This is a genomic window from Caulobacter sp. P1_D6 (genome assembly GCF_056406095.1).
The window spans coordinates 1-54,954 of record NZ_JBFUAW010000008.1 but is presented as its reverse complement, the minus strand read 5'-3'; the positions used below and the strand labels follow the sequence as shown (position 1 = coordinate 54,954).

53 protein-coding genes and 1 pseudogene (1 of these 54 only partly in view) are annotated in these 54,954 nt (G+C 68.7%); 27 read left to right on the top strand and 27 right to left on the bottom strand.

Annotated elements, in window-relative coordinates:
• Positions 1-2,126: the 3' portion of a VIT domain-containing protein gene (locus AC1DYP_RS05210; protein WP_477045423.1), read on the top strand. Its footprint begins 832 nt before the window's first position; 2,126 of the gene's 2,958 nt are visible here — the last part of the coding sequence; its start codon lies off the left edge, out of view; the stop codon is at positions 2,124-2,126.
• A gap of 15 nt (positions 2,127-2,141) precedes the next feature.
• Here the strand turns inward: AC1DYP_RS05210 and AC1DYP_RS05205 are convergent, their stop codons facing one another.
• The 3 genes from AC1DYP_RS05205 to AC1DYP_RS05195 all read right to left on the bottom strand — a co-directional run bounded on the left by AC1DYP_RS05205 (position 2,142) and on the right by AC1DYP_RS05195 (position 3,778).
• The gene (locus AC1DYP_RS05205) at positions 2,142-2,918 is read right to left on the bottom strand and encodes a DUF3658 domain-containing protein (protein ID WP_477045422.1); all 777 of its coding nucleotides are present in this window, start codon (positions 2,916-2,918) and stop codon (positions 2,142-2,144) included.
• 3 nt (positions 2,919-2,921) lie between these two features.
• Positions 2,922-3,500: a cob(I)yrinic acid a,c-diamide adenosyltransferase gene (locus AC1DYP_RS05200; protein WP_477045421.1), complete on the bottom strand. Its 579-nt coding sequence runs from the start codon at positions 3,498-3,500 to the stop codon at positions 2,922-2,924.
• Positions 3,501-3,580: 80 nt separating this feature from the next.
• Positions 3,581-3,778 carry a twin transmembrane helix small protein gene (locus tag AC1DYP_RS05195; RefSeq protein ID WP_477045420.1) on the bottom strand — a complete coding sequence of 66 codons (198 nt, stop codon included), beginning with the start codon at positions 3,776-3,778 and terminating at the stop codon, positions 3,581-3,583.
• A gap of 293 nt (positions 3,779-4,071) precedes the next feature.
• On the opposite strand from AC1DYP_RS05195, the gene AC1DYP_RS05190 reads away from it, so the two are divergent.
• The 3 genes from AC1DYP_RS05190 (at position 4,072) to AC1DYP_RS05180 (ending at position 5,669) form a co-directional block, all read left to right on the top strand.
• Positions 4,072-4,341 (top strand): CC0731 family SpdR-regulated protein, encoded by a 270-nt coding sequence (locus tag AC1DYP_RS05190; protein ID WP_477045620.1) that lies wholly within the window; start codon positions 4,072-4,074, stop codon positions 4,339-4,341.
• Positions 4,338-4,985, top strand: coding sequence for a TetR/AcrR family transcriptional regulator (locus AC1DYP_RS05185; RefSeq protein WP_477031760.1), 648 nt, complete (start codon positions 4,338-4,340; stop codon positions 4,983-4,985). The genes AC1DYP_RS05190 and AC1DYP_RS05185 overlap by 4 nt, the downstream gene beginning before the upstream one ends.
• 84 nt (positions 4,986-5,069) lie before the next feature.
• The gene (locus AC1DYP_RS05180; RefSeq protein WP_477045419.1) at positions 5,070-5,669 is read left to right on the top strand and encodes a TetR/AcrR family transcriptional regulator; all 600 of its coding nucleotides are present in this window, start codon (positions 5,070-5,072) and stop codon (positions 5,667-5,669) included.
• A 182-nt stretch (positions 5,670-5,851) separates the two neighbouring features.
• Here AC1DYP_RS05180 and AC1DYP_RS05175 read toward each other — a convergent pair whose 3' ends face one another.
• The 3 genes from AC1DYP_RS05175 to AC1DYP_RS05165 all read right to left on the bottom strand — a co-directional run bounded on the left by AC1DYP_RS05175 (position 5,852) and on the right by AC1DYP_RS05165 (position 8,851).
• Positions 5,852-6,145, bottom strand: coding sequence for a GIY-YIG nuclease family protein (locus AC1DYP_RS05175; RefSeq protein ID WP_477045418.1), 294 nt, complete (start codon positions 6,143-6,145; stop codon positions 5,852-5,854).
• Between the two features lie 293 nt (positions 6,146-6,438).
• Complete coding sequence (locus tag AC1DYP_RS05170; RefSeq protein ID WP_477045417.1) at positions 6,439-8,046, bottom strand: serine hydrolase; 1,608 nt, start codon at positions 8,044-8,046, stop codon at positions 6,439-6,441.
• 223 nt (positions 8,047-8,269) lie between these two features.
• Positions 8,270-8,851, bottom strand: coding sequence for an SH3 domain-containing protein (locus tag AC1DYP_RS05165; protein WP_477045416.1), 582 nt, complete (start codon positions 8,849-8,851; stop codon positions 8,270-8,272).
• A 250-nt stretch (positions 8,852-9,101) separates the two neighbouring features.
• Here AC1DYP_RS05165 and AC1DYP_RS05160 point away from each other — a divergent pair, with 250 nt between their 5' ends.
• Positions 9,102-10,502: a hypothetical protein gene (locus AC1DYP_RS05160; RefSeq protein WP_477045415.1), complete on the top strand. Its 1,401-nt coding sequence runs from the start codon at positions 9,102-9,104 to the stop codon at positions 10,500-10,502.
• Positions 10,503-10,601: 99 nt separating this feature from the next.
• On the opposite strand, the gene AC1DYP_RS05155 is transcribed toward AC1DYP_RS05160, so the two are convergent.
• The gene (locus AC1DYP_RS05155) at positions 10,602-11,171 is read right to left on the bottom strand and encodes a hypothetical protein (RefSeq protein ID WP_477045414.1); all 570 of its coding nucleotides are present in this window, start codon (positions 11,169-11,171) and stop codon (positions 10,602-10,604) included.
• Positions 11,172-11,289: 118 nt separating this feature from the next.
• Positions 11,290-11,916, bottom strand: coding sequence for a glutathione S-transferase family protein (locus AC1DYP_RS05150; RefSeq protein ID WP_477045413.1), 627 nt, complete (start codon positions 11,914-11,916; stop codon positions 11,290-11,292).
• Positions 11,917-12,073: 157 nt separating this feature from the next.
• Between AC1DYP_RS05150 and AC1DYP_RS05145 the strand changes: the two genes are divergently transcribed.
• Positions 12,074-13,780, top strand: a complete 1,707-nt coding sequence (locus tag AC1DYP_RS05145) for an acyl-CoA dehydrogenase family protein (protein WP_477045412.1) — start codon at positions 12,074-12,076, stop codon at positions 13,778-13,780.
• A 340-nt stretch (positions 13,781-14,120) separates the two neighbouring features.
• The gene (locus AC1DYP_RS05140) at positions 14,121-15,536 is read left to right on the top strand and encodes an amidase family protein (protein WP_477045411.1); all 1,416 of its coding nucleotides are present in this window, start codon (positions 14,121-14,123) and stop codon (positions 15,534-15,536) included.
• Here the strand turns inward: AC1DYP_RS05140 and AC1DYP_RS05135 are convergent.
• Both AC1DYP_RS05135 and AC1DYP_RS05130 read right to left on the bottom strand, forming a co-directional pair.
• On the bottom strand, positions 15,533-16,069 hold the full coding sequence (locus AC1DYP_RS05135; protein WP_477045410.1) for a hypothetical protein: 537 nt from the start codon (positions 16,067-16,069) through the stop codon (positions 15,533-15,535). The two genes, AC1DYP_RS05140 and AC1DYP_RS05135, sit on opposite strands and share 4 nt — an antisense overlap.
• Before the next feature lie 74 nt (positions 16,070-16,143).
• Complete coding sequence (locus AC1DYP_RS05130) at positions 16,144-17,163, bottom strand: NAD-dependent epimerase/dehydratase family protein (RefSeq protein WP_477045409.1); 1,020 nt, start codon at positions 17,161-17,163, stop codon at positions 16,144-16,146.
• 82 nt (positions 17,164-17,245) lie between these two features.
• Here AC1DYP_RS05130 and AC1DYP_RS05125 point away from each other — a divergent pair, with 82 nt between their 5' ends.
• Complete coding sequence (locus AC1DYP_RS05125; RefSeq protein WP_477045408.1) at positions 17,246-17,851, top strand: TetR/AcrR family transcriptional regulator; 606 nt, start codon at positions 17,246-17,248, stop codon at positions 17,849-17,851.
• Positions 17,852-18,396: 545 nt separating this feature from the next.
• Positions 18,397-18,741, top strand: coding sequence for a hypothetical protein (locus AC1DYP_RS05120; protein WP_477045407.1), 345 nt, complete (start codon positions 18,397-18,399; stop codon positions 18,739-18,741).
• A 4-nt stretch (positions 18,742-18,745) separates the two neighbouring features.
• Here AC1DYP_RS05120 and AC1DYP_RS05115 read toward each other — a convergent pair whose 3' ends face one another.
• From AC1DYP_RS05115 to AC1DYP_RS05095, 5 genes are all read right to left on the bottom strand, one after another.
• A complete protein-coding gene (locus AC1DYP_RS05115; RefSeq protein ID WP_477045406.1) occupies positions 18,746-19,252 on the bottom strand; it encodes a CPBP family glutamic-type intramembrane protease in 507 nt (168 codons plus the stop codon).
• 14 nt (positions 19,253-19,266) lie between these two features.
• Entirely contained in the window at positions 19,267-19,938 is a 672-nt protein-coding gene (locus AC1DYP_RS05110; RefSeq protein WP_477045405.1) for a pYEATS domain-containing protein, read from the bottom strand.
• A gap of 82 nt (positions 19,939-20,020) precedes the next feature.
• Positions 20,021-20,437 (bottom strand): arsenate reductase (glutaredoxin), encoded by a 417-nt coding sequence (arsC, locus tag AC1DYP_RS05105; RefSeq protein ID WP_477045404.1) that lies wholly within the window; start codon positions 20,435-20,437, stop codon positions 20,021-20,023.
• On the bottom strand, positions 20,434-21,102 hold the full coding sequence (locus tag AC1DYP_RS05100; RefSeq protein ID WP_477045403.1) for an MIP/aquaporin family protein: 669 nt from the start codon (positions 21,100-21,102) through the stop codon (positions 20,434-20,436). The genes arsC and AC1DYP_RS05100 overlap by 4 nt, the downstream gene beginning before the upstream one ends.
• On the bottom strand, positions 21,099-21,446 hold the full coding sequence (locus AC1DYP_RS05095) for an ArsR/SmtB family transcription factor (RefSeq protein ID WP_477045402.1): 348 nt from the start codon (positions 21,444-21,446) through the stop codon (positions 21,099-21,101). The genes AC1DYP_RS05100 and AC1DYP_RS05095 overlap by 4 nt, the downstream gene beginning before the upstream one ends.
• Before the next feature lie 59 nt (positions 21,447-21,505).
• Between AC1DYP_RS05095 and arsH the strand changes: the two genes are divergently transcribed.
• Positions 21,506-22,243: an arsenical resistance protein ArsH gene (gene arsH, locus AC1DYP_RS05090; protein WP_477045401.1), complete on the top strand. Its 738-nt coding sequence runs from the start codon at positions 21,506-21,508 to the stop codon at positions 22,241-22,243.
• 13 nt (positions 22,244-22,256) lie between these two features.
• On the opposite strand, the gene AC1DYP_RS05085 is transcribed toward arsH, so the two are convergent.
• Positions 22,257-22,679 carry a DUF6491 family protein gene (locus AC1DYP_RS05085; protein ID WP_477045619.1) on the bottom strand — a complete coding sequence of 141 codons (423 nt, stop codon included), beginning with the start codon at positions 22,677-22,679 and terminating at the stop codon, positions 22,257-22,259.
• Between the two features lie 184 nt (positions 22,680-22,863).
• On the opposite strand from AC1DYP_RS05085, the gene AC1DYP_RS05080 reads away from it, so the two are divergent.
• Positions 22,864-24,429: a tetratricopeptide repeat protein gene (locus AC1DYP_RS05080; RefSeq protein WP_477045400.1), complete on the top strand. Its 1,566-nt coding sequence runs from the start codon at positions 22,864-22,866 to the stop codon at positions 24,427-24,429.
• On the opposite strand, the pseudogene AC1DYP_RS05075 reads toward AC1DYP_RS05080, so the two are convergent.
• Positions 24,426-24,554, bottom strand: a pseudogene (locus AC1DYP_RS05075) (hypothetical protein); the annotation flags it as partial. The gene AC1DYP_RS05080 and the pseudogene AC1DYP_RS05075 overlap by 4 nt on opposite strands.
• A gap of 23 nt (positions 24,555-24,577) precedes the next feature.
• The gene (locus AC1DYP_RS05070; RefSeq protein ID WP_477045399.1) at positions 24,578-26,110 is read right to left on the bottom strand and encodes a response regulator; all 1,533 of its coding nucleotides are present in this window, start codon (positions 26,108-26,110) and stop codon (positions 24,578-24,580) included.
• A gap of 229 nt (positions 26,111-26,339) precedes the next feature.
• Here AC1DYP_RS05070 and AC1DYP_RS05065 point away from each other — a divergent pair, with 229 nt between their 5' ends.
• Positions 26,340-28,682, top strand: coding sequence for a TonB-dependent receptor (locus tag AC1DYP_RS05065; RefSeq protein WP_477045398.1), 2,343 nt, complete (start codon positions 26,340-26,342; stop codon positions 28,680-28,682).
• A 5-nt stretch (positions 28,683-28,687) separates the two neighbouring features.
• Positions 28,688-30,139, top strand: coding sequence for an esterase-like activity of phytase family protein (locus AC1DYP_RS05060; protein WP_477045397.1), 1,452 nt, complete (start codon positions 28,688-28,690; stop codon positions 30,137-30,139).
• 286 nt (positions 30,140-30,425) lie between these two features.
• Here AC1DYP_RS05060 and AC1DYP_RS05055 read toward each other — a convergent pair whose 3' ends face one another.
• Positions 30,426-33,260 (bottom strand): TonB-dependent receptor, encoded by a 2,835-nt coding sequence (locus AC1DYP_RS05055; RefSeq protein ID WP_477045396.1) that lies wholly within the window; start codon positions 33,258-33,260, stop codon positions 30,426-30,428.
• A 441-nt stretch (positions 33,261-33,701) separates the two neighbouring features.
• Positions 33,702-34,193 (bottom strand): nuclear transport factor 2 family protein, encoded by a 492-nt coding sequence (locus AC1DYP_RS05050; protein ID WP_477045395.1) that lies wholly within the window; start codon positions 34,191-34,193, stop codon positions 33,702-33,704.
• A gap of 117 nt (positions 34,194-34,310) precedes the next feature.
• Here AC1DYP_RS05050 and queC point away from each other — a divergent pair, with 117 nt between their 5' ends.
• The 4 genes from queC (at position 34,311) to AC1DYP_RS05030 (ending at position 36,881) form a co-directional block, all read left to right on the top strand.
• A complete protein-coding gene (queC, locus tag AC1DYP_RS05045) occupies positions 34,311-35,066 on the top strand; it encodes a 7-cyano-7-deazaguanine synthase QueC (protein WP_477045394.1) in 756 nt (251 codons plus the stop codon).
• A gap of 123 nt (positions 35,067-35,189) precedes the next feature.
• The gene (gene queE / locus AC1DYP_RS05040) at positions 35,190-35,822 is read left to right on the top strand and encodes a 7-carboxy-7-deazaguanine synthase (protein ID WP_477045393.1); all 633 of its coding nucleotides are present in this window, start codon (positions 35,190-35,192) and stop codon (positions 35,820-35,822) included.
• A 73-nt stretch (positions 35,823-35,895) separates the two neighbouring features.
• Complete coding sequence (locus AC1DYP_RS05035) at positions 35,896-36,261, top strand: 6-pyruvoyl trahydropterin synthase family protein (RefSeq protein ID WP_477031789.1); 366 nt, start codon at positions 35,896-35,898, stop codon at positions 36,259-36,261.
• Between the two features lie 248 nt (positions 36,262-36,509).
• On the top strand, positions 36,510-36,881 hold the full coding sequence (locus AC1DYP_RS05030) for a YciI family protein (protein ID WP_477045392.1): 372 nt from the start codon (positions 36,510-36,512) through the stop codon (positions 36,879-36,881).
• A gap of 198 nt (positions 36,882-37,079) precedes the next feature.
• On the opposite strand, the gene AC1DYP_RS05025 is transcribed toward AC1DYP_RS05030, so the two are convergent.
• Positions 37,080-37,871: an alpha/beta fold hydrolase gene (locus tag AC1DYP_RS05025; RefSeq protein ID WP_477045391.1), complete on the bottom strand. Its 792-nt coding sequence runs from the start codon at positions 37,869-37,871 to the stop codon at positions 37,080-37,082.
• 163 nt (positions 37,872-38,034) lie between these two features.
• Between AC1DYP_RS05025 and AC1DYP_RS05020 the strand changes: the two genes are divergently transcribed.
• Positions 38,035-38,478 carry a MarR family winged helix-turn-helix transcriptional regulator gene (locus AC1DYP_RS05020; protein WP_477045390.1) on the top strand — a complete coding sequence of 148 codons (444 nt, stop codon included), beginning with the start codon at positions 38,035-38,037 and terminating at the stop codon, positions 38,476-38,478.
• A gap of 171 nt (positions 38,479-38,649) precedes the next feature.
• On the opposite strand, the gene AC1DYP_RS05015 is transcribed toward AC1DYP_RS05020, so the two are convergent.
• Positions 38,650-38,883, bottom strand: coding sequence for a hypothetical protein (locus AC1DYP_RS05015; RefSeq protein ID WP_477031794.1), 234 nt, complete (start codon positions 38,881-38,883; stop codon positions 38,650-38,652).
• Positions 38,884-39,115: 232 nt separating this feature from the next.
• A complete protein-coding gene (locus AC1DYP_RS05010; RefSeq protein WP_477045389.1) occupies positions 39,116-39,622 on the bottom strand; it encodes a response regulator in 507 nt (168 codons plus the stop codon).
• A gap of 307 nt (positions 39,623-39,929) precedes the next feature.
• Here AC1DYP_RS05010 and AC1DYP_RS05005 point away from each other — a divergent pair, with 307 nt between their 5' ends.
• The gene (locus tag AC1DYP_RS05005; protein ID WP_477031796.1) at positions 39,930-40,142 is read left to right on the top strand and encodes a hypothetical protein; all 213 of its coding nucleotides are present in this window, start codon (positions 39,930-39,932) and stop codon (positions 40,140-40,142) included.
• Here AC1DYP_RS05005 and aroC read toward each other — a convergent pair.
• Together aroC and AC1DYP_RS04995 are read right to left on the bottom strand one after the other, a co-directional pair.
• Positions 40,139-41,260, bottom strand: a complete 1,122-nt coding sequence (gene aroC / locus AC1DYP_RS05000; RefSeq protein WP_477045388.1) for a chorismate synthase — start codon at positions 41,258-41,260, stop codon at positions 40,139-40,141. The genes AC1DYP_RS05005 and aroC overlap by 4 nt on opposite strands.
• Before the next feature lie 115 nt (positions 41,261-41,375).
• Positions 41,376-42,716 carry a pectate lyase gene (locus AC1DYP_RS04995; RefSeq protein ID WP_477045387.1) on the bottom strand — a complete coding sequence of 447 codons (1,341 nt, stop codon included), beginning with the start codon at positions 42,714-42,716 and terminating at the stop codon, positions 41,376-41,378.
• Positions 42,717-43,160: 444 nt separating this feature from the next.
• On the opposite strand from AC1DYP_RS04995, the gene AC1DYP_RS04990 reads away from it, so the two are divergent.
• Entirely contained in the window at positions 43,161-44,267 is a 1,107-nt protein-coding gene (locus tag AC1DYP_RS04990; RefSeq protein ID WP_477045386.1) for a cache domain-containing protein, read from the top strand.
• On the opposite strand, the gene AC1DYP_RS04985 is transcribed toward AC1DYP_RS04990, so the two are convergent.
• Positions 44,264-45,052 carry a site-2 protease family protein gene (locus tag AC1DYP_RS04985; protein ID WP_477045385.1) on the bottom strand — a complete coding sequence of 263 codons (789 nt, stop codon included), beginning with the start codon at positions 45,050-45,052 and terminating at the stop codon, positions 44,264-44,266. The genes AC1DYP_RS04990 and AC1DYP_RS04985 overlap by 4 nt on opposite strands.
• A gap of 179 nt (positions 45,053-45,231) precedes the next feature.
• Positions 45,232-46,551 (bottom strand): omega-aminotransferase AptA, encoded by a 1,320-nt coding sequence (gene aptA / locus AC1DYP_RS04980; RefSeq protein WP_477045384.1) that lies wholly within the window; start codon positions 46,549-46,551, stop codon positions 45,232-45,234.
• A 99-nt stretch (positions 46,552-46,650) separates the two neighbouring features.
• On the opposite strand from aptA, the gene AC1DYP_RS04975 reads away from it, so the two are divergent.
• From AC1DYP_RS04975 to AC1DYP_RS04945, 7 genes are all read left to right on the top strand, one after another.
• Positions 46,651-47,331 (top strand): GntR family transcriptional regulator, encoded by a 681-nt coding sequence (locus AC1DYP_RS04975; protein WP_477045383.1) that lies wholly within the window; start codon positions 46,651-46,653, stop codon positions 47,329-47,331.
• Positions 47,332-47,617: 286 nt separating this feature from the next.
• Complete coding sequence (locus AC1DYP_RS04970; protein WP_477045618.1) at positions 47,618-49,120, top strand: aldehyde dehydrogenase; 1,503 nt, start codon at positions 47,618-47,620, stop codon at positions 49,118-49,120.
• Between the two features lie 4 nt (positions 49,121-49,124).
• Complete coding sequence (locus AC1DYP_RS04965; RefSeq protein ID WP_477045382.1) at positions 49,125-50,570, top strand: NAD-dependent succinate-semialdehyde dehydrogenase; 1,446 nt, start codon at positions 49,125-49,127, stop codon at positions 50,568-50,570.
• Between the two features lie 199 nt (positions 50,571-50,769).
• Positions 50,770-52,137, top strand: coding sequence for an aspartate aminotransferase family protein (locus AC1DYP_RS04960; protein ID WP_477045381.1), 1,368 nt, complete (start codon positions 50,770-50,772; stop codon positions 52,135-52,137).
• Between the two features lie 8 nt (positions 52,138-52,145).
• Positions 52,146-53,519, top strand: coding sequence for a glutamine synthetase family protein (locus AC1DYP_RS04955; protein WP_477045380.1), 1,374 nt, complete (start codon positions 52,146-52,148; stop codon positions 53,517-53,519).
• 94 nt (positions 53,520-53,613) lie between these two features.
• Positions 53,614-53,757: a hypothetical protein gene (locus AC1DYP_RS04950; protein ID WP_477045379.1), complete on the top strand. Its 144-nt coding sequence runs from the start codon at positions 53,614-53,616 to the stop codon at positions 53,755-53,757.
• 37 nt (positions 53,758-53,794) lie between these two features.
• Entirely contained in the window at positions 53,795-54,910 is a 1,116-nt protein-coding gene (locus AC1DYP_RS04945) for an ABC transporter substrate-binding protein (protein WP_477045378.1), read from the top strand.
• Positions 54,911-54,954: the final 44 nt, after the last annotated feature.

Sequence of the window (54,954 nt, the reverse complement as noted above, 5' to 3'; positions counted from 1 at the left end):
GATCGGACGACGACCTGAAGGCCGAGATCGCGGTGCTGCGCCGCTATGTCGAGGCCGCGCGACCGACGTCGATCGAACTGGTGACCTTCGCCGACGACACGCCCCGCGCGCTCGCCCTGTCGGCCCCGACGGGCGAAGCCCTGGAGGCGGCGCTGAAGGCGGTGACCTATGGCGGCGCCAGCTCGCTGAAGGGCGTGTTCGCGGCCGGCGCCGGCCGGGCCGACACCTGCATCCTGGTCTCCGACGGCCGGATGACCGTGGACGGCTGGAGCGCCAAGCCGCCGCCCTGCCGGACCCTGGCCCTGTCCAGCGCCAAGGACGCCGACCGCAACCTGCTGTCGGTCCTGGCCGAGCGCGGCGGCGGGAGCCATGTCGACCTGTCGGCGCTCGACGCCGAGGCCGCCCTGGCGCGCCTGACCTCGGTCGGGCCGCCGCCCTTCACCCTGACCACCGACGACGGCCAGGCGGTCGAGCATCGGCTGACGGCCGGACCCAGCGGCCGCTGGTGGATCATCGGCAAGACCCCGGCCGCCCGCGCCCTGCGGTTCACTGGTCCCGACGGGGTGACGCGGACCCTGCCGCTGGACGGCCCGGTCCACGCCTTCGACGGGGTGGGCGTGCTGTGGGGCCGCGAGGCCGTCGCCGCCCTGCTGGCCACCGACCGTCCCGACCGCGACGAGGCCCTGGCCCTGGCGCGCCGCTACAACGTGGCCACCGAGGAGGCCAGTTTCGTGGTGCTGGAGAACGTCCGGGACTATGTCGAGGCCGGCGTCGCGCCGCCCGCCTCGGCCGGCGAGGCGATGGCCGACGACTATCGCCGCGGGGTGATCGCGCGGAAGGCCGAGGACGCCGAGGATCGGGCGGCGCGCCTGGACCGCATCGTCGAAGCCTGGACCGAGCAGAAGGCGTGGTGGGCGCAGACCCATACCTATACGCCCAGGAAGTTTCCGCGCCGGGACCGCGCGGAACGGGCCAGCGCGGATATGTACGCGCCCCCGCCGCGTCCGCCTCCGCCGCCGCCCGCGCCAGCCGTCGTGATGGCCCGGCCGCCGATCGCGCCGCCGCCGGCCAACGCGCCCGCGATGGAGGGCTATATGGCCGGCAACGCCGACGTCCAGGAGATCGTGACCACGGCCTCGCGTCGCTCGGGCGACGACGCGACTCCGGCACGGGACATCGCGGTGGAGGCCGCCGAATGGAATCCCGACCGGCCCTATCTGAAGGCCCTGGCCGCCGCCTCGGCCCTGATCTGGCCGACGCGCTACGCCGAGCTGGAGACGCGGTACGGCGACGCCCCGGCCTTCTATTTCGACGTCGCCGAGCAGTTGGCCCGGACGGACCGCAAGGCCGACGCGGCCCGGGTCGTGCTCAGCGCCCTCGACGTGCCCGGCGCCAACGGCAAGACGATGATCATCGTCGCCGACCGGCTGCAGGCCTACGGCGCCCTGGACCGGGCGGTGTGGCTGCGCGAGCGGATCCTGTTCCTGGAGCCCGACCGTCCTCAGCCCCGCCGCGACCTGGCCCTGGTGCTGATCGCCCGCGGCGACGGCGAGACCGGCAAGGCGCGCGAGGCCGACTATCGCCGGGCGCTGGACCTGCTGAACGAGGTGATCGTCCGGCCCTGGGACGAGGCCTATGACGGGATCGAGGTGGTCGCCCTGATGGAGGTCAACCACCTGGTCGCCCGGATGAAGGCCGTGGGCCTGGGCCAGTCGGTGCTCGACCCGCGCCTGGTGGCCCTGCTCGACGTCGACATCCGCGCGGTGCTGGAGTGGAACACCGACAAGACCGACATGGACCTGTGGGTCGATGAGCCGACCGGCGAACAGGCGATCTACAGCAATCCCACCACCGAGATCGGCGGGCGGCTGTCGAACGACATGACCGCCGGCTTCGGACCCGAGGAATACCTGCTGCGCCGCGCTCCGAACGGCGAATACGTGCTGCAGGTCAATGTCTACGCCTCGGACGTGCTGGACCCCAACGGTCCCAGCACCGTGCGCGTGCGCCTGTTCCGCGACTGGGGCCGCCCGACCGAGAAGCAGGAGTCCTTCACCATCGAGCTGAAGAAGGGCGACAACGGCGCGATGAAGGTCGGGCGGTTCGTGATCGGGAAGGGGAAGTAGGGGGCGACCGCCGGCCTAGAGCAAGCGGACCTCCTGCGCCCAGGGACCTTCCAAGCCCGTGGGGTGCGGAAACGGGCGGGCTTCAACGGCTCCGATCTCGATCAAGGCGCGAAGCCGCGACATCAGCACGAAGTCGTTGGTCTGAAAGACATGGTCGTCGAACGCCTCGGCGAGGACGCCGCCGATGACGCGCGCCGCCCGGGTCCAATCGTCGGTGACATGCGACACGAGCCGCTGATCGAAGACCTCCAGCGGAGCGGAGGCGAGCTCGCCGCCCTGGATGGTCCGCAACGGCGCGTTCTCGCTTCGTAGACGTCGCCAGGTTTCGTGATGCCGGCGGCGTTCGGCTGGCTCCAGCGGTCGTGCGAGATCCAGTAGGCCAGCGGCCAGGATCTTCTCGGCGTCCAGCAGGCCAAGGATGGCCGGATCGGGCCCGACGCGCGTCTCCGACAGATCGATCACCGCGCAGGGCGCGTCGCCCAGCCGCCAGACCCACTCCAGAAAGCCGGCCCTCTCCTGGGCCACGCGCGTCGAGGTCCAGGCGACCAACGGGCGATCGCGTACAAGCGCCTGGCGCCAGAACGGTTCGTCGGTGTCAAAGCCCTGGGGATCCAGGTTCAGGACGTCGCCCAGCCAGGCTTCGCGCTGGGCCTGATCACCTGGATTTATCGGGCCAAAGCTGAAGTTGTCGGGACAGAACGTGACCTCATCCGGGCGTCCCGCCAGGGACAGCGCCTGCTGGAGATCCGGCGCCGCTGACTGCGAGAAGATGACGTGGAGCAGGGCGGTCATGCCCTACCGCGTCGCCCCAGGCTTCCACAGCACATCCGCCGCGCCGTCGTCGTTGGCGCGGCGAGCGGCGACGAACAGCAGGTCCGACAGGCGGTTGAGGTAGCGCAGGGCCGGCTCGCCGACGATCTCGCCTTCGACGTCCATCAACTCGACCAGCTTGCGTTCGGCCCGGCGGCAGACGGTGCGGGCCACGTGCAGGGCTGCGGCGGCGGGGCTGCCGGCCGGCAGCACGAACGAGTTCAGGGGCTGGAGCCTCTCGTTCATCGCGTCGATCTCGCGCTCCAGCCGCTCGACCTGGCTGTCGACCACCCGCAGCGGCTCCCACTCGGGCTTTTCGTTCTGCTCGGGAGTGGCGAGGTCGGCGCCCAGGTCGAACAGGTCGTTCTGGATGCGCTCGAGCAGGGCGTCGAGCTCGGCGTCGGCCTTGGCGTGCTGGCGCGCGACGCCGATGAAGGCGTTGGTCTCGTCGACCCCGCCATAGGCCTCGACCCGCAGGGAGGCCTTGCTGACCGGCTGGCCGGTCGACAGCCGGGTCAGGCCCTTGTCGCCGGTGCGGGTGTAGATGCGGTTCAGGGTGACCATCGGGGGCTCCTCTGTGGCGTTTTGCCCTAGCGCCTATCGCGCAACCTTCCGCCGGGCTCGCCCATTGAGGGAGCCTGCGGTCAGCGTTGCTTCCACCAGAAGGCGGCGCACAGCACCAGCACGGCCAGGAACTGCACCGCCACGCGCAGGCGCATCAGCTTGTTGGAATAGGAGCGTCCGAAATCGCCGCCCCGGAACAGGGCGTAGATGCCGAAGCAGAGCGTGATCAGGACCGCGCCGAGCGTGATCGGGATCAGGAAATCGAACAGGTGACTCATGGGGGCGAAAGGTAGGCGCTCGCCCCAGGCTTGGCCAGAGCGTCGGCCGAATCGAAGGGCACGGTCGGCGCCGGCGAGCAAGCGGGTTCCATATCAAGATTCGCCGACTCTGTTCGTTGAGTGCATTTGTCGCAGTGACCCGGCGCTAACGGTACCATACATGACGGAAACGCTGCTGTTCGGTGATTTTGGTTCAGTTTTTTGGTTGCGCGCCCTTGCAGCACGGGCTAAACGCGCCACCTTCAAATTCCAGTACGCGTTCGTTGAACATGATCAACTCCTCACCGCAGGTCATGTCAGCGCCCTATTTCAGCGGGGAGGCAGGAGAAAACAGTTTGGCTCAGAGCGCCCGCATCGCCGTCGCCGACTTCTCCGCGTCCGAGCGCGAAGACGCCATGGCTGAAGTCCGCCAACTGATCATCGACCTGCGCGACGCCGCGCAGGATGGGCGCGCCCTGGCGCGTCGCTACGCCGACATCCTCACCAGCGTCGTCGACGAATATTGCAATGAATTCGAGATGCGCGCCGAAGCCGCGCTTGCTCGCCTGGAGACTACCGCATGAGCTTTGTATCCCTGAACATCGAGTCGCCGACCGACGCCCCCGTCAAGCTGACGCGCCGGGCCCTGGCCAAGCAGCGCACCCGCGAACGCGTCCTGTCGGCCGCCCGCCGCCTGTTCACCGAGCGTGGCTACGAAGGCGCGACCATCCGCGACATCGCCCAGGCCGCCGGCATGTCGACGGGCGCGGTGTTCGCCAGCTTCTCGGACAAGAGCGAGCTGTTCGACGAGATCCTGACCGCCGACTACGAAGTCATCTACGCCCAGATGAAGCAGGCCAGCCTGGCCGCCGTCTCGGTGGAGGAAGGCGTCATCGGCATGTTCGCCGTCGCCTACGGCTTCCATGTCGACCAGCTGCCGCTGCTGCAGGCCAGCATCGCCGTGTCCTGGACCCGTTCGGAAACCGCCGAGCGCCGCAATCGCGGTCATCTCAAGCACATCTTCGCCCTGCTGAACGGCGTGCTGACCCGCGGTGTCGAACGTAATGAACTGAAGAGTGACGCCGACGTTAAGTTGCTCGCCGAGATCATCTGGGACGTGTATGTCGCCAACTATCGCCGGGCGATTTTCGACGCCTGGTCGGTCGAGGCACTGCTGTCGCGACTTTCGGATCAACTGAAAGTCATCCTGGCGGGCGCGCGCGCGTAATCACGACCGAGGGCGGACGCTCTTTGTCGGAGCGTCCGCCGTCGGGTTAAATAGAGCGACGCAGCCTATCCGGGGGGACAGTGCGTGGGCGTAAGAGACGAGCAAAAGCAGGCGACGCGCGAGAAGGTCCTCGAGGCCGCGCGCGATCTGTTCAACGAGACGGGCTACGAAGAGACCACCATTCGGGCGATCGCCGAACGGGCGGGGGTCTCGGTCGGCAGCGTCTTCACCACCTTCGCCTCCAAGGCGGAGGTGCTCAGCCATGTCATGGATAAGCGTCTGGGCGAGCTCTATGCCGAGTTCGACCGCGTCGTGCCGTTCCTGCGCGGCTCGACGGCCGACCGCCTGGGCTCGATCTTCGCCATCCATTACGAGTTCGAGACCCGCCGGGTGAAGCTGTTCCTGGCCCACATCGCGGCGTCCTACAGCCCCAGCCAGGACCCTGGCGTCACCCCCTACGGGCGCAACGAGCCCCTGACCCAGATGCTGCGCGAGGTGCTGACGGGCGGCATGGAACGCGGCGACGTCCGCCCCGACCTCGATCCCGAGACGGCGGTCGACGTGCTCAAGGCCGCCTACGCCTGGAACTACCGCATGGCCGCCTGCCGCCAGGCGACGGCCAGCGAGCTGTCGGCGATGATGGACAAGCAGATCCAGTTCATCGCCCAGGGATGGCGGGTGTAGGTAAGCCCCACACACCCAAAACCTCCGTCATCCTCGGACTTGTTCCGAGGACCCCTCGGTCCGCCGAGCTGTCGTTGAACGCTGGGCCGCGATCCCATCGCCCCACGGATCATCCTTCTTCTCGGCTGAAGCCGGGGTCCTCGGAACAAGTCCGAGGATGACGGGCGGTGAGGAACGGAACATCACACCTGACGCGGAACCGGCGTCCAATTGACGATCGGGTCGAAGAGATCGTTCCAGCAGGGATTGTCCCGCTCGATCAGATTGATCTTCCACTCACGCACCCAGTGTTTGAGCGTCCGCTCGCGCTGGATCGCTTCGGTCATCAGGCTGTGGGTTTCGAACCAGACCAGGCGATGCAAGCCGTACTTCTTGGTGAAGCCCTCGAAGACGCCTTCGCGGTGCTTGATGATCCGGTTGAGGAGGTCGCTGGTCACGCCGATGTAGAGCGTGCCGTGTTGACGGTCGCTGAGCATGTAGACGGCGATCCAGGGATATCGCTCCTCCATGAGAGGAGTGTGAGGTTGAAGATATCGTTCTGCAAGTGTTCTGGTTTTCCGGACGCCGCGCAAATCCCTCACCGTTCCCCCAACGTCCGTCATCCTCGGACTTGTTCCGAGGACCCCTCGGTCCGCCGGTTTGCCGGTTGGGTTAGGCCGCGATCTCACCGCTCCAAGGATCAGCCTTCTTCTCGACTGAAGCCGTCATCCTTGGAACAAGTCCGAGGATGACGGTTGATAAAAACGACAGGCAGGGGGCGCTCGAAGCCCTAGATCTTCGCCAGCTTCAAATCCTGATAGTCGTACGAGAAGTCCGCCAGCGGCGAGACCGCGCGCATCGTCGCGCCGGTCACCGCGCCGTCCTTCACCGTGAACACCACGAAGGCGTCCTCCTGGGAACGGTCGTCGAAGCGGGTCCTGAAGGTGTCGCCGTCGAAGGCCTCCAGCGCGCCGCGCAGGGCCGGGGTCTTGTCGAAGGCGATCTTCAGGGAGGTCTTCTTGCCTTTCCGCAGGATCGCCACCGTCACCGTGCCGTACCAGGGATCGCGATAGGTCCCGACATAGGCCGACAGCGGCAGGGTGGGGGCCGCGCCGCCGCCCTTGGGGGTCATGGCCTCGGCGGCGTCCTTGATCGTCTTGGCGTCGGCCTCGGCCTGGGTCTTGCGGCTGGAGGCGATCCAGTCGAAGTCGCTGCGGCCCTGCAGCCGGTCCGGACCGCCGTAGCGCAGGGAGCGGAAGACGGTGTTCTCCTCGGCGTTGGTCATCACCATGATCCCCGACTTCCGGCCCGGCAGCAGGCCGGTATAGGAGATGAAGCCCGCCAGGCCGCCGGTGTGCCAGACGATCCGCTCGCCGCGATGGTCGTTGACGAACCAGCCCAGGGCGTAGGCCTGCAGGCTGGCGCGCACCGGGTTGTCGGCGGTCGGGCCGTCGGACCAGGCGGTGATGGTCTGGGGCTTCCACATCTCGCGGCCCGAGGCCTCGGTCCACAGCTTGACCCCGCCCGGCGCCGTGCCCAGGCCCAGCTGGACCTGCATCCACTTGCCGATGTCGCGCGGGCTGGCGTTGAGGCCGCCGGCCGCGCCCGCCGAGTCGAAGCTGCCGTCGAACGGCAGGACGGTCTGCGGGCCCAGGCCCCGCACCGGCGGACCCATCCGCGCATGCGGCTCGGCGCGCGGCCGGTCGCCGATCAGCGAGGGCAGGGGCACGCTGTCGGTCATCTTCAGCGGGTCCAGGATCCGCTTCTGGATGAACACCTCCCACGGCGCGCCGGTGACGGCGGCGATCACCTCGCCGGCGGCCACGTACAGCACGTTGTCATAGGCGTAGCCGCCCCGGAACTGGCCGCCGATCGGCAGGTACTTCAGCCCCGCCACGATGTCGGCGCGCGTGTGGGTGGGGTTGGGCCAGATCATCAGGTCGCCCGCGCCCAGGGTCAGGCCCGAGCGGTGGCACAGCAGGTCGCGCACGGTCATCAGCTTGGTGACGATCGGGTCGCTCATCTGGAAATTGGGCAGGTGCTTGGTGACCGGATCGTCCCATTTGACCTTGTCCTCCTCGACCAGCATGGCCAGGGCGGCGGCGGTGAAGGCCTTGGTGTTGGACGCCACGCCGAACAGGGTGGAGTCGGTGACCTTGTCGGGCCCGCCCAGGCGGCGCACGCCGTAGCCCTTGGCCAGGGTGATCTCGCCGTCCTCGACCACGCAGATCCCCAGGCCAGGCTCGTCGGGGAAGGCGGTCATGACCTCCTGGGCGAACTGGTCGATCGCCGCGCCCGCCTTGCCGGTCTGCCGCGCGAAGGCGGGTCTGGCCAGGGCCGCGGCGCCGACGGTGGCGAAGGCCGACAGCAGGGCGGCGCGGCGGGTCGTGGCGATCATGGAAGCGTCTCGAATGAAGTCAGGGGCGTACTCAAGCCTAGCCGTTGCGTCGGGGCAAGGGCGAGAAACCCTCTCCCTCTCCCGCTGGGAGAGGGTTCTTCTTTGAGCGCCCCAAACAGCAACAAGCCCGCCTGCCGGGGGAGCAGACGGGCTTGCCGTACTGGGGCCTGACGCTAAGCGGCCCCGTCGGGGACAGGCCCATGGGCCTGTCCCCAGTCGTTGATTACGCCCGGTAGACGTAGGCGCTCGAGACATAGCCGACGCCGACGCCGTCCTGGCCGACCAGGATCCACTTGCCGTCGCCGGTGCGGCCCAGGGCCTGGAAGGTCTCGCCGGCCCGGACCGAGCCGACCGCCTGGCCGCGGGTGGTGGCGGCGCTGCGCAGGTTCAGGTTCGAGCGGGCGACGTACTTGCCCTTGATCTTGGTCATCGGCGAGGCGTCGACCGCGTTGGACACCCGGATGCCGTTGCTGGTGTAGACGCCGCCGGCGTTGTCGGCCGCGCGGTTCTTCTGCATCTGGCAGCCGGCGTAGGAGCCCGCGCCCGCGCCGACCACGGCGCCGATGGCGGTGCCTGTGCCCCGGTCGTTCTTGGCCAGCTTGTTGCCGGCGACGGCGCCCAGCAGGCCGCCGATCACGGCGCCGGCTTCCTGCTTGCCGCCCGAGGCGTTGCAGCCGATGACGCCGCCCAGCTTCTGGGACATGGCGCTGGCGGTGGTGGGCGCGGCGGCCATGGTCAGGGCGGTGGCGGTCATGGCCAGGCCCAGGCCGATCGTCTTGGTGAAGGTCTTGATGGTCTTGGTCATGGTCTTCGTCCCTTTGAATGGTCAGGAGCCGTCGGCCCCTTGAGACACACCATGACAAGGTGAAGCTGAACGGCGTCGACAGGTCGGCCGACAGATTTCGTTCATGTGCGAATTTTCTCGCGATCGCGCCGAACTGCGAAGGTCTCGCAATAAGGGTGTTGGCGCGTCTTGCTATTGACGATTGTATCGGTGCGGTCGTTACTACCCTTGCGCGCGCCGTCAGAGCGCTCGCGGTTCTGGGGAGGCGCACATGCGCGACATCGGTTTGAAAGCGGCCGCCGCGATGCTGGTCCTGGCCGCAGGGGCTTGCGACAACGGCCCCAAGACCCAGACGGAGGGACGGGTCGGGGCGCAGGCCTCGGGCGTGGTGACCCCCGTGCCGCTGCCCGACAGTCCGACCTTCCCGGTGCCGACCGCCACGATCAACGCCTGGATCGCCGCCGGCGACACCGCCGCCATCCGGGGCCACGCCTGGGACCTGTGGCAGGGCATGAGCGCGGCCTCGGGCCAGACGTTCAACGGCCAGATGCTGCCGATCTGGGAAACCTGGGCCGGGCCCAACGACGTGTTCCCCACCAACCAGGCGGCCGTCGCCGCCGGCACGAACGGCGTCACCCTGGAGGCGCGCCTGGCCAAGCCGCGCGTGATCCGCAACTTCGCCGCGCCGCTGCAGTTCCACCACGCCAAGGGCGTCAAGCTGGGCGCCCTGGGGACCTTCGGCAATTCCGACGTCACCGCCGACAACAAGTTCAACCCGCAGGCCGCCACCTTCATCGACGCGCCGCAGCCGGGACCGAACGGCGGGACCTACGCCTACAACACCCAGGCGGGCCTGAATAAGCTGAACGCCTCGTGGCCGACGGGGACCACGCCGCAGAACCGGGGCGTCAACGAGTTCCCGATCCGGGCGATCGAGACCAAGCCGGTGTTCGGCACGGTCAAGGCCGCGGGCCTGACCATCCAGCCGCTGTGGCAGGGACCCTCGGCCTCGACCAATCCGACCAATCCGACCCAGAGCACCTGGACCAGTTGCATGCTGATCTCGCCGACCGGGACCGGTCCGATCCGTCCCGCCACTCCGGCCGAGATCGCCAGCGTCAGCACGCAGGGCACGGCCTGCAAGACCTTCCAGTGGGCGCCGCTCAGCACCTTCTACGCGGTGCGGCTGTCGGCTTCGGAAGCCAAGAACTTCGCCGCGGCGACCGGCAAGACGGTGGCCGAAGGCGACTTCGCCGTGCTGCTGGCCATGCACGTCAACACCAAGGAGATCCCGTTCTGGACCTGGCAGACCTTCTGGTGGCAGCCCGGCGGCGACACGCCCAACGGCTTCCCGGGCAGCAAGCAGGGCCAGCCGGCCACGCTGACGGGGCCGTGGACCAACTACGCCGCCTGCACGGCCTATGACCAGACGACGACCCCGGGCAGCACGACCATGCAGGTCTGCTTCAATCCCTATCTGGAGACCTCTCCGGGCATCCCGGCCGGGATCACCTCCAACTGCATGAGCTGCCACGGCGTGGCGGTGGTGGGCAACGACCAGCCCTATCCGGCCGACTACAAGAAGCCGATCGCCTTCTTCACCGACCCGAACTACTTCACCACCCAGACGACCCACACCGACTTCTCGTGGGCGGTGGCGACGTCGCCGTAAACACCCTCTCCCCTCCGGGAGAGGGTGCAAAGAAAAGCCCCCTCCGTCGGAGGGGGCTTCGCTGTCTTCGAAGTCGCCAAAGACCCTAAGACGAAGATCCTAGTTGGTGGCGCCGACCGGAGCCGCGACCGGAGCCGCGGCGGGCGCCGGCGCGGAAGCCGGGATCGCCGGGGCGCCCGCCAGGTCCACCGTGGCGTCGGCGTCGGTGAAGATGGTCATCTTCTGACCCGGTTTGATCTCGACGTCCTTGCCGTGCTTGATCAGGCCCAGCGGGCCGAACAGCACGGTCAGGGTGATCGTGGTGCCGTAGCGGGCGTCGCCCTCGGCGCCCTTCTGGCCGCGCAGCTTGATCTTGCTGTCGCCCACCTTGAGATAGTCGAAGCGGACGTTCAGTTCGCCCGGCTTGCCCATCATGCCCTTCTTCTTGGCGTGGGTGACTTCGCCCGCGCCCTTCAGGCCGGCCGGCAGCTTCGTGCCGTCGGCCAGGACGACGTCGTCGGCCAGGCTGATCGAGAAGCGGTCGCCTTCCTTGTTGGTTTCGGACGACAGCTTGTCCTCGACGCTGATCACCACCTCGGTGCCTTCCGGCACCTTGACGGTCTGGGCATGAGCGGCCGAACCGGCCATGACGAACAGCGCCGCGACAGCGGCTTTGTACAGATTTTTCAAGATATTTCCCCCGCGGGCCCCATCCCGCGCGGGCATCTAACCGGATATGCTCAAGCTTGTGAAGCGTGCGACAGCACACGGCTGTGCGTAACCCTGGCGCGAGGGCGCGGCTGGGTCGCTATTCGCCCAGTTTGTAGGGCCCGCTCTTCTCCAGCGCCGCCTGCCAGGCCGGTCGGGCGTGCATGCGGCCGATCCAGGCCTCGAGGTTCGGATAGTCGGCCAGCTTGCCGTGCGCCTTGGCGACCTCGGCCACGAAGCTCATCTGGATGTCGGCGCCGGTCAGGTCGTCGCCGACGAAGAACTGGCGGCCCTCCAGCGCGCCGTCGGCATAGGCCAAGTGGTTGGCCATCTCGCTCTCGATGCGCGGATGCAGCGGCGCGCCCGCCGCGCCCAGCCGGCCGACATACATCCGCAGCAGCATCGGCAGCATGGCCGAACCCTCGGCGTAGTGCAGCCACTGCTGGTAGGCGTCGTAGTCGGGGCTGGCCGGATCGGGCGCCAGCCGGCCGCCGGCGTGGCGGCGGATGACATAGTCGGTGATCGCGCCGCTCTCGATGATCGTCGCCGCGCCGTCGGTCAGCACCGGCGACTTGCCCAGCGGGTGCACGTGCAGCAGGGCCGGCGGGGCCAGCCGGGTCTGGGGATCGCGCTCGTAGAAGCGGATCTCGTAGGGCAGGCCCAACTCCTCCAGCAGCCACAGGATGCGCTGCGAGCGCGACTCGTTGAGGTGATGGACGACCAGCATGTTTCTCTCCCGGGCCTTGTTGAACGCGCCCCATTCTCAAAGGTTGGGGGAACTTTTGATCCCCATCCGTCGATTTATGTTGCAGTGCGGCATTGCTCGCAGGTGCGAAAGGCTCCACAGTGAAAGAAAACAACTGTTCGGCGCACGGGAGCAAGCCATGACCGCACCTACTCTTGAGGAGGGGGTCGCCCAGGAAACTCCATCCCTGATCCTGCCCGGCCTGACCGTCTTGCTGCGCGAGGCCGCCGGCGCGGCCCAGCTGTTCGTGGCCGAGGCCAAGCCGGCCGTGAAGGACGCGATCACCGGCGCCAGCGGCAAGATCGACCGCAAGCTGGCCGACGAGCGCCAGCACCAGGTGCACGGCTACGGTTGGTACGCCGCCTATGCCGAGCTGCTGAACCAGGTCGCCGGCTGGGCCGAGCGGCTGGAGGCCGAGGGCCGGTTCGGCGAGATCGAGGCCCTGCTGGCCCAGCTGCTGTTTTCCGAATACTGCGCCCAGCTGGTCGGGGGCGTGCCGATGAACCAGGGCGAGATCGTCCGCCCGGCCCACCTGATCACCGACCGCTCGGTGCTGAACCGCCTCTATTCCAACGGCCTGATGAAGCTGATGGTCGAGGGCGGCACGCAGGCGGTGAAGACCCGCATCGCCCGCCGTCTGGCCGAGGCGCGGGGCCGTCCGACGCTGGAGCACACGGGTCTGGACGAGACCTTCGAGATGATCCGCGACCAGTTCCACGCCTTCGCCGAGGAGAAGGTCACGCCCTTCGCCCACGAGTGGCACCTGAAGGACCAGCTGATCCCGATCGAGCTGGTCGAGGAGCTGGGCGCCCTGGGCGTGTTCGGCCTGACGATCCCGGAGGAATACGGCGGCAGCGGCATGGGCAAGACCGCCATGTGCGTGGTCTCCGAAGAGCTGTCGCGGGCCTGGATCGGCGTCGGCTCTCTGGCCACCCGCTCGGAGATCGCCGGTGAACTGATCCTGACCGGCGGCACCGAAGACCAGAAGCAGTACTGGCTGCCGAAGATCGCCGACGCCTCGATCCTGCCGACCGCCGTCTTCACCGAACCCAACACCGGTTCGGACCTGGGATCCTTGCGCACCCGCGCCGAGCTGTCGGGCGACCAGTATGTGGTGACCGGAAACAAGACCTGGATCACCCACGCCGCCCGCGCCGACGTCATGACCCTGCTGGTCCGCACCGACCCGGCCACCACCGACTATCGCGGCCTGTCGATGCTGCTGGCCCCCAAGCCGCGCGGCGTCGAGGGGAACGACTTCCCGGCCCAGGGCATGAGCGGCGGCGAGATCGGGGTGATCGGCTATCGCGGCATGAAGGAGTTCGAACTGGGCTTCGACGGCTTCGCCGTGCCGGCCGAGAACCTGCTGGGCGGGGTGCCGGGCCAAGGCTTCAAGCAGCTGATGGCGACGTTCGAGAGCGCCCGCATCCAGACCGCCGCCCGCGCCGTCGGCGTGGCCCAGGCCGCGCTGGAAACCGGCCTCGGCTACGCCCTGGACCGCAAGCAGTTCGGCCAGGCGATCTTCGAATTCCCCCGCGTCCACAACAAGCTGGCCATGATGGCCGCCGAGATCATGGGCGTGCGCCAGCTGACCTATTTCGCCGCCCGCCAGAAGGACGAGGGCAAGCGTTGCGACCTGGAGGCCGGCATGGCCAAGCTGATCGCCGCCCGCGTGGCCTGGGCCGCCGCCGACAACGCCCTGCAGATCCACGGCGGCAACGGCTTCGCCATGGAATACGTCGCCAGCCGCCTGCTGGCCGACGCCCGCATCCTGAACATCTTCGAGGGGGCCGGCGAAATCCAGGCCCAGGTCATCGCCCGGCGGCTGCTGGAAGAAGGGAATTGAGAGCGATCGATCAGGCCCGATCTCTCAATTTGCTCGTCATTCCCGCCCTTGTGGCGGGAACCCCTCTATCCGCCGCAGGTGCGGGGGTGTGGCGCGCCAACGCGCCAAAGCACTTCACCGTCGGCTGAACGAGGGGTTCCCGCCACAAGGGCGGGAATGACGGATTTAAAGGTATAGCTCGCGGGCTGAACAAGCCGCGCAACACCCGAGACCCAGCTCGGCGCAAAGCCCCCATCCCCTCCGGCATACTGGAATTGGGGACGAAAGAAATAAGTTCAAGAATTGGCGACCCGCGTTTTGTGGTTAGATTTCGGACCCCTCAACCACAGGGGCCTCCACCATGCATGAACGTGTTTCATCGGCGACCGCCAGCGCGACCGAGCTGGCCGACGCCGTCCGCGCCAAGTCCGTCAGCGCGCTGGAGCTGACCGACGCGGCGATCGCCAGGATCGAGGCGCTGGACGGGCCGATCAACGCCGTGGTCGTGCGCGACTTCGACCGCGCGCGGACCCAGGCCCGCCAGGTCGACCTGGCCGTGGCCCTGGGCGCCGACCTGCCGCTGGCCGGCGTGCCCATGACCGTCAAGGAGTGCTTCAACATCGCCGGCCTGCCCACCACCTTCGGGCTGGAGATGGCGCGCAACTATCGCCCGACCGAGGACGCGGCGGCGGTGCGGCGGCTGAAGGACGCGGGCGCGGTCATCCTGGGCAAGACCAATGTCGCGGCCGGCCTGGCGGACTACCAGGTCGACAACCCGATCTATGGCCGGACCCACAATCCGCATGACCTGACCCGGTCGTGCGGCGGTTCGTCGGGCGGCTCGGCGGCCGCCCTGGCGGCGGGCATGGTGCCGCTGGAACTGGGCGGCGACGCCGGCGGCTCGATCCGGGTTCCGGCGTCGTTCTGCGGGGTCTACGGGCACCTGTCGTCGTTCCCGCTGATCTCGCTGGAGGGGCACGGACCGCCGGGCGGCGGCGTCATCGTGGGCCGGGCCTGGGCGGCGGCGGGGCCGATGGCGCGCACGGCGCAGGATCTGGAGCTGGCCCTGAAGGTGCTGTCCGGCCCGGAAGGACGCGACGCTGTCGCCTACCGACTGGACCTGCCGCCGCCCCGGCACGACCGGCTGTCCGGCTATCGGGTGTTCGTCCTGACCCAGCATCCGACCGCAAGCGTCGACGACGAGATCGTCGGGGCCATCGACGCCTTGGCGGCCGAGCTGGAGAAGGCCGGGGCCTCGGTGACGCGGGAGAGCCCGCTGCTGCCGTCGCTGGCCGACTCCCACGCCCTGGTCGAGAAGTTCGCCTGGACCTACAAGACCGGCATGAACCCCGACGCCCCGGAGCCCAAGGGTACGGTCAAGGACTACTACGACTGCCTGATCGCCCAGGAGATGCTGCGGCGGCGCTGGGACGACTTCTTCAAGGCCTTCGACGTGGTGATCGCGCCCTGCCACGCCACGCCGGCCTTCGTTCAGTTCGACGACCACGACCCCTGGCCGGGGCTGAACCGGACGCTGCGGGTCAATGGCGCCGACGTGCCCTTCGCCCCGCAGACCGCCTGGCCGCTGATCGCCGGCATGCCGCACCTGCCGGCCACGGCGGCGCCGATCGGGCGCACCCGCGACGGCCTGCCGATCGGCGCGCAGTTCATCGGCCCGTTCCTGGAGGACCTGACGACCATCGCCTTCGCCGGCCAGGTCGCCTCGGCGTTCGGGGTGACGGCGGAGATCGCGGGGGCGGGCGCCAGGCCCCGCTAGCCGCCCTGGACGAGTTCCGGAAGGGACTTGCCGCCGACGTCGGCGCCTTGCGGCGCGCGGCAGGCGTAGCTCGCGATCGCCCTGGCTCTCGCGTCCGTCCGCCTCGCGCCCTGGCCGCCCGTCCGGACGTAGGCGAAGTCCTGGTCGTATTCCCGCCAAGCCACGACCTGCTCGCCGGTCTTGGAACAATCGATCCGGGAGGTGATCTCGGTGTAGTTCGATTTCTCGTCCGGCCAGACGAAGTACCGCACCTCGACCTTGTCGCCGACCCGATTGAGGGAATCGAGGTTCACGGCGACGTTCTGGCGGCTGCTGGGCGCGGGACCGCCGAGCTGGACGGCGGCGCCGGTCATCCACGCTTCGGGCGGATAAGCTCCCCCGTCACGCTTGGTGCTGGCCGGCGCCTGCTCCGCCACGGGCTTGATCCGAAGGAGATGCCAATCCTGCTTGGGCCATTCCTGGGCCAAGGCCGGGCTCGCGAAAGAGAGGCCCGCGAACGAGAGGGCGGCGATGGACGCGACGATCGACTTCATGCGGATCTCTCTTCTTCAACGTCGTTGAAGAGCCTATCCGCGCCACCCTAGGTAATCAACGGCGCCGGCGCGGTTCAGAGGCTCCGGGCGCAGTCCACCACCGTCTCCGCGCCCGGCCGAGGTTCGAAGCCCAGCACGCGCCGGGCGTTGCCGGCGTCCATGGCGTGCTTGCGGCCCAGGTCCGGCGTGAAGAACCGCAGCTGCGGGCGAAACAGCGCGGCCAGGCGGAAGACCAGGTCGGGCATCGGCCGCGCGGGGGTCCTGGCCGCCCGCGCGCTCAGGTTCGCGCGCAGGACGCGGGCGATGTCGGCCATCCAGAGGAAGTCGCCGACCGCCAGGAAGCGCCGGCCGGCGGCCTGCGGGGCGGTCATGGCGCGGATGTGCAGCTCGGCCAGGTCGCGCACGTCGACCACCCAGAAGCCCAGGCGCGGCAGGCGGGAAGGGCGGCCGTCCAGCACGCCCTGGATGATGCTGACCGACCCCAGATTGGCCCTCGACAGCAGCGGCCCGAACACCGCGACGGGCAGGATGGCGGTCAGGGTCGTGCGGCCCTCGGCGGCGGCGCGGTCGTTGGCCATGAAGTCCCAGGCGGCGCGCTCGGCCAGGATTTTGGAGCGGCGATAGCCGTCGAACTGCGGGTCCTTGGGATCGGCCCAGACGGTCTCGTCGCTGGCCACGCCCGAGCCGCGCGGCGCCCGGGCGGTGGCGGCGGCCGAGGTCATGACCACGCGCCTGACACCCGCGGCGACGGCGGCGCGCAGCACCCTCAGAGTTCCGTCGCGGGCCGGCCGGACCAGGTCGTTCTCGCCCACCCCGCCGCCGGCCGCCGCGCCCAGGGGCGAGGCCACGTGCAGGACGTAGTCGCAGCCCGCCACGGCCTGGGCCCAGCCCTCGTCGCGGGTCAGGTCGGCGACGTGGACGGTCAGGCGTGCGCCGGCGTCGCCGTCCTCGGCCCCGACCGCCGTCCGCAGCGCCGCCTCGCCCGTCCGGTCGCGCAGGGTGGCGCGCACGGCGTAGCCGCGCTCCAGCAGCAGGCGCACGCACCAGCCGCCGATGAAGCCCGACCCGCCGGTGACCAGCACTGTCTCGACCATGAACACGCTCCCCACCATATGTCTACAGTCGTATACATATGGAATCGACTTAAGTCTACAAGTGCAGAATTGCGAAGCGGCCATGACCGACGACACCCCGCCCAGAACCCGGAACGCCGCCGCCACCAAGGCGCAGATCCTGCGCTCGGCCCGGGCCGCCTTCGCGCGGGCCGGCTATGACGGGGCGGGGGTGCGCGAGATCGCCCAGGGGGCCGGCGTCACGGCCATGCTGATCAACCGCTATTTCGGCTCCAAGGAGCAGCTGTTCGCCGAGGTGGTGGCCGACACCATGGCCGAGCCGGTGATCCTGACCCAGGAGCGGCTGGGCTCGAGCGACCTGGGCGGCGACATGGCCCGGGCGCTGGTCGAGATGACCCGGCCCGGCGCGGCGACGCTGGACGGCTTCATGATCATGTTCCACTCAGCCTCCAGCCCGCGCGCCGCCCAGATCGCCCGCGAGCAGATCGAGAAGGGGCACCAGAAGGCGATGGCGGCGGCCACGGCTGCGGTCGGCGGCGGCGAACTGGCGGCGGAGCGCGCCGCCCTGGCCTTGTCGATCGTGGCGGGAGTCCAGGTCCTGCGTCAGATGATCGGGCTGTCGGCCCTGACGAAGGCCGACCCCGAAGCGCTGGTCGCGCTGATCGCGCCCTTGCTGCGAAACTTGATAGAGGGCGACGGCAAGGGTTAGGTCGGAGATCCGAACTATTCCCCTTCGTCCGTCATTCCCGCCCTTGTGGCGGGAACCCCTGGTTCAGCTGACGGTGAAGCGCCTTGGCGCGCTAGCGCGCCACACCCCTGCCCTTGCGRCSGACAGAGGGGTTCCCGCCACAAGGGCGGGAATGACGAATCGTTGGGGGCGTCTGAGTGTAGATACGCCCCGGGACGGTCTCCGAATGCTGCGTCGCACAACGAAAAGGCCCGCGCACCGGCGGGGTTCGCGGGCCTTTTCAGTTCAGCCGCCGTGGGCGGCTGTTCGGGCGTCTCAGGCGACGGCGCGTTGCGCCTTGATGGCCGAGAGGGTCAGAACGATCAGGCTGAGCATTTTCTTCATCCGGGTTGGGCGGGACATCAAATCGTCCCCATGAGCTTCAATATATATGACAACGTTGTCATTTTCAAGGACCTTTGCTGCGGTGCAGCGTCGCAGGTCGCCGGGGCGATCCGCGCCTTTACCGGCGGGCGGGTTTGGAGGACCCTTGGCGCTCGCCGCCGGCTCCCCACCTTGGAGACATGATGGTCGTTCTCCGCCTTTCCGCCCTCGTCCTGACCGCCGCGATCGCCCTCGGGGGCGCGGCTTCGGCCGAGGCTGTCCGGCCCTCGCCCAAGCTGGCCCTGGTCCCGGCCAAACCGCTGGACCTGACCGCGCCCGGACTGCCGGTGCTGTACTCCCGAGCCCCGACCCCGCTGCCGCCCGGCGTGGCGCGCACCTCGGTCGAGGGCAAGGCCGGCGACGCCATGCTCGGCGCGGGCCTGCTGTGCGGCCTGAAACCCAACGCCGACGAGAGCGGCGCGGGCCGGGCGCGCGGCTACGACCCCGACGGCAAGTTCGTCGGCGCCAAGCTGGCGTTCAGTTTCTAGGCCCCTACAGCCTCACCCCGCCCAGCCAGGTCTGCCAGACCACCACGAACCCGCCGTGCAGGATCACCGCCGGCCACAGCGAGCCGGTGCGCCAGCGCATCAGCGCGCAGCCGAGGCCGAGGATCGCGGTGCACAGCAAGAAGTCCGGGCGCAGGAACATCGTCGCCGTCGGCATGAAGGTCAGGGTCTCCAGCGGATGCCAGGCGACATAGAGGGCGGTCGAGATCGCGACGGCCGTCCACGGCCTGGCGGTCTCGTCGCGACCCGCCTCGTAACCGGGAACCAGCAGGCCGCGAAACGGGATCTCCTCGCCCAGGGCCGGCACGAACAGCACGACCAGCAGCCGCAGCGGCAGGCCGGGCGCGGTGGGTGTTAGGGCGTAGAGCCCGGTCGAGAAGCCGATGGCGGCCATCAGGCTTCCGGTGACCGCGGCGACCAGGCCGCACAGCGCCCAGCCGCGCGCGTCGGGCAGGGTGGTCAGGGATCGGCGCAGGCGCTGGAGCGGGATCATCCCCGCACCCTAGCTCATCGTCCCCGCGCTTCGCTCAGGGAGACGTTGTAGACCGGGGCCATCTCGACATCGATGTAGCGCTCCATCCGCACGGTCGCGCCGTCGTGGAACGCGATGTCGGCCACGCAGAGGAACGAGCCGTACATGCCCACGGTCAGGGCGAACTGCTCGTTGGCGCTGGAGACCACGTATTTCTCGCCGTAGCGGCTGTCGCCCCACTTGTCGCCGAGGAAGTAGGTGACGCCGGCCACGTCGTTCAGCCGGCCGAAATTGCGGTGCGGGTGCAGGAAGATCGACACGTCGAACACCCGGAAACCGTCGATGAACTCCTCCGGCTTCTTGGGCCGGATGGTGTGGACCAGCATCAGGTTGCGGGTCTTCTTGTAGGCCGCGTGGCGGTGGTCGACATCGGCCTTGGTCGCCTCGAGGATCTCGAAATCGGTGTCGCGGCCGACGATCACCTCGCCCTGCGGATTGATCACCACGCCCTTCAGCTCGATCCCGCCGATCTTCAGCTCCGACGAGCTTTCCAGCTTGCGGATGGCGACGCCGAGGATCTCGGCCAGGCGACTTCGGAACAGGATCAGCGCGGCGACGACCAGCAGGGGCCACAGCAGGTCGGCGCCGGCCGAGATCAGCTCCGAGAGCTGCGAGAGCAGGGGTTTGGCCGCGGGGGCGGTGTCCATCGGGCGATCCTCGAAGGCCGGTTGGTCTTCACGCGCACTGGCGCCAGCATCGGCGCGCGCACGGGATCGCGCAAGACGTGCGCTAGCCCAGGATCACCACCTCGCCGTCTTCCTTGGTGAAGCTGGCGGGCTTGCGGTCCAGCAGGTCGAGGACGACCTCGGACGGTCGGCACAGCTTGACCCCCTTGGGCGTGACCACCAGCGGGCGGTTTACCAGGATCGGGTGGGCGACCATGGCCTCGATGAGGCGGTCGTCGTCGACGGCCTCGTCCAGCAGGCCCAGCTCGGCGGCGGGCGTGCCCTTCTCGCGCAGCAGCTGGCGCAAGGTCAGCCCCGCTTCGCCGGCCAGTTCGCGCAGCTGCTCGGGCGTCCAGCCGGCCTGGAGATAGTCCACGACCGTGGGCGCGTAGCCCGCCCCCTCGACCATCGCCACCACGTTACGCGAGGTGCCGCAGGCCGGATTGTGGAAGATTACGATGGGAAAGTCGGCGTCGCTCATGGGTCTTCTTTCAGGAGCCAGCCGAAGACGACCGCCGCGACCAGCGCGCCGGCCGCCTGGGCCAGGATGAAGGCCGGGACGCCCGAGGGGGCGATGCCGGCGAAGGTGTCGCTGAGGCTGCGGGCGATCGTCACGGCTGGATTGGCGAACGAGGTCGAGGCCGTGAACCAGTAGGCGGCGGTGATGTAGAGGCCCACGGCCACGGCGGTGAAGTCCGGGCGGAACCGCACCGCGCCCAGGATGGTCGCCAGCAGGCCGAAGGTGGCGACGAACTCGGCGAAGGCCTGGGCGGGGCCGGTCCGCGCGTGGGTCGAGACCTGCCAGATCGGCTCGCCGAACATGGCGTGGGCGCACCAGACGCCGAGGATCGCGCCGACCAGCTGGGCCGGCGGATAGGCCAGGGCCGCGCGCCAGGGGAGGTCGCGCCGGATCGCCGCCACCAGGGTGACGACCGGGTTGAAGTGCGCGCCCGAGATCGGTCCGAACACGGTGATCAGCACGACCAGGGCCGCGCCGGTGGCCAGGGTGTTTCCCAGCAGGGCGACGGCGTCGTTCCCGCCGGCCAGGCGCTGGCCCATGATCCCGGACCCGACCACCACGGCCAGCAGCAGCAACGATCCCAGCGCCTCGGCGGCCAGGCGGCGCGGCAGGGAGAAGGGGGTCATGACGGGCAGCAGTCGGCGGCCCTGGCGACGATGTCGCCCAGCGGCGCGCAGATCGCCGGGTTTCCGTTGCAGCAGTCTTCCATCAGGAAGCCCAGCAGGCCGCTCATGGCCGCGTAGTCGGCCGAATAGACGATCGACCGGCCCTCGCGGCGCGAGACGATCAGGCCGGCGTGCGACAGCACGTTGAGGTTGGCCGACAGGGTGTTGGGCAGGCTGTCCAGCCGCCGCGCGATCTCGCCCGCCGCCACGCCGACGGGGCCGGCCTTCACCAGCAGTCGGAAGATCGCCAGGCGTCCTTCATGGCCGAGGGCGGAGAGACTGGCGACGGCGGCTTTCAATTCCATATTTCCAATATGATGGAAATATGAGACGGATCAATGACGATGTTGCCGGAGCCGCGTGTATGACCGAATTTCCCGCCCTACAGCCGCAGTTCCTGGCCGCGATCGACGCGGGACGGCTCGAGGTCGCGACCCCGTCCTCGCATCCGCCCCGGATCCTGCTGCTGTACGGCTCGCTGCGGGCGCGGTCGTTCAGCCGCCTGCTGGTCGAGGAGGCCGCCCGCATCCTCCAGCGGCTGGGCTGCGAGACCCGGATCTTCGACCCGCGCGACCTGCCGCTGCCCGACGCGACGGGGCCCGACCATCCCAAGGTCCAGGAGTTGCGGGCCTTGTCGGAATGGTCCGAGGGCCAGGTCTGGTGCAGTCCGGAACGCCACGGCGCGATCAGCGGCGTGATCAAGGCCCAGATCGACTGGATCCCGCTGGAGATCGGCAGCGTCCGCCCGACCCAGGGCAAGACCCTGGCGGTGATGCAGGTCAGCGGCGGCTCGCAGTCGTTCAACGCGGTCAACGCCCTGCGCCTGCTGGGGCGCTGGATGCGGATGATCACCATCCCCAACCAGTCGTCGGTGGCCATGGCCTACAAGGAGTTCGACGAGAACGACCGCATGAAGCCGTCCAGCTACTACGAGCGGGTGGTCGACGTGATGGAGGAACTGGTCAAGTTCACCCTGCTGACCCGCGACCGGGCCGACTACCTGGTCGACCGCTACAGCGAGCGCAAGGCCAGCGGCCGCATCGCCCAGCATGTCGAACTGGGCGCGGCGGCCATGAGCCATGAGGTGGACGCGCCGGCCTGAGCCGGCGTCAGGCCTAGCGCCGGGGCGCGGCCGACAGCGCGGAGACTTCGCTGGCGCTCAGCCGACGAACGCTGTCGACTTCGCAGCGCTGGGATCCCGCCGCCGTCCAGGCCACCGTTTCGGCCGCGTCGCCCGAGCAGACGATGTCGCTGCCGTTGGACCGCACGGTGAGCTTCCGGGCGGCGTCCAGGGCCGAACAATCGCCGGCCATCTTCAGGCGGTAGACATCGCCCTTGGGGGCCTGGACGTAGAGGGTGTTCTGGCCGGACCGATTGACGCCGCTGAGGAACTTGCCGTTGAAGCACTGCTTGGCGTGGTCGCGCGGCAGGGTGTTGGAATAGGCGGCCAGCTGGGCGGCGTGGTCGAAGACCTGGCCGTTCTGGGCCAGGGCCGGGACCGCTGAAAGCACCGCCGCGGCGGTGGCCAGGAAAAGCATGGGCTTCAAGGTATGGCCTCCCAGTGGTTCTGCTGAGCTTGGACGGTATGCTCGAAAGCCTCGCCGCACAAGGTTCGGTTGATCGCCCGGCGTCCCCGCCCCGCCTCGCCGACAGTCGTCTCGCGGCTTGAGTTCCCTCGTCGCCGTGAACTAACCTGGGGTCGAGCAAGTCTCGGGGGCGGGCATGATCGAAGGACGGGGGGCGGCGGCCAAGAGCGGGCCGGCCGATCGGCGGGGCGTGGTGCTGGGGCTGCTGGCCCTGTCCGCCTCGGGCGGCCTGACACGGGCGGAGGCCCGGGCCGATACACGAGCCGAAACGAAGACAGGGTCTTGGCGACGCGCGGAGACCCCGCGCTTCGTGATCCACGGGGTGGTCGGCGAGGACGTGCTGCGCGAATACGCCGCCAAGCTCGAGGACTTCGACATGGTCCTGCGGTTCATGCACGGCCTGCCGATCGACGCGACGCCGCCGCGCAAGCTGGACGTCTATCTGGTGCGCGGCACGCCGGGCCTGCGTCGGGCCATGCCCGGCGCCGCCGAGACCCTGGCCGGCTACTACATCGCCGGCGCGACCGGCATCGCCTGCGTCGCCACCGTCGGCCGGGTCCGCGAGGTCGAGAACGACGACGTCATGCTGCACGAGTACGTGCACCATTTCATGAAGCAGTACTTCAACTACGCCTACGCGCCGTGGCTGGTGGAGGGCTATGCCGAGTACTTCATGACGATGGAGTTCAAGACCGACAGCATCATCGTCGGCAAGTTCAACACCAACCGCGCCGCCTGGCTGGAGGGCGACTGGATCCCGCTGGACCAGCTGATCACCCAGGGAGCCCGGATCGGCGATCCGAAGTGGGTCACCTACTATCCGCAGGCCTGGCTGCTGACCCACTACATGATGAGCGACGAGACCCGGTACGCCCAGCTCCAGGCCTATATGAAGGCGGTCGGCGGCGGGACGCCGTCGGTCCAGGCGATGGAGAAGGCGACGGGCAAGAGCCTGGCCGCCCTGCAGAAGGACCTGCGCGCCTACACCGGGGTCGGACTGCCGATCCGCACCATCACCCGCAAGCGGCAGCGCTCGATCGAGGTGACCGTGACGTCGATGCCGGCCTCGGCCGACGAGCTGTTGCTGGAGACGGTCCGGATGATCTCGCCGGACGACGGCCTGCCGGCGCGCAAGGCCTTCGCCGACGACGTCGGCAAGCGCGCCGCCCGCTATCCCGGCGATCCGCTGGCCGAGCGGGCCCTGGCGCGGGCCCGGCTGCAGGCCGAGGACTTCCCCGCCGCCCAGGCGGTGATCGACCGGCGCCTGGCCGCCGCGCCCGACGACGTCGAGGCGATGGAGCTGAAGGCCCTGATCCTGATGGCGATGGGCGACGCCGATCCCGCCCAGCGCTCGGCGCTGTACAAGCAGGCCTCGAGCCTGCTGGGGCGGGCGTTCAAGATCGACGGCTCGCGCTACCAGACCCTGCTGGCCTACGCCCGCAGCCGCACCCTGTCGCCGGGCTATCCCAACGACAACGTGATGGAGGCCTTGCTGCTGGCCAACGAACTGGCGCCGCAGGTTTCCGACGTCACCCTGGAGACGGTGCGGGCCCTGGCGATGCGGGGCGACTTTCCCCGCGCCGTCGCGCTGCTCAAGCCCCTGGCCAACGACCCGCACAACGGCGGCAGTTCGTTGCGGGAGATGCTGGCGGTGATGGAGGCCCAGGCGGCCAAGGCCGCGACCGCCAAGGGCGCGGGCTAGGGCGGATCGACAGTCGTTCGGGGAGCGAAAACCTCGTCCTTCGACAAGCTCAGGATGAGGTTTTCGATTGCCGAGGCCTACACAGTGGTCCTCATCCTGAGCTTGTCGAAGGACGAGGGCCAGGCGCGGCTTTGAACAACAGCAAGCTCTAGGCCGCGGCCTCGGCGTCTTCGCTGTCGTCCTCATCGTCGCTCAGCAGGGCCGACAGCACGACGGCCAGGCGTTCGGGCTTGATCGGCTTTTCGACCACGTCCTGCATGCCGGCGGCGATGTAGGTGGCCACGTCGTTGGGGTCGGCGTTGGCGGTCAGGGCGACGATCGGCGCGGCGCCGGCCCGGCCGGGCAGCTCGCGGATGGCGCGGGTGGCGGTGACGCCGTCCATGCGCGGCATCTTGATGTCCATCAGGATCAGGTCGAAGCGGCCCGACTTGGCGGCCTCGACGGCCTCGACGCCGTCGGCCACCTGCTCGGAGGTGCAGTCGAACATCTCGCACAGGGCCTCGGCGACCATGCGGTTGGTGGCGTTGTCGTCGACGATCAGGATGTGGGCCGAGCGGGCGTCGAGCACCGGCTCTTCGTCGGCCCGCGCCGTCAGGACGGCCTCGGGAACGCTCAGCGAGAACTGCACGGTCAGGCCGGCGCCCATGTTGGCCTCGGCCCGCAGCGGGCCGCCCATGGCGCGCGTCAGGCCGTTGGCCAGGGCCATGCCGACGCCCAGGGCCAGTTCGTTGCTGTCCTCGATGCTGCCCGCGCCCAGCGGGTTGAACACCCGGGCCAGGCGGACATCGGCCGAACCGGCGGTGTTGTCGCGCACGCGGCCTTCCAGCATCAGGCCGTTCTCGACGTGATGGACCTTGAGGCTGGCCTCGATCACGCCGCGGCCGCTGGCCAGGGCGCTCTCGATCAGGGCGTCGAACACCTGCAGCACGCGGTCGGCGTCGATCAGGGCGGCGGCCTCGGGGTCGCCGTCATAGGAGAAGAGCAGGGTGCTGCCGCCCTCGGCGGCGCGTGGGGCCCAGCGGGCCTCGACCGTGTCGCTGAAGTCGCGCAGCAGGACGGGGGTCGGCGACAGGGTCAGGCCGCCGGTCGCCGCGCGGCGCAGGTCCATGGCGCGGCCGAGCACCTGGCTCATGTCGCGGCTGGTGTCGCCGATGGCGCGGACATAGGCGCTGGCGTCGGGCGTCAGCCGCGACTGCTCCAGCCGTTCGGTGAAGGCCAGGACGCCTTCCAGATGGTGGCCGATGTCGTGGGCCATGCGCTCGACCAGGGCCATGGCGTCGTCGGCTTCGCGCTGGCGACGGCGGTGCGAGGTGATCAGCGAGCTCAGCCCGCCGACGCCGACATAGTCGCCGGCGTCGTCGACGGCGACATAGGCGCTGCGGAAGATCGGCGTGGTGCTTCGGGCCAGGCGGTCGACGAAGTCGCCGGACGAGACGCCGGCCTCGATCGTGCGCGGCTCGCGGTCCATGACCTCGGAGATGGGACGGTCGGCCAGGGCGGGCGCGACGGCCATCTGCCCCTGGAACACGTCGCGATAGACCAGGCCCGACGGCTTGCCGTCGACGACCACGGCGAAGGCCGCCGCGTGCGGATGGGCGTGGAACATCGCCGCGACCTCCGCGCACGGGGTCGCGGGGTCGATCGGGGCTCGGCGGTCGATAAGGCGGGCGAGCGTGTCCATGCGGCCGTTCGGCGAGGCGTCTTTGGGACCTCACCTTCGCCGGTTGGCGTTGCGGAGTCGTAAATAGTCAGAGCGTTTGAGGATTTACGCCTGACGAGGACGGTCGGGCGCCCCCGCGCCACGCGCTGTTGAAAAAGCGTCACGGAAGCGGAATAGACGCGTCACCTGAAAACAAGCGGCGCCGCGGACGAAAAGTCCCTGCGGCGCTCTTGATATCAGGGGATCTACCATGTCGCAGAAGTCCGCCGCCAGCCTGCTGGCCATCGCCGCCTGTCTCATGCTCGCCACCCAGGCGAAGGCGGCGGATGCGCCGGTCGCGACGGCGGACAGCAGCGAAGTCGACGCGCTGGTGGTGGTCGGCAGCGGCCAGACCCGCTCGGTCGTGACCCTGGTCCCGTCGAACCTCGAGGTGCTGCCGCCGGGCACCAGCATCCAGAAGGCCCTGAACTTCCTGCCGGGCGTCAGCGCCCAGTCGATCGACGCCCTGGGCGTCAACGAGCAGTCGCTGTCCCTACAGGTTCGCGGCTTCAACACCACCCACCTGGGCTACACCCTGGACGGCATGCCGCTCGGCGACGGCGCCTATAACAACTACAACGGCCTGACCATCAGCCGCGCGCTGATCTCCGAGAACCTGGGCCGCGCCGACCTGGCGACCGGCATCGCGGGCCTGGGCATCGCCTCGACCAGCAACCTCGGCGGCGCGCTGATCTACACGTCCAGCGACCCGCACAAGGACCTGGCGTTCTCGGCCAGCCAGACCTTCGGCAGCGAGGACACCGCCCGCACCTTCCTGCGCTTCGACACCGGCGAGCACGGCGGCCTCTCGGCCTATGTCTCCGGGCATTACGCGCAGCAGGACCTGTTCGTGAATCAGGGCGCCTACAACAAGTCCACCGGCAAGCAGCTGAACGCCAAGGCGGTGTACGACGGCGGTCCCTTCAAGCTGACGGCCTTCGCCGACGTCTCGCGCACCAACCAGGCCGACGACACCTACATGTCCAAGGACATGCTCTCGCGCCTGGGCTGGGACTGGGGCGGCTATGCGCCGAACTGGCAGTCCTATCTGGGCGTCGCCTACTGCTCGGTGACCGCGCCGACCGCGCCGACCAAGTGCGTCCCCGCGCCGTCGCCGCAGAAGAACTCGGACGTCACCTACACCAACGGCCAGATCCTGCGTGACGACGACCTGTTCTATCTGGCCGGCGACTTCGACGTCACCGCGACCCTGAAGGCGCACGCGCAGGTCTACCACCACTCGGACAAGGGCGCGGGCAACAACTTCATCACCGGCTGGTCGACCCAGGGCACGACGTCCACCGCCGACGATCTGCCGGTCCAGGTCCGCGACACGCGCTACACCATCAACCGCACCGGCGTGGTCGCCAGCCTGGGCTGGGACCTCGGCGTCAACCACATCCAGGCCGGCCTCTGGCTGGAGGACAACACCAGCAGCGCCGCGCGCTACATCTGGACCACCGTCACGGGTCCCTTCGACTTGGCCCAGTACCTGAAGGGCCAGCCGGACACCGCCCAGTGGGTGCAGGAGACCGACTGGACGACGCAGCAGTTCTACGTCCAGGACACGGTGACCCTGCTGGACGACGCGCTGAGCATCGATTTCGGCTTCAAGAGCACCAGCGCCAAGTCGGACGCCGCGGCCATCCGGGGTGAAGCCAAGGCGGGGCCGCCGGTCTCGACCCAGTTCGCGTCGGGCGTGCTGCACGCCGAGGACAACTTCCTGCCGGAAGCCGGCGTGCGCTGGCGGATCGCGCCCGGCCACGAGGTGTTCGCCAGCTACGCCGAGAACATGGCGATGTTCCAGGGCGGCTTCAAACTCGGTCCGCAGTCCGTGTCGCAGGCCGTCTGGGACGCCCAGGGCAAGTACCTGGAGCCCGAGACCTCCAAGAGCTTCGACGCCGGCTACCGCTATGTGAGCGGCCCGCTGCAGGTCTCGCTGGCCGCCTACGACGTGAAGTTCGACAACCGCCTGCTGCAGTACAATCCCTGCCCGACCAACCAGCAGCAGAACCCGGGCTGCGGCAACTCCTTCCACAACGCCGGCGGCGTCACCAGCAAGGGCGCCGAGATCGGGGTGCTGTGGAAGCCGCTGACCTGGCTGACCTGGTACAATTCGGCCTCGTACAACAAGTCGACCTACGACGAGAACCTCGACTGGTGCACCACCACCTGCGTGGTCAAGGCCACGGCCGGCAAGCAGCAGGTCGATACGCCCAAGCAGATGTTCGCCAGCGTGCTGACCGTGAAGCAGGGCGGCTTCTTCGCCTCGCTGCAGGGCAAGTACACCGGCCGCCGCTACTACACCTACACCAACGACCAGAGCTTCGGCGGCTACACCACCTTCGACCTGGGCCTGGGCTACGACTTCGGCGCCGTGGGCCCCGCCAAGGGCGCCAAGGCCTCGCTGCACATCACCAACCTGACCGACAAGCGCTATGCGTCGAACTTCGACAGCAGCGTGTTCGCGCCGGACGACGCGGCGGGCAGCATCCTGGTGTTCCACGCGTCGGCGCCGCGGCAGATCTTCGCCACGATCGGCGTGGACTTCTAAGCCGGATGCGCACCGCCCTCGTCCTGCTGCTGTGGCTCTTCCCCGCCTTCGCCGGCGCGGAGGAGCCCGTCACCCGACCGCATCTGGACCTGACCGACGGGGCGCACAGCGCGTCGCTGAACGGCGAGACCTTCGTCAACCAGGGCCTGGTCGGGGCCGGCGTGCTGCCGGCGGGGACGATCGACTTCCTCGGCGACACGCTGGGCTCCTTCTCCTCGCTGCGGGTCGCGCCCGGCAGCTGGAAGCGGGTCGGCGACCACTATGAAGGCGTCCTCTGGACGCTGCCGGACCGGGGCCGCAACGACCCCACCGCCAACCTGTTCTTCGACTATCCGGCGCGGCTGGAACGCCTGCGCCTGCGCTTCACGTCGGGCGACGGCAAGGTCGAGCTCGTCCCCGACGGCGGGCTGGAGCTGCGCGACTTCGACGGCAAGCCGTTCACGGGCGCCGATCCGGGCGCGGGCACGCTGGTCGAGCGCGGTCTGACGCTGCCCGCCCCGGCCAGCGGCGTCGGCGCCGGCAAGGTGTCGCTGGACGCCGAGGCGCTGCAGTTCACGCGCGACGGCGGCTTCTACATCGGCGACGAGTACTCGGCCAACGTCTACGCCTTCGACCGCGACGGCCGTCTGCGCGGGGTGATCACGCCGCCGGCGGCGATCGCGCCGCTCCGTGACGGAAAGCCCGATTTCGGGTCGCTGAAGTCGCCGGCCACCGGCCGACGCAACAACCAGGGACCGGAAGGCGTGTCGCTGTCGCCCGACGGCGCCACCCTGTTCGTGGCCTTCCAGAGCGCGCTGATGCAGGACAGCGCCAAGGGCGACGCCGCCGGCCGCGTGAACACGCGCGTCCTGGTCTATGACGTCAGCCGCACGCCGGCCCCGACCAAGCCCGTCGCCCACTACGTGATGCAATTGCCGGCCTACAACGCCGACGGCGACGGCGGCGCGCCCAATCGCACCGCCGCCCAGAGCGAGATCCGCGCGCTCGACGGCCACAGGTTCCTGATGCTGTCGCGCGACGCCGCCGGCCTGGGCGCGGGGGGCAAGGCGCCGATCGTCTACAAGAGCATCCTGCTGGTCGACGTCGCGGGCGCGACCAACCTGGCCGGCGGCGAATACGAGACCACCACGGCGTCCCTGCTGCGGGACCCCGCCGGCCCGGCGCTGCGGCCGGGCGTCGTCCCGGCCTCGTCGGTCGAACTGGTCAACATGCTCAATCCCGCGCAGCTCGCGCGCTTCGGGCTCAGCGTCGAGGCGCTGTCCGAGAAGTGGGAGGCGATGGACCTGGTCCCGGTGCTGGAGCCGGGTCGTCCCGCCGACTACTTCCTGATCGTCGGCAACGACAACGACTTCATCGCGCGCCATTGCCGGATGTCCGGCCAGTCCTGCGACTCCGACGGCGACAACGACAACCGGATCCTAGTCTATCGCCTGAGCCTGCCCGCCCCGCTGCGGTAGGGTCCTTACCCAATTGTACCGACAGGCGAGGTTTGTTTTCCAAGCCTTATCGGATTGTCATCCCGGACAAGCGCGAAGCGCGCCGATCCGGGACCGACCCGAAGCTCTGAGTTCACGCGTCGGTCCCGGCTCTTCGCCCTGCTTCGCAGGGCTACGGCCGGGATGACAGCTGAAAGTCAGCGATCCAATTGAAGGCACACCCTAGCCCGCAAAACACAAAGAGGGCGGCGGATCGCTCCGCCGCCCTCCCTGGTTTCCGTCCTGGGACGGTCTGGACGGTCGCGCCTTAGAACGACTTGGTCAGGCTGACGCCGTAGGTGCGCGGCTCCAGCGTGATCAGGTTGGTGAACAGGCCCGAGCTGTCGTCGGTGGTGTAGGCGTCGGTGATCGGCGTCTTGTTGCTGAGGTTCTTGACGTAGGCGTCGATCTCCAGGCCCCACTCCGGCTTCTCGACCTTCAGGGTGACGTTGGCGTTCTCCCACGACTTCAGCTGGTCGTAGGCGGTGTTGTAGACCCGAGTGTACTGCTTGCTCTGGCGGTAGTAGTCGCCGCGCAGGGTGGCCGACCAGCCGCCCGAGAAGTCCCAGGTGTACTGGGCGCCGACCGAGGTGGTCCAGTGCGGCGAGTTGGGCAGCTCGTTGCCCGACACGTCCGCCGTGGTGCCTTCGATCGAATAGCCCGGGCCGTAGTTGTAGAGGCCGGTCATGTTGGCCAGGAAGGCCGCCGTGGCCGGGGGCAGGCCCGCGCCGCCGAGGGCGGCCGGGGTCTGCAGGAAGGCCTGGTAGACTTGCGGACCGCCGCAGGCGAACGGGATGGTCGCGCCCGCGCCGGCCCCGATCACCGTGGCGACGCCGGCGGTGGTCAGGACGCAGTTGGAGCCGACCGCGGCGTTGGGCAGGCTGGGGCCCGCCTTGACCAGGGTGTAGGCCGGGTTGCTCTGCGTGCGGTTCATGGTGTCGATCGACGTCACGCCGTCGGCGATCTTGGTGTGCAGGTAACCGACGTTGGCGTTCAGGCGCAGGTTGTGGACCGGCGACCAGACCGATTCCAGCTCCAGGCCGTAGACCGTGGCGTCGATGTTCTCGTTGACCGAGGTGCGGCTGACGATCTTGGAGATCTGGTAGCCCTGGTAGTCGTAGTAGAAGCCGGTGGCGTTCAGCATCAGGCTGCCGCCCAGCAGGGTGTTCTTCGAGCCCAGTTCGAACGCGTTGACGAACTCCGGCGCGAACTGCGGCTTGACGGCCGAGCCGACCGCGGCCGGCGGGTTCGAGCCGCCGCCCTTGTAGCCCTTGGAATAGAAGGCGTAGAGCAGGTTGTCGTCGGTCAGCTTGTAGTCGAAGCCGAAGCGGCCGGTCAGCTCGTTGAACACCGACTTCTCGGTCGGGTTGGTGGTGCTCTGCTTGAGGCCGATGCCGGGCGACAGCAGGACGGTGTCGTAGACGTCCAGGCGCTTGTCGTCGTGCGTGCGGCGCAGGCCCAGGGTGAACTTCAGCTTCTCGTTCGCCTGCCAGTACAGTTCGCCGAAGATGGCGTTCGACTTCAGGTGATAGGGCGAGCGGTTGTCATAGTAGTTGTGGCCGCTGCCGTCCGGCGTGGCGTTCGGGTCGATGCCGATGCAGGTGGTCGGCAGGGTGACCGGGTTACAGGCCGGGTTGCCGGTCTTCTGGAAGTTCAGCGCCATGGCCGACATCGTCAGCGAGTTGCCGATCACGTAGTAGTCGGTGACGGTCTTGTAGTCGAAATAGATGCCGCCGACGTTGAAGTTCAGCGGGCCGTCGAAGTTCGACTGCAGCCGGACTTCCTGGCTCCACTGCTTGGCGTTGCCCGAGGACACGTCCAGCGTGGTGAACTTGTTGGTGGTGCCCACCTGCGGGTCGGTGAAGAAGCCGCCCGGGGACAGGCCCGTGCTGTTGAACGGAACGGTCGAGACGTTCCGGTTGTAGTCCAGCTTCGTATAGACCTGGCCCTTGCTGTACGACGTCAGAGCCGTGAAGGTCAGCGCTTCGGTGAGGTCGTATTCCAGGTTGAACTGGTAGATGTCGGACTTCGACTTGTAGATCGGATCGAACAGGGTCTCGATTTCACGCAGGTTGCGGCTGGTGGTGTCGCCGGTGTTGGCGTCGCCGCTGGTGAAGCCGAAGATGTTGCCCAGCTCGCCGGTCAGGGTGCCCGAGGTGTTGACCGTGCCGTAGGCGCTGTCGCCGTACAGCGAGGCCGACAGACAGCCCTGGGTCAGGAAGGCGCGGGCCGCGCCGGTGGGCACGCCGCCGACCGTGGCCGGGCCGTTGTCCTTGGTGCAGAGCTGCTTGCCGACGCGGGCGCGGCTGTCGTCCTCGTCGAAGTGCTCCCACATGAAGTTGGTGCGCAGTGAGTCGATGGGATTGAACATCACCGAGACGCGGGTCGAGTACAGGTCGCGGTCGTCGACCTTGTGGTTGTTGAAGGTGTTGGTGACGTAGCCGTCGCGCTTGAGCCAGTTGCCGGCCACGCGGACCGCCAGCTTGTCGCCCATGATCGGCATGTTGATCATGCCGCGCAGCTTCTGGGTGCTGTAGTTGCCCACCTCGCCGGTGATCTCGGCCGCGAAGGTGTCGGTCGGCTTGGCGGTGATGATGTTGACCAGGCCGCCGGTGGCGTTGCGGCCGTACAGCGTGCCTTGCGGGCCGCGCAGCACTTCGACGCGCTCCACGTCGAAGAACTCGGCGTCGAACAGGTTGCCCGATTGCAGCGGGGCGTTGTTCTCGTGCACGCCGACGCCGCCGTCGGTCGAGACGCCGACGGCCTTGTTGCCGATGCCGCGGATCGCGAAGTTAAAGCTGTTGGTGAAGTTGCCCTTGGCGAAGGTGACGTTCGGGATGGCCAGTTGCAAGTTCGGGCCGCCGTCGATCTTCTGCGCTTCCAGGCTGTCCTGGCTGAAGGCCGACACCGCGATCGGCACGTCCTGCAGGGCCTCTTCCTTCTTCTGGGCGGTGACGACCAGTTCCTCCAGCACGTTGCCGCCGCCCTGCTGGGCGGTCTGCCCTGAAGCGGTTTGGGCAAAGGCCGGGGCGGCGACGGCGGCCAGCACGGTCACGGACGCGCCCATGGCCAGCAGGCTCCGCATACGCAGAGATTGCGACATTCTATTCCCTCCCTGAACGTCGCGACTCCTTATGGCGGAGCCTGCGGACGTCGTGTTGTTTCCTCGGCGCCGTACTTTTAAACACTACGCGGGCGTACGGCCGACCCCTCGCAGCATAAGGTGATTGCATACTTGGTATCTGGGGCTGTCAACCGGCCAAGATCTAAGTAATCATTGATAGGTTACGCGTTTTCACTTTACCCAGGGTCACATTAACCTCGGGCTATCCAAGTTTTCGCGGAATTTAGAAAAGCCGGTTCGGCGCCTGACGTAACGTCAGCCGTGGTTTCAGGCCAAGAAACCTTGACGCGGCTGGCCGCCGCGCTTGGCTCATAGTGTCCCATTCGCGCCGAAGGTACAGCCCAAATATCGGCGTTCGAAACAAATGTTTCAGGGCTGATGAGCCGGGGACACAGTCCGGGCGCGGCCCGGGAGGCGCGATCAGGGCTTGGCGGCGGGGTCCCCGACCACCGTCGCCTGCCGCGCCAGGAAGCGCCAGCGGCCGTCCTCGAACAGGAAGACGTTGGTGAACCGGCGCTGCAGCGCGCCTTCGCCGTGCAGCTTGCCCAGCTGGCTGGTGGTGGCCGGGACGACCGACTCCCGGCCCATGACGATGCCGACATTGCCGGTGATCTGCAGGCCCTCGATGGTTCGTTCGAAGCCGGTCCTGGCCATCTGGCCCTGGCCCAGCATCTCGATCACCTGCGCCTTGCGCATCACCGCGTTGGCGGGGCCGTTGAGGATGTAGTTGGGGTGCATGAACGCCTGCTGGGCGGCGACGTCGCCCGCCCCGACGATCCGCGACTGTTCGCGATCGGCGGCGCGCAGGCCGGCCTCGTTCAGCTCGTCCGCCAACGCCGAGCCGGGAAGCCCCGAGCCGGAAAGCAGCGCCAGCGCCAGCAGCGCGGCGCGGGTCGAGATCCAGTACGCCAAGGCTTGGTCCTCCGGCTCGTGTCCGGGGAGGTTCGCAGAACGCGGGTCGCTCGGCAACGATCCAGCCGTCGCGCCGGCCATCTCGCGCGGGGCGCGGCGTTGGTGTAGAGGGGCGGGATGTCCGCTTCCTCCTCTTCTTCCGCGTCCGCGCCGTCGCGCGCCGACGCCGCCCTGGTGCTGTTCTCCGGCGGCCAGGACAGCAGCGTCTGCCTGGCCTGGGCCCTCGAGCGCTACGCCCGGGTCGAGACCGTCGGCTTCGACTACGGCCAGCGCCACGTGATCGAGATGGAGGCCCGCCAGTCGGTCCGCCGCCAGATGGCTCAGCGCTTCCCGCATTGGGCGCAGCGCCTGGGCGAGGACCACGTGCTGGACCTGACCGGCTTCGGCGCCGTGGCCCAGTCGGCCCTGACCGCCGACGTCGCCATCGAGATGACCGAGCGCGGCCTGCCCTCGACCTTCGTGCCGGGCCGCAACCTGGTGTTCCTGATCTACGCCGCCGCCCTGGCTGACCGCCGGGGCCTGGGGGCGCTGGTCGGCGGCATGTGCGAGACCGACTTCTCGGGCTATCCCGACTGCCGCCGCGACACGCTGGACGCCATGCAGCAGGCGCTGAACCTGGGCATGGACCGCGACTTCGTCATCGAAACCCCGCTGATGAAGCTGACGAAAGCCGAGACTTGGGCCCTGGCCAAGACCCTGGGCGGCGAGGACCTGGTCGACCTGATCGTGGTCGAGAGCCACACCTGCTACCAGGGCGACCGCGGCGAACTGCACGCCTGGGGCCACGGCTGCGGCGAATGCCCGGCCTGCGAGCTGCGCCAGCGCGGGTACGAGGAATGGGACGCGGCGGGGCGGGAAACGCTCGGTGCGTGAAAACCTCGTCCTTCGACAAGCTCAGGATGAGGTTTTCATTGTGAGCGCCTGTGATCTCCAACCGTTCAGTAGTCCTCATCCTGAGCTTGTCGAAGGACGAGGGCGGACCCACGTGCTCTTCCAATGACCTACTCCGTCAAAGAGATCTTCCTCACCCTGCAGGGCGAGGGCGGCCAGGCGGGCAAGGCGGCGGTGTTCTGCCGGTTCGCCGGCTGCAACCTGTGGACCGGCCGCGAGCAGGACCGCGCCAAGGCGGTCTGCACCTTCTGCGACACCGACTTCGTCGGCGTGGACGGCGAGGGCGGCGGCAAGTTCGCCACCGCCGACGCCCTGGCCGACGCGGTCGAAGCCGCCTGGACCGGCGGACCGCGCGACCGCCTGGTGGTCTGCACCGGCGGCGAGCCGCTGCTGCAGCTGGACGAGGCTGCGATCGCGGCCCTCCACGCCCGCGGCTTCATGATCGCGGTCGAGAGCAACGGCACGATAGCGGCGCCGGAGGGCATCGACTGGGTCTGCGTCAGCCCCAAGGCCGACGCCCCCGTCGTCCAGACCAAGGGCCAGGAGCTGAAGCTGGTCTATCCGCAGGAAAAGGCCCTGCCGGAGCGGTTCGAGGGCCTGGATTTCGAGCGCTTCTACCTGCAGCCGATGGACGGTCCGGACCGCGACAGGAACACGCAATTGGCCGTCGCCTATTGCCTTTCGCACCCACAATGGCGTTTAAGCGTCCAGACGCACAAATATCTCGGCCTGCCCTGACGGATAAGGCGCTCGACCTGGTGACAGGGTCGAGCCGCTAGAGCCTCCCAGGCCTTGTCAAAAGAAGTACCTGATGAAGCCCGTCTTCGAGATCACGAAGGCCGCGCATTTCGACGCGGCGCATTACATCGAGCAAGGTCCCGCCGACCATCGCTACCGCAAGCTGCACGGCCACTCGTTCAAGGTCGAGGCCAGCGTGCGCGGCACCATGCAGGACGCCGGCTGGGTGGCCGACCTGGACAGCCTGGACGGCGCGCTGAAGGCGGTGGCCTCCGAGCTGGACCACGGCCTGCTCAACGATCGCCCGGGGCTGGAGAGCCCGACCCTGGAGCGCATCTGCCTCTATTTCGCCGAGCGCCTGACGCCGCAGTTCCCGGGCCTGTCGCGCGTGGTGATCTCGCGCCCGACCATCGGCGAAAGCTGCGCGCTGACGCTGTAGCGTTTGATCCCAAAAAGGACCGTCATCCTCGGACTTGTTCCGAGGACCCCTCTGTCCGCCGCGCTGTCGGTTGGGTCGGGCCGCGATCTCACCGCTCCACGGATCGACCTTCTTCTCGGTTGAGGCAGGGGTCCTCGGAACAAGTCCGAGGATGACGGGCGTGTAGGAGTTTCAGAAAACGCCGGTCTTCCTTCTCGCTCCCTCGTGCCCTATCTCTGCCTCGCCGATGACGCCGGGGAAGGCCGCGAATGCTGTACATGCTGCTGTGCTACAACAACGAGACCGAGGTCATGGGCTGGACCCAGGAACAGGACGACGCCGTGATGGGCCGCCTGTCGGTCGTCCATGAGCGGCTGGAGGCCGAGGGCAAGATGGGCCCGTCGGGCCGGCTGCAGGGCACCACGGCCGCCAAGACCCTGGTCAAGAACGAAGCCCCCTTCGTGGTCGACGGCCCGTTCGCCGAGACCAAGGAGCAGTTCCTGGGCTTCTACGTGCTGGACGTCGCCGACATGGACGAGGCCCTCGACGTGGCCCGCGAGCTGGGCGTGGCCAATCCCGGCGGCGCCTACGAGGTGCGGCCGATCCGGCTGTACCTGCCGGGCGCGATCGCGGCGGAGTAAAAATCCTTCTCCCCTTGCGGGAGAAGGTGGCGCGAAGCGCCGGATGAGGGGTCTCTCAAAAGTAGACGCCGCGTCCAGCCTGACGGCTGTGCGCGGCGTTTGCGTTCATCGACCCCTCACCCGACCCCACTTCGTGGGGCCACCCTCTCCCGCAAGGGGAGAGGGAAGAAGAGGTTCGACGCCGGAGCGCCCTCGCGCCTACTTGCCGGCGCCTTCCGCCGCGTCCTCGATCAGCTTGGCGACGACCGCCGGATTGGCGACGAAGACCGCGTGGCTGCCGGGCGTTTCGACGATGGTGGCGCCGGCTCGCGTGGCCATGGCGCGTTGGGCCGCGGGCGGGATCATCAGGTCGTCGGCCGCCAGCAGGTACCAGCTCTTCTTGGTCTTCCAGGCCGGGACGGTGATCTTGCCGCCCAGGGCCTCGACGCCCCACGGCACCTGGGAGTCGGCCATGAAGGCGGCCACGCCGGGCTCGACGTCGGCGGCGAAGGCGTGGGCGAACTTGGCGCGGTCCAGGGTCAGGAAGCCGTCCTTGGGCGGCAGGATCGGCGGGACGGGCGCGCCGGGGACGGGGTTGGCGATCAGCGACTGCACCGACTCGCCGGTCTCGGGCGCGAAGGCGGCGACATAGACCAGGCCGGCGACCTTGGCGTCCGTGCCCGCCTCGGAGATCACCGCGCCGCCGTAGGAATGGCCGACCAGGATCACCGGGCCGTTGGTCGAGGCGATGACGCGCTTGGTCGCCGCCACGTCGCCGGTCAGCGACAGGGTCGGGTTCTGGACGATGCTGACCGTGTAGCCGTCCTTGACCAGGATGTTGTGGACGCCGGCCCAGCCCGAGCCGTCGGCGAAGGCGCCGTGGACCAGGACGATGTTCTTCACGGCCTTGGCCGAGGCGGGGGCGGCCATCGCCGGGGCGGCGTGGACGGCGAAGCCGGCGGCCAGGGTCAGGGCGGCGGCGGAAGCGATCAGGTTGCGGAACTGGGTCATCTCGGATCTCCCTTGGTGTGTCTCTGCGATAATCATTATCGCGATAACGATATGGCTACGCCCCTCGAAACGACCTGTCCAGTACTTTCTTTATCGCGATATGCTTTTTTGTGATAAAAGATTGGCCAAGCGCTTGCGAGCGCCTTCAGAAGGGAGACCCGCCTTGACCGACGACCTGATCCCGCTGGACGACCAGCTGTGCTTTTCGCTGTACAGCACGACGATCGCGATCAACCGTGCCTACAAGCCGCTGCTGGACGACCTGGGCGTCACCTATCCGCAGTACCTGGTGCTGACCGCGTTGTCGGAGAGCGACGGCCTGACGATCGGGGCCATCGCCGACCGGCTGGCCCTGGAGCCCAGCACCATCACCCCGCTGGTCAAGCGGCTGGAGCAGGCCGGCTTCGTCGGACGCCAGCGCAATGCCGACGACGAGCGGCAGGTCAATGTCACCCTGACGGAGAAGGGGCGGTCGCTCTACGCCCGGTCGGGCTGCCTGACGGGAACCCTGCTGAACCGGTCGGGCATGACGGTCGACCAGCTGGTCGCCCTCAACCACCAGGTCCAGGCGCTGCGCGACGCCCTGGTCGGCTCGGCGCCGGCGTAGGGCTGGGATGCGTGGGCATTTGCCGGCGAGCGGATTCCTCGTCCTTCGACAGGCTCAGGATGAGGAATTCGAGTTCACCCGCCGTAAAAAGTAGACCTCATCCTGAGCTTGTCGAAGGACGAGGGCGGTTCCTCGGCGACTACCGATCAACTGGCCATGCCCGCTAGCGGCCTAGCCGCCGCGCTGCGACTTCTTCCATTCCTTGAACTCGCGCTTTTCGCGGTCCTTCTTGCTCTCGCCCGGGATCACCGCCTTGCCGGTGGCGACCACCACCTTGCCGGTGGTTCCGACCACGGCCCCGGTCGCGCCGACCACGGCGCCGCCGGCGGCGACGGCCAGGCAGCCCTGGCTGGCGGCGGCCACGGTCAGCAGGACGAGGGCGAGGGCGAGGCGACGCGCGAACATGGGCAGGCTCACTGAGGTTGGAGCCAGTCTTCTAGCCCGGCGGGGGTTAAGGGTCTCCGCGTCCGATGGCCGCTGTGTGGCCCTTAGATAGATCCGCTCTTCCCGGCGAAGGCCGGGACCCAGATGGAATGGCTTTGAGGCTGACGCCAAAAGCTCTGAGCTCTTCCGATCCGCCACACCGCTATGGGATCTGGGTCCCGGCCTTCGCCGGGAAGAGCGGAGTTATGGGAGTCTAGTACTGCAGCTCCACCACGCCGGGATCCCCCTGCCGGCGCCACGGGCCCTTGAAGCCCGGTTCGGCCCGCCGTCTACGGTCGGGGCCGAAGTACGCCTGGCAGCGGATGAACGGGCGGGGGTGCTCGATCAGCAGGTTGATGCGGTGGATCACGCCGCGCGCCGTCACCGGCTTGGCCAGGAACTCGTTGACCCCCGCGTCGCGGGCCTCGGCGACCCGGCGCATGGTGGAGTGGCCGGTGATCATGATGACCGGGGCGAACGGGGCGGGGCTGTCGGGCGAGTTGCGCAGCAGGTTGACGAAGTCGATGCCGTCCAGCGGACCCATGGTCAGGTCGGTCATGACCAGGTCCATCTCAGTCTCGCGCATCATCTGCAAGGCCTCGGCGCCGTCCATAGCCTCGAAGATCTGCCGCACGCCCAGGGCCCGCAGGATTTCGGTCAGCAACATGCGCATGTGCTGATTGTCGTCGACCAGAAGGATCTTCAGCAGATCGAAGCGCACGCGCCCCCGGCTGGCTCGGACGACGCGCCGAGTGGCTCGCCTAGGCGTCAAACGTTACGGGGCCGCAACAAACGGTCAATCGGAATTTCACCTGAAAGCTCAATGTTTTCCGCCGTAAGTCGGATTGCGACATATGGGGGCCGCCGTCGATCCAGGGCCCCGAGGCCGAGTCTCGGCGCGAGTCTTTTTTGCGCCCGTGTTCAGAATATCCTTAACGTCGGTGTCGCTTGATTACCTTTTGTCAACGAAAAAAATAGGAACGAGTCGCATCGCCGGAGAGTTGAAGGGGCGAAGGGATATCAATTGTATGGCCTCCCGCGACGAACTCATTAAGCGTGAAGCTCTGGAGCTTTGGAGCCAGATGCACGACGAGCCCGCGCCCGAGGTCAGTGGCGGCGAGTTGCTTGAGATCATCTGTCGAGATCTTCACGTGCAGGACTATGACCGCGTCCGCTCGCCGTTCCTCCGCCCCACGATGATCATGCGGCCCGAGGAATGGCCGGAGGCGCGGAAGGGTTAGACCCGCCCGCTCATCCCCGGAACGAACGCGCCGCCGCCCGTCTGGGCGCGGTGGCGCAGGAAGGCGTCGGCCAGCACGCAGGCGGTCATCGCCTCGACCACCGGCACGCCGCGGATGCCCACGCACGGATCGTGGCGGCCCTTGGTGCGCAGGTCGATCTCCTGGCCAGCCTCGTTGACGCTCTCGCGGAGCGTCAGGATCGAGGAGGTCGGCTTGAAGGCCACGCGGGCCACCACCGGCTGGCCGGTCGACAGGCCGCCCAGGACGCCCCCCGCATGGTTGGACAGGAACACAGGGCCGTCGTTGCCCATCCGCATCTGGTCGGCGTTGTCCTCGCCCGACAGCGCCGCCGAGGCGAAGCCCTCGCCGATCTCCACGCCCTTGGCGGCGTTGATCGACATCAGGGCCGCGGCCAGTTCGGCGTCCAGCTTGCCGTACAGCGGCGCGCCCCAGCCGGCCGGCACGCCGGTCGCCTCGACCTCGACGATGGCGCCGGTCGAGGAGCCGGCCTTGCGGACCTTCTCCAGATGTTCTTCCCAGACGGGGATGATCGCCGCGTCGGGCGACCAGTAGGGGTTCTGCTCGCACTGGTCCCAGTCCCAGTTCGCCCGGTCGATGGCGTGCGGGCCGATCTGCACCAGGGCCGCGCGCACCGTCACGCCGGGGATCACCAGCCGGGCGATGGCGCCGGCCGCGACCCGCGCGGCGGTCTCGCGCGCCGAGCTGCGCCCGCCGCCGCGATAGTCGCGCACGCCGTACTTGGCGAAATAGGGGTAGTCGGCGTGGCCCGGCCGGAAGGCCTGGGCGATCTCGCCATAGTCCTTGGAGCGCTGGTCGGTGTTCTCGATCATCAGGCTGATCGGCGTGCCGGTCGTGCGCTGGCCGTTCGTGCGCTCGTCCTCGAACACGCCCGACAGGATCTTCACCGCGTCAGGCTCCTGGCGCTGTGTGACGAACTTGCCCTGGCCGGGACGGCGCTTGTCGAGGAAGGCCTGGATCTGCTCGGCGGTCAGGGCGATGCCCGGCGGAACGCCGTCGACCACGCAGCCCAGGGCCGGACCGTGGCTTTCGCCCCAGGTGGTGACGCGGAACAGGTGACCGAAGGTGTTGTGCGACATGGGGGGCGGTGTAGCGGAAAGGGGCGAGCGCTGCAAAACCGGGACGGTTGTTGCGCATGAGCACGGCGGTTCGGCAACAAAGCACCTCCCCCACAGGGGGAGGGTCTGTGCGGCGTCAGCCCCGCTTCTTCGCCGCGTCGGCCAGGTAGAGCTCGAGGTTCGTCCAGCCCGAGCCGTCCTTGGCCAAGATCGCCCCGTCGGCCTTCCTCGGATCGAACCCATGCGCCTTCTCCCAGGCGTCGGGCATGCCGTCCCCGTCCGTATCCACCGCCGCGACCCCCGCCGGCAGCACCGGCCAGCCGCCGACCTGGGCCTGGCTGTCGATCTGCTTGCCGGTCTTGTCGCGGACCCCGGCCACCACCCGGGCGTCAACCGCGTCGCGGAACACCGAAGCCCCGGCGTCCTTCAGCACCCGCTCGAACGCGCTCGCCGCCGGGTCGGCCTTGACTGGCGCCACGTCGATCGGCCCCGCCTGGCGATACCCCGGCGCCTGCAGCCCGGTGACCAGGCTCCACGGATCGGCGGGGACCGCGCCGTTCATGCTGTTGCCGGCGAACCAGGCCTTGGCCAGGCTGTTGCTTTCGTTGAAGGCGACGGGCTTCTCGCTGTCGGGCCCCATGACATAGGCGTTGTCGATGAAGCTGTAGGCCGCCAGGGCCGCCTTGTCGGCGTCGTAGCCGGCGTGGCCCTTGCCCCAGTTGTAGAAGACGTTGGACCGGAATTCGAAGAACGCCCCGACCGGGTCCTTGTCGGGCCCCTCGTAATTGCCCGGGCGCGGCATGCGGGCCAGGTGGTTGGCCCACAGGTTGTGGTGGAAGCTGATCTTCGAGCCGCCGCCGCCGCGGATCAGGCTGCCGTAGCCGTGGTCGCCCTTGGCGTGGATCGAGTGGCGCAGGCTTTCGGCGATGATCGACCATTGGACGGTCAGGTCATAGAACCCCTGGCCTGGATTGTCGTACCGCGCGCTGGCCGACAGGGTCTCGTCCACCGACCAGCTGGCCGAGACGTGGTCGAGGATGATCCGCCGGCCCGAATTGATCCAGATCGCGTCGCCCTCGGTCTTGCTCTCGTCGCCCAGGCGCGAGCGGATGAAGCGGATGACCACGTCGTCGGCCGACACCACCAGGGTGTGGTCGCGCACGGTGATCCCGCCGCCGGGGGCAGTCTGGCCGGCGATGGTGATCTGGCCGTTGGCGATCTTCAGCTCGCTCTTCAGCGGGATCGTGCCGGCGACTTCGAAGACGACCGTGCGCGGGCCCTTGGCCTCGACGGCGGCGCGCAGGGATCCGGGACCGGAATCCTCCAGGTTGGTGACCTTGATCACCGTCCCGCCGCGCCCGCCGACCGACAGCCGTCCCGCGCCCTCGGCGCCGGGGAAGGCCGGGACCTCGCGCGGCGCGGCGTGGGCCGCGGTGACGGCCAGGGCGGCGGCCAGGACGGTGGCGGTGCGGATCATGTGTTTCCCCCCAATTACGCGCCGAGCTTCACCCCCAAAGCGCCCGTCTTCCCGGCGAAGGCCGGGACCCAGATTCATCCGGGGCGGCTCGTGGGTTTCACCTGGGCCCCGGCCTTCGCCGGGGAGACGGATTTGAGATGCGCGTGCGTTCCTTATCGGTCGATCATCCCCCGTCCACGAAATCCTGTCCACCGGTGTCATTGGCTTACGGCAAGGCTTTGCGGTGACCGGCGCATGACAACGCTGTCGAGCATTGATGATTAATGAGGCAAAGATTGCCTCATAACTGAACATATCCACAGGGCCTGTGCCACGAAAGGCGCGAAAAGGCGCGACGGATTGTCCGACCCCCATCCCCGAAAGCTGACACTGGTGTCATTCTCGCTTGTCTGGCGAGTGATTCGGCTGTTCGCATCCCGCTGCCGGTTTCGGGGGAAACCTTTCATGGCCGACGAAGACGCCAGTCTCCGCCCAGAACGCATTCTGGAGCTCAGCGAGCGCCTGTCCGCCGTGGCCGGCGAGAAGATCGGCGAGATCGCCTACGTCAACCGCTCGGCCAAGATGCTGGCCATCAACGCCCTGATCGTCGCCGCGCGCGCGGGCGAGGCGGGGCGCGGCTTCGCGATCGTGGCCGAAGAGTTCAAGACCATCTCCACTCAGATCGACGTGGTGGCCGCCGCCCTGGAGAGCCAGGTGCGCGCCGACCTGAACGAACTGACCAAGATCGGCGGCGCGATCCTGGGCCACCTGCGCGGCCAGCGCCTGGCCGACTTGGCGCTGAACGCCATCGAGATCATTGACCGCAACCTCTATGAGCGCACCTGCGACGTGCGCTGGTGGGCCACCGACAGCGCCGTGGTTGACTGCGTGGCCGCGCCCTCGCGCGAAGCCGCCACCTACGCCAGCCAGCGTCTGAAAGTGATCCTCGACGCCTACACCGTCTATCTGGACCTCTGGATCGCCGACCCCACCGGCCGGGTGGTCGCCAGCGGCCGCCCCGACAAGTATCCGGCCGCCAAGACCGTGTCGGTGGCCGAGACCGAGTGGTTCAGGAACGCCATGCGGACCAAGTCGGGCGACGACTTCACGGTCTGCGACATCGAGCGGGTCAAGGCGCTGAACGACGCCCCGGTCGCCACCTACGCCACGGCCATCCGCGAGGGCGGCCAGGCGGGCGGCAAGGTGATCGGCGTGCTGGGCGTCCACTTCGACTGGAAGCCCCAAGCCCAGGCGGTGGTCGACGGCGTGCGCCTGACCGACGAGGAGAAGGCCCGCTCGCGCGTGCTGCTGCTCGACCAGAACCACCGGGTGCTGGCCAGCTCGGACGGCAAGGGCGTGCTGGAGGAGACCTTCAAGCTCGACACCACCGGCGGCGACATGGGCAGCTACGCCGACGGCGCCCGCACCATCGGCTACGCCCTGACCCCGGGCTACGAGACCTATACGGGCATGGGCTGGTACGGCTGCCTGGTCCAGACCTCGGAGGAGCAGAAGCCGGCCGCCACCTTTCGCCCCGCGGTGACGGCGGCTCCGAAGCTCAGCGCGGCCTAGAGCGTTTCCCAGAACCGGAACGCCCGGTACCCCGCGCCGATGTCCGGGCGCGAGACGCCGAACAGGTCGGTGATCGACACCACCACGCTGAACAGCGCGTCGTTGACCGGCGGCACCAGGAAGATCGCCAGGAACAGCCCGATGAACACCAGGCCGCCGAACTTCGCGGCCTGCTGCTGGACGGCGACCGGCAGGTAGGGGCGGATCACGCCGAAGCCGTCCAGGCCGGGCAGGGGCAGCAGGTTCAGCACCAGGGCGAAGGCCTGCAGGAAGGCCAGGAAGGCGGCGGCGCGCGACAACGGGCTGGTCTCGACGCCGAACGCCCGGTCGGCGGCCAGGCACAGGACCAGGCCGATCAGCACGCCCAGCGTCCCCAGCGGCCCGGCCAGCGAGGCCAGGGCCCGGCCGCGCTTGCTGCGCATCAGGTCGTCGCGCAGATAGACCGCGCCGCCGGGAAAGCCGATCCCGCCCATGGCCAGGGCGACCAGCGGCAGCAGCAGGCTGGTCGACAGGTCGGTGTATTTCAGCGGGTCCAGGGTCAGGTAGCCCTTCTCGGCGATCGTGTGGTCGCCGGCCTTGTGGGCGACGAAGGCGTGGCAGAACTCGTGGACCACCACGCTGAGGATCCAGCCCACCACCACGAAGGCGAAGGTCAGCACGCCGGGCGGGTCGGGCATCCGCGCCAGGGCGAAGGCCAGGGCGGTGAAGATCGCGATCAGGATCAGGGCGTTGGCGCTGATCGGGGCGGGCTTGGGTTTAAGAGCGGGGACGTCGGTAAAGGTCATCGCCCCTTATACCCTCTCCCATGGGGAGAGGGAGGGGCCCAAGCAAAGCTTGGGAGGGTGAGGGGGTAAACCGTCCGACGGCGTGCCGGCAGGGCGCTATGTGAAATCGGTGAGGGCGTCACCCCTCACCCTCCCACGAGTGCGTCGCGGGTCCCTCCCTCTCCCCTCCGGGAGAGGGTTTAGTCCACCCCCGCCAACACCGCCCGGATCGTCTCCACCACCTGGTCCACCTGCGCCTTCTCGATGATCAGCGGCGGCGACAGGGCGATGATGTCTCCCGTCACCCGGATCAGCAGGCCCTTGTCGAACGCCGTCTCGAACGCGGCCATCGCCCGGGCGGTCGGGGCGCCGGGCCTCGGCTCCAGCTCGATCCCGGCGATCAGGCCGAAGTCGCGGATGTCGATCACGTGGCGGGCGTCCTTCAGCGAATGCACGGCCGCCCGCCAGTAGGGCTCCATCTCCAGCGCCCGGGCGAACAGGCCCTCCTCCTGATAGACCTCCAGCGCCGCCATGCCCGCCGCGCAGGCCAGGGGGTGGGCCGAATAGGTGTAGCCGTGGAAGAGCTCGATGGGGGCGTCGGCGCCGTCCATCATCGCCTGGTAGACGCCCTCCGACGCCGCCACGGCCCCGGCTGGGACGGCGGCATTGGTCAGGCCCTTGGCCATGCAGATCATGTCCGGGATCACCCCGAAGCGCTCGGCCGCGAAGGCCGCGCCCACCCGGCCGAAGCCGGTGATCACCTCGTCGAAGATCAGCAGGATGTCGTGCCTGTCGCAGATCGCTCGCAGCCGCTGCAGGTAGCCCTCCGGCGGCACCAGAACGCCGGTCGAGCCGGCCACCGGCTCGACGATCACGGCGGCGATGTTGGACGCGTCGTGCAGGGCGACGATGGCCTCCAGCGCGTCGGCCAGCTCGGCGCCGTTCTTCGGCAGGCCCTGCGAGAACAGGTTGCCCGCCACGCCGTGGGTGTGGGGCAGGTGGTCGACGCCGGTCAGCAGCGAACCGAAATACATCCGGTTCTTGGGGATGCCGCCCACCGAGATGCCGCCGAAGCCGACGCCGTGATAGCCGCGCTCGCGGCCGATCAGCCGGGTCTTGGTCCCCTTGCCGCGGGCCCGGTGGTAGGCCAGGGCGATCTTCAGGGCGGTGTCGACCGACTCCGAGCCCGAGCCGGTGAAGAAGATGCGGTCCAGCCCCGGCGGGGTGATCTGGGCGATGCGGCTGGCGAAGGCGAAGGCCGCCGGGTGGCCCATGTTGAAGCTGGGCGCGTAGTCCATCTCGCCGGCCTGGCGGCGGATCGCCTCGACGATCTTCGGCCGGTTGTGCCCGGCGTTGACGCACCACAGGCCCGAGGTGGCGTCCAGGATCTGGCGGCCGTCGGGCGTGGCGTAGTGCATGCCCTCGGCGCGGCTGAGCATCCGGGGATTGGCCTTGAACCGCCGGTTGGGCGTGAACGGCATCCAGAAGGCGTCGAGGTCGTTGGCGCCGAAATCGGGCATGGCGGAACTCCGGATCAGGCTTGCCCAAGAGGCCTTGCATTGTGATCGCGATTGGAGGTCTCCTGGCAAGGTCCAATGACCTTTTGAGGGGAAGGCAGCGTGTCTGAGCCAAAACCCCGCAAACCCCTCGCCGACAGCCAGGCCGTCCACGACCAGGTCTACGAGGCCATCCGCCAGGCCCTGATCACCGGCCGCATCGCGCCGGGCGTCGGGGTCAGTCTGCGCAGCCTGGCCGCCGAGCTGGGCGTGTCGCCGATGCCGGTGCGCGACGCCGTGCGGCGGCTGGTGGCCGAGCGGGCCCTGGCGATCAATCCGGCCAACAAGCGATTGAGCGTGCCGTCGCTGACCGGGGCCCGGCTGGAGCAACTGTCGGTGGCCCGGCTGTGGATCGAGCCCGAGCTGGCGGCCCGCGCCGCGCCCCATGTCGACGCCGCCCTGGTCAAGCGCCTGCGCGAGCTGGACGCCGCCGTCGACGACGCCCTGAAGCTGGGCGACGTCGACGCCTACATGACCGCCAACCACGACTTCCACTTCGCCATCTACGAACGCGCCGACGCCGAGGTGCTGCTGGCCATGGCCAACGGCCTGTGGCTGCAGATCGGGCCGTTCATGCGCGTGGTGTTCGGCCGGATCGGCGCCGACGGGCTCGTGGCGGATCGCCACGTCGAGGCGGTGGAGGCCCTGAAGCTCCACGACGTCGAAGGCGCCCGCCGGGCCATCGCGGCGGACTTGTCCGAGGGCATGGACAAGATGCGGGTCGCGGTGGAGGCGGGGCGGTGAGGGGCGCGCGCTCCGATCTTTCGCACCCCCAACGTCCGTCATCCTCGGACTTGTTCCGAGGACCCCTCGCGCCGCCGCGCTGTCGTTCACGGATGGGGCGCCGCCATCGCCGCGCTCGTCCTGCTTTCGGCAACAAGGTTGAACCAGGGGTCCTCGGAACAAGTCCGAGGATGACGGGCCTTGGGGGGACGGTGGCTAGGGGAGGGGCAACCTCGGCAAACCACGTCACCCCCGCACAACCCCACCTTGACAGTCGCCCACCCGACGCAAACTGTGATCACAGTTTCTGGAGCCACCCCGCGTGACCGCCCCCTCGATCTTCGACGCCCTCAAGAGCCTGTCGCTGCCCGGGCGGGCGGTGATCGACGGCGCGTTGGTCGATGCGGCGTCGGGTCAGACGTTCCACAACGTCTCGCCGCGTGATGGGACGGTGATCAACCAGGTCGCGGCCTGCCAGGCCGTCGACGTCGACCGCGCCGTCGCCTCGGCCCGCGCCGCGTTCGAGGACGGCCGTTGGCGCGACCAGGGTCCGCGCGCCAAGAAGGCGGTGCTGTTCCGGCTGGCCGAGCTGATGGAGCGCGACGCCGAGGACCTGGCCCTGCTGGAGAGCCTGGACACCGGCAAGCCGATCCGCGACGCCCGGGCCGTCGACGTGCCCCTGTCGATCGGCACCACCCGCTGGTACGCCGAGGCGCTGGACAAGATCTATGGCGAGGTCGGCGCCTCGCCGATCGACCGCCTGTCGTGGGCCGTGCACGAACCGCTGGGGTTGATCGGCGCGATCGTGCCGTGGAACTTCCCGCTGCACATGGCGATGTGGAAGGTCGCCCCGGCCCTGGCCATGGGCAACTCCGTCGTGTTGAAGCCCGCCGAGCAGTCGCCGCTGACGGCGCTGAAGCTGGGCGAGCTGGCCCTTGAAGCTGGGCTCCCGGCAGGGGTGCTGAACGTGATCCCCGGCCTGGGCGGCGTCGCCGGCGAGGCCCTGGCCCTGTCGATGGACGTCGACATGATCGCGTTCACCGGCTCGGGTCCGGTGGGCCGGCGGCTGATGGAATATTCGGCGCGCAGCAACCTCAAGCGCGTGTCGCTGGAGCTGGGCGGCAAGTCTCCCCAGATCGTCTTCGCCGACTGCCCCGACCTGGACGCCGCCGCCGAGGCCGCCGCCTGGGGCGTGTTCTATAACCAGGGCGAGGTCTGCACCGCCGCCTCGCGCCTGCTGGTGCAGGACGGCATCAAGGACGCCTTCCTCGAGAAGGTGATCGCTGTGGCCAGGACCATGGTCCCCGGCGATCCGCTGGATCCAGAGACCAACTTCGGGGCGATGGTCAGCGAGCGGCAGATGAACACCGCCCTGGACTACATCGCCACCGCCGACAGCCAGGGCAATCGCCGCGTGCTGGGCGGCAAGCGCGTGCGTCAGGACACCGGCGGCTTCTATGTCGAACCCACCATCTTCGACGGCCTGGCGCCCGACCACACCCTGGCCCGCGAGGAGGTGTTCGGCCCGGTGCTGGGCGTGCAGACCTTCAAGGACCAGGACGAGGCGATCCGCCTGGCCAACGACACCGTCTACGGCCTGGCCGCCGGCCTGTGGACGTCGGACATCAACCGCGCCCTGACCTCGGCGCGCCAGTTGAAGGCCGGGCTGGTGTGGATCAACGGCTGGGACGCCTGCGACATCACCATGCCGTTCGGCGGCTTCAAGCAGTCGGGTTTCGGTCGCGACCGCAGCCTTCACGCGTTGCACAAGTACGCCGACCTGAAGTCGGTGTCCGTGACGCTGAGGTGACCCCATGACCCTTGAACTCGTCGAAACCGCCGCCTTCATCGACGGCCTCTGGATCGAGAGCGAAACCACCTTCGAGGTGCTGAACCCGGCCGACGGGACGGTGATCGCCGAGGTCGCGGACCTGGGCGCTTCGGAGACCAAGGTCGCCATCGAGGCCGCCCACCGCGCCTTCCCGGCCTGGGCCGCCAAGACGGCCAAGGCGCGCGGCGCGATCCTGCGCAAGTGGTCCGACCTGATGCTGGCCCACGGCGAGGCCCTGGCCCGGCTGATGACCGCCGAACAGGGCAAGCCGCTGGCGGAGTCGCGGGGCGAGGTGTCGTACGGGGCGGCGTTCATCGACTGGTTCGCGGATGAGGCCAAGCGCGCCTATGGCCACTCGATCCCCAGCCCGATGCCGGGCAAGCGCTTGGTCTCGATCAAGCAGCCGGTGGGCGTGTGCGCGGCCATCGCGCCGTGGAACTTCCCGATCGCCATGATCACCCGCAAGGTCGGCCCGGCCCTGGCCAGCGGCTGCACCGTGGTGGTCAAGCCGGCGGCCGAGACCCCGCTGTGCGCCCTGGCCATCGCCCGGCTGGCGGTGGAGGCGGGCGTGCCGGCCGGGGTGCTGAACGTCGTGACCGGCAAGGACTCCAGCGCCATCGGCAAGGCCCTGTGCGACGACGCGCGGGTGCGGAAACTGTCGTTCACCGGCTCGACCCCGGTGGGCAAGACGCTCTACGCCCAATGCGCCGGCACCATGAAGAAGCTGTCGCTGGAGCTGGGCGGCAACGCGCCGTTCATCGTCTTCGACGACGCCGACCTGGAGGCCGCCGTCGACGGCGCCATCGCCAGCAAGTACCGCAACACCGGCCAGACCTGCGTCTGCGCCAATCGGCTGATCGTGCAGTCGGGCATCCACGACGCGTTCGCCGCAAGGCTGACCGAGAAGGTTGCGGCGATGAAGGTCGGGCCCGGTACCGGCGAGGGCGTGACCATCGGTCCGCTGATCAACGACAAGGCCATCGCCAAGGTCGAGAAACTGGTGCGCGAGGCCGTGGAGCAGGGCGCCAAGGCCACGGTCGGCGGCGACCGTCACGAACTGGGCGGGCTGTTCTGGCAGCCTACGGTGCTTGTCGACGCGACGCCCGACATGCGCCTGTTCCAGGAAGAGATCTTCGGTCCGGTCGCGCCGATCGTGAAGGTCGAGACCGAGGCCGAAGCCATCGCCCTGGCCAACGCCACGCCCTTCGGCCTGGCCTCCTACTTCTACAGCCGCGACGTCGGCCGCTGCTGGCGGGTGGCCGAGGCCATCGAGGCGGGGATGGTGGGGATCAACGAGGGCATCATCTCCACCGAGGTGGCGCCGTTCGGCGGGGTGAAGGATTCCGGGCTGGGCCGCGAGGGGTCTTCCGAAGGCTTGGACGAGTATCTGGAGACGAAGTACCTGTGCTTTGGCGGGGTGGGGGGATGAGGTCATCCACCGCCCTTTCCCCCAAACGCCCGTCATTCCCGCCCTTGTGGCGGGAACCCCTGGTTCAGCCGACGGTGAAGTGCTTTGGCGCGCTGGCGCGCCACCCCTCTGCCCTTGCGGCGGATAGAGGGGTTCCCGCCACAAGGGCGGGAATGACGGCTGAAAATGGGATGGGCGTCATCGGGGTGAGCGCCTCCCCATGACCCCCAAACCCGCCAACGCCCCGATCCTCGCCGACCTGATCCAGGACGAGCTGCGCCGCTTCGTCGCCGAGCACCCACGCTCGTGCGCGATGTCGCGGCAGTCGGCCGACGTCTGGCGGGGCGGGGCGCCGATGCACTGGATGACCGACTGGGCCAGCCCGTGTCCGATCTTCGCGGCCCAGGGCGTTGGGGCCCAGATCACGGACGTCGATGGGCTGCTGTACGACGACTTCTGCCTGGCCGACACGCCAGCCATGTTCGGCCATGGCCAGGAGGCGGTCGCGCGGGCCATCGCCGACCAGGCCAAGCGGGGGACCGGCTTCATGCTGCCCACCGCGTCGGCGGTGATCGTCGGCCGGCTGCTGGCCAAGCGCTTCGGCCTGCCGCTGTGGCAGATGGCGACCACGGCCAGCGACGCCAACCGCGCCGCCATCCGCTGGGCGCGCGCCGTGACCGAACGCCCCGTGATTCTGGTGTTCGACGGCTGCTACCACGGCATGGTCGACGACGCGTTCGTGACGCTGAAGGACGGCGTCCCGGTGATGAAACCCGGCCTGCTGGGCCAGGTCCACGACCACACCGCCACCACCCGCGTCGTGCCGTTCAACGATCCCGAGGCCCTGGCCGCCGCCCTGGCCCCCGGCGACGTCGCGGCCCTGCTGGCCGAGCCGGCCATGACCAATTGCGGGATGATCCTGCCGCAGCCGGGTTTCCTGCAGGTGATGCGCGACCTGACCCGCCAGGCCGGGACGCTGCTGATCATCGACGAGACCCACACGATCTCGACCGCCCCCGGCGGCTATGCCCGCGCCCACGGGCTGGAGCCCGACATGCTGGTGGTCGGCAAGGCCATCGCCGGCGGCGTGCCGGCCGCGGTCTGGGGCGTGACCGCCGAGCTGTCCGAACGGATGGACGTCGCCGCCGCCCGCGTCGGACCAGGCCAGTCGGGCATCGGCACCACCCTGTCGGGCAACGCCCTGGCCCTGGCGGCCATGCGGGCCATGCTGGCCGAGGTGATGACCGACGCCGCCTACGCGCGGATGCTGGCCGGGGCCGAGCGGCTGATGGAGGCGCTGCGCGGGATGATCGCCGTGCGCGGCCTGCCCTGGTCGGTGGTCCATGTCGGGGCGCGGGTCGAGCTGGTCTTCGCCCCCTCGCCGCCGAAAAACGCCGCCGCCATGCGCGAGGCGCTGGACCCGGACCTGCTGTCCGCGCTTCATCTGTGGCTGATCAACCGAGGGGTGCTGATCGCGCCCTTCCACACCATGATGCTGGTGTCGCCGATGACCGAGGACGCCGCCATCGACCGCCTGGTCGCGGCGGTCGACGGGTTCGCGGCGGCGCTCGAGGGACTGAGTTTATGAGTACTGCCATGGTCGCCGACCCCCAGGAATGCCGCGACTTCCTCGCCGCCCATCCGCAGGTGAAGTACGTCGACGTGTTCTTCACCAGCATGACCGGCGTTCCGCGCGGCAAGCGGCTGCGGGTCCACGAGCTGCAGGCGGTCTACGACTACGGCCGCTTCCTGCCGGGCTCGATCCTGGTGGTCGACACCAACGGCGCCGACTGCGAGGACACCGGCCTGGTCTGGGAGGACGGCGACGCCGACCGCCGGGCGCGGCCCGTGCCCGGGACCCTGACCCTGGCGCCCTGGCTGGGTTCGGACATGGCCCAGGTCATGCTGTCGCTGTACGAGCTGGACGGCGCGGCCAACGACCTGGATCCGCGCCATGTGCTCAAGCGCGTGCTGGACCGCTTCGCCGCCGACGGCCTGACGCCGGTCGCGGCCTGCGAGCTGGAATACTACCTGGTCGACCAGGTGCGCGGCCCGGGCGGCGAGCTGCTGCCGGCCCGCTCCCACCAGACCGGCGAGCGGCCGCACGGCATCCAGGTCTACGGCCTGCCCGAGCTGGAGGCCCACGCCCCGTTCCTGCGCGAGCTGTGGGACGTGTGCGACGTGCTGGGCGTGCCGCTGGAAGGGGCGATCTCCGAGTTCGCCCCGGGCCAGGTCGAGCTGACCCTCAAGCACAAGCCCGACGCGCTGGAGGCAGCCGACGACGCCCTGCGCTACAAGCGCGCCGCCAAGGGCGTGGCCCTGAAGCACGGTTGCGAGGCCACCTTCATGGCCAAGCCCTGGGCCGACCAGGCCGGCAACGGCTTCCACGTGCATGTCAGCTTCAACGACGCGGCGGGGAACAATCTCTGCGCGGCCGACGACCTCGAAGGCTCGCCCCTGCTCAGGCACGCGATCGGCGGCATGAAGGCGCTGATGGCCGACTGCATGGCCATCCTGGCGCCCAACGCCAACAGCTATCGCCGCTTCAAGGCCAACAGCTACGCGCCCGTCGCCCCGACCTGGGGCGTCAACAACCGCACGGTCAGCCTGCGCGTGCCGGCCGGTCCGCCGCCGACCCGCCATGTGGAGCACCGCGTGGCCGGGGCGGACGCCAATCCGTACCTGGTGCTGGCCGCGCTGCTGGCCTGCGCCCACCACGGGATCAGCAACAGGATCGATCCGGGCCCGGCGGTGGTCGGCGACGGCTACGCGGCCGCGGCCAAGGAGAAGATCCGCCTGCCCACCGACTGGTACGCGGCGGTCAATCTGTTCGAGGCGTCCGAGGTGCTGCGCGACTATCTGGGCGAGCGGTTCGTGGAGATGTTCGTCTCGGTCAAGCGCACCGAGCAGGCGCGCTTCGGCGAGGTGGTCACGCAGCTGGATTATGACTGGTATCTGCGCAACGCCTGACGGCGGGGCGCTCGAACCAGGGTTTCGACGGGCCTTGGCCCGGTGGTCTGGAGTAAAAACGTCGATGGTCGAAGGTCAGGTCTAGGATTGGAACATGGGAACCACGCCGACCCCGCGCGCTCGTCTTGTCGTCGTGGTTCCGATCGTGGCGCTCATCGCCGTCGCCGCCTGGGTTGGACTGACGATCGCCGCCAATATCGGGATCGACGTTTCGCTGCCGCATTGGATTTCTCGCTAGGCAAGTTCACGCAAATTCGAGGGGAGACACCAAGGTCATGAGCACCAACCGCATTCATTCCAATCGCGTTTTGGGAACCCGCCGCTCGCTGCTGACGGCCATGGGCGCCGCGGCCATCGGCATCAGCTTCACCGCCTGCGGCCAGAAGCCCGCCGGCGAGGCCGCCAAGACGGCCGGCGGCGAGGAAGCCAAGCTGAACTTCTACAACTGGGACACCTATATCGGCGACACGACGCTGGACGACTTCAAGAAGGCCACGGGCGTCGACGTGAACATGAGCCTGTTCGCGACCAACGACGAGCTGTTCGCCAAGCTGAAGGCGGGCAACGCCGGCTACGACGTGATCGTGCCGTCCAACGAGTTCGTCACCCGCATGAGCCAGGCCGGCATGCTGGAGGTGCTGGACCACGCCAAGATCCCCAACATCAAGAACATCGACCCGGCCTTCCTCGACCCCGACTACGACAAGGGCCGGAAGTACTCGATGCCCTACACCTGGCTGGTGCTGGGCATCGGCTACAACAAGAAGAAGGTGAAGGGCGTCCCCGACAGCTGGAAGTACCTGTTCGACAGCGCCGAGTATAACGGCCGCATCGCCCTGCTGTCGGAAAGCGCCGACCTGATCCGCCTGGCCGCCAAGTACAAGGGCCACAGCGTCAACAACATCCCGCCCGAGCTCGTCACCGAGATCGAGAAGATGCTGATCCGCCAGAAGCCCTATGTGAAGGCGTTCCACGACGACAACGGCCAGGACATGCTGCTGGCCGGCGATGTGGACCTGGTGCTGGAGTACAACGGCGACATCGCCCAGGCGATGAAGGAGAACCCGGACCTGGACTTCGTGATCCCGAAGGAAGGCAGCCTGCTGAACTCCGACACCCTGTGCATTCCGAAGGGCGCGCCGCGTCCGGACAACGCGCACAAGTTCATCAACTACCTGCTGGACGCCAAGGCCGGGGCCGAGATCTCCAAGACGATCCTCTACCCGACGCCGAACGCGGCGGCCAAGGCGCTGATGCCGCCGGAATACAAGGACAACCCCGTGATCTTCCCGCCGGCCGCGATCCTGGCCAAGTGCGAGTACGGGGCGTTCGAGGGGGCCGAGAAGGCCAGCCTGTACGAGGAAGTCATCACCCGGGTGCGGGCGGCTTAGGCGGGCTGAAGGCCCTCCCCCTGTGGGGGAGGTGTCGCCGAAGG

Bases quoted from the DNA above. Each gene is read 5' to 3' on its own strand.
- AC1DYP_RS05030 (WP_477045392.1), top strand. From the start codon at position 36,510: ATGCTGTACATGCTGCTGTGCTACAACAACGAGACCGAGGTCATGGGC.
- AC1DYP_RS05085 (WP_477045619.1), bottom strand. From the start codon at position 22,679: ATGCTTTTCCTGGCCACCGCCGCGGCGGTGCTTTCAGCGGTCCCGGCC.
- AC1DYP_RS05065 (WP_477045398.1), top strand. From the start codon at position 26,340: ATGTCGCAGAAGTCCGCCGCCAGCCTGCTGGCCATCGCCGCCTGTCTC.
- queC (WP_477045394.1), top strand. From the start codon at position 34,311: ATGTCCGCTTCCTCCTCTTCTTCCGCGTCCGCGCCGTCGCGCGCCGAC.
- AC1DYP_RS05125 (WP_477045408.1), top strand. From the start codon at position 17,246: ATGACCGACGACACCCCGCCCAGAACCCGGAACGCCGCCGCCACCAAG.
- AC1DYP_RS05165 (WP_477045416.1), bottom strand. From the start codon at position 8,851: ATGACCAAGACCATCAAGACCTTCACCAAGACGATCGGCCTGGGCCTG.
- AC1DYP_RS04945 (WP_477045378.1), top strand. From the start codon at position 53,795: ATGAGCACCAACCGCATTCATTCCAATCGCGTTTTGGGAACCCGCCGC.
- AC1DYP_RS05025 (WP_477045391.1), bottom strand. From the start codon at position 37,871: ATGACCCAGTTCCGCAACCTGATCGCTTCCGCCGCCGCCCTGACCCTG.
- AC1DYP_RS04985 (WP_477045385.1), bottom strand. From the start codon at position 45,052: ATGACCTTTACCGACGTCCCCGCTCTTAAACCCAAGCCCGCCCCGATC.
- AC1DYP_RS05175 (WP_477045418.1), bottom strand. From the start codon at position 6,145: ATGCTCAGCGACCGTCAACACGGCACGCTCTACATCGGCGTGACCAGC.
- AC1DYP_RS05070 (WP_477045399.1), bottom strand. From the start codon at position 26,110: ATGGACACGCTCGCCCGCCTTATCGACCGCCGAGCCCCGATCGACCCC.
- AC1DYP_RS05145 (WP_477045412.1), top strand. From the start codon at position 12,074: ATGACCGCACCTACTCTTGAGGAGGGGGTCGCCCAGGAAACTCCATCC.
- AC1DYP_RS05190 (WP_477045620.1), top strand. From the start codon at position 4,072: ATGTCAGCGCCCTATTTCAGCGGGGAGGCAGGAGAAAACAGTTTGGCT.
- AC1DYP_RS04960 (WP_477045381.1), top strand. From the start codon at position 50,770: ATGACCCCCAAACCCGCCAACGCCCCGATCCTCGCCGACCTGATCCAG.
- AC1DYP_RS05130 (WP_477045409.1), bottom strand. From the start codon at position 17,163: ATGGTCGAGACAGTGCTGGTCACCGGCGGGTCGGGCTTCATCGGCGGC.
- AC1DYP_RS05095 (WP_477045402.1), bottom strand. From the start codon at position 21,446: ATGGAATTGAAAGCCGCCGTCGCCAGTCTCTCCGCCCTCGGCCATGAA.
- AC1DYP_RS04965 (WP_477045382.1), top strand. From the start codon at position 49,125: ATGACCCTTGAACTCGTCGAAACCGCCGCCTTCATCGACGGCCTCTGG.
- AC1DYP_RS04995 (WP_477045387.1), bottom strand. From the start codon at position 42,716: ATGATCCGCACCGCCACCGTCCTGGCCGCCGCCCTGGCCGTCACCGCG.
- AC1DYP_RS05035 (WP_477031789.1), top strand. From the start codon at position 35,896: ATGAAGCCCGTCTTCGAGATCACGAAGGCCGCGCATTTCGACGCGGCG.
- AC1DYP_RS05150 (WP_477045413.1), bottom strand. From the start codon at position 11,916: ATGCTGGTCGTCCATCACCTCAACGAGTCGCGCTCGCAGCGCATCCTG.
- AC1DYP_RS05015 (WP_477031794.1), bottom strand. From the start codon at position 38,883: ATGTTCGCGCGTCGCCTCGCCCTCGCCCTCGTCCTGCTGACCGTGGCC.
- AC1DYP_RS05160 (WP_477045415.1), top strand. From the start codon at position 9,102: ATGCGCGACATCGGTTTGAAAGCGGCCGCCGCGATGCTGGTCCTGGCC.
- AC1DYP_RS05185 (WP_477031760.1), top strand. From the start codon at position 4,338: ATGAGCTTTGTATCCCTGAACATCGAGTCGCCGACCGACGCCCCCGTC.
- arsH (WP_477045401.1), top strand. From the start codon at position 21,506: ATGACCGAATTTCCCGCCCTACAGCCGCAGTTCCTGGCCGCGATCGAC.
- aroC (WP_477045388.1), bottom strand. From the start codon at position 41,260: ATGTCGCACAACACCTTCGGTCACCTGTTCCGCGTCACCACCTGGGGC.
- AC1DYP_RS05140 (WP_477045411.1), top strand. From the start codon at position 14,121: ATGCATGAACGTGTTTCATCGGCGACCGCCAGCGCGACCGAGCTGGCC.
- AC1DYP_RS05135 (WP_477045410.1), bottom strand. From the start codon at position 16,069: ATGAAGTCGATCGTCGCGTCCATCGCCGCCCTCTCGTTCGCGGGCCTC.
- AC1DYP_RS05195 (WP_477045420.1), bottom strand. From the start codon at position 3,778: ATGAGTCACCTGTTCGATTTCCTGATCCCGATCACGCTCGGCGCGGTC.
- AC1DYP_RS05110 (WP_477045405.1), bottom strand. From the start codon at position 19,938: ATGGACACCGCCCCCGCGGCCAAACCCCTGCTCTCGCAGCTCTCGGAG.
- AC1DYP_RS04950 (WP_477045379.1), top strand. From the start codon at position 53,614: ATGGGAACCACGCCGACCCCGCGCGCTCGTCTTGTCGTCGTGGTTCCG.
- AC1DYP_RS05100 (WP_477045403.1), bottom strand. From the start codon at position 21,102: ATGACCCCCTTCTCCCTGCCGCGCCGCCTGGCCGCCGAGGCGCTGGGA.
- AC1DYP_RS05080 (WP_477045400.1), top strand. From the start codon at position 22,864: ATGATCGAAGGACGGGGGGCGGCGGCCAAGAGCGGGCCGGCCGATCGG.
- queE (WP_477045393.1), top strand. From the start codon at position 35,190: ATGACCTACTCCGTCAAAGAGATCTTCCTCACCCTGCAGGGCGAGGGC.
- AC1DYP_RS05205 (WP_477045422.1), bottom strand. From the start codon at position 2,918: ATGACCGCCCTGCTCCACGTCATCTTCTCGCAGTCAGCGGCGCCGGAT.
- arsC (WP_477045404.1), bottom strand. From the start codon at position 20,437: ATGAGCGACGCCGACTTTCCCATCGTAATCTTCCACAATCCGGCCTGC.
- AC1DYP_RS05200 (WP_477045421.1), bottom strand. From the start codon at position 3,500: ATGGTCACCCTGAACCGCATCTACACCCGCACCGGCGACAAGGGCCTG.
- AC1DYP_RS05120 (WP_477045407.1), top strand. From the start codon at position 18,397: ATGGTCGTTCTCCGCCTTTCCGCCCTCGTCCTGACCGCCGCGATCGCC.
- aptA (WP_477045384.1), bottom strand. From the start codon at position 46,551: ATGCCCGATTTCGGCGCCAACGACCTCGACGCCTTCTGGATGCCGTTC.
- AC1DYP_RS05060 (WP_477045397.1), top strand. From the start codon at position 28,688: ATGCGCACCGCCCTCGTCCTGCTGCTGTGGCTCTTCCCCGCCTTCGCC.
- AC1DYP_RS05170 (WP_477045417.1), bottom strand. From the start codon at position 8,046: ATGATCGCCACGACCCGCCGCGCCGCCCTGCTGTCGGCCTTCGCCACC.
- AC1DYP_RS05055 (WP_477045396.1), bottom strand. From the start codon at position 33,260: ATGTCGCAATCTCTGCGTATGCGGAGCCTGCTGGCCATGGGCGCGTCC.
- AC1DYP_RS05005 (WP_477031796.1), top strand. From the start codon at position 39,930: ATGGCCTCCCGCGACGAACTCATTAAGCGTGAAGCTCTGGAGCTTTGG.
- AC1DYP_RS04990 (WP_477045386.1), top strand. From the start codon at position 43,161: ATGGCCGACGAAGACGCCAGTCTCCGCCCAGAACGCATTCTGGAGCTC.
- AC1DYP_RS05115 (WP_477045406.1), bottom strand. From the start codon at position 19,252: ATGATCCCGCTCCAGCGCCTGCGCCGATCCCTGACCACCCTGCCCGAC.
- AC1DYP_RS04955 (WP_477045380.1), top strand. From the start codon at position 52,146: ATGGTCGCCGACCCCCAGGAATGCCGCGACTTCCTCGCCGCCCATCCG.